Source organism: Magnetospirillum fulvum MGU-K5 (assembly GCF_000442515.1).
Taxonomy (GTDB): Bacteria; Pseudomonadota; Alphaproteobacteria; order Rhodospirillales; family Magnetospirillaceae; genus Phaeospirillum; species Phaeospirillum fulvum_B.
In genome coordinates this window covers 1-51,472 of the sequence record NZ_AQPH01000020.1, presented here as the reverse complement: position 1 = coordinate 51,472, position 51,472 = coordinate 1, and the positions used below count along the sequence as shown (strand labels likewise).

Sequence of the window (51,472 nt, the reverse complement as noted above, 5' to 3'; positions counted from 1 at the left end):
GATGTAGGGGAATATTCCTATTTCTGGGTGTTGTGTCCCGAATTGCTCTTTCAGCGCGGGTGCCGCAATGGCACCCTGGCCGGGTGACGGGGAAGGGGCGCGCCGCTGGTTGGTCTCGCGCGCGCACGCGTAACACGCTTGAAAGTGTGTGCTATTCCCGCCTACCGCCGACCTCGCATCTCGCACCCGTCAGATTGTTTCGGGAAACATTCAGGCCTAGGTGGCTTCAATGTTTCGTGAAACAAACAACGAATCCCGGAGATGCCGGGAGAGCGCCGACGTCACTGCGTTCGCGTCCCCAGCCGCCCCAGGATCGAGCAGGCCACGCTCGACCAGCCGGTTAACAGCTGCCTGTCCGATCAGCATTGTGACCACGGTGTCACCACGATCCCGCCGTTCACGCACGAGGCGCATTCGCTGGGCGGCAGGGCTCGGGGTCTCGTCTCTTTTTCGTCCCATGTTACGCGCAACTCCAAAAGTAGTTGCGAGACCATATCACGCCGGAAATGTTTCGCGCAATCAATGCCTAAGCTGGCCGAGATTGCCGAAAACTTTCACCGCGCCGACCTGACCAAGCCCCAGAAGAAGGCTCATTTCAAGGCGTGGACAAAATTGGTCGCGGAACGGGATGCCGAAGTTTCGTCCCAGACTGGGACGAAACTTCCCCGCAAGGGTGTCGGCCAGGGTGCCGGTGGAGGTCGCCCTAAAAGCGCGATCACCAAAGCGGCTGAGGAAGCTGGTCTGTCCAGATCCGTCGCATATAGAACCGTCGCCGACGACCCCGCGCCGAATCTCCTGACCCCGTCCACCTCTTCCGCCACCCCGCACCCGGTCTCGCCCGACCGCGCCGACCTATTCCAAAGGGCTGCGCGGACCTTGGGCGGCAGTTCGCGGCTGGGTGGTGTCTGTGGCCGGAAACTATCTACCTGCCCCCAGCGGCGCCCGCATGGCTTGGGCGGGCAGTTCGGCGGCATGCCAGCGCCTCAACGCTTCGGCGCGGTCCTCGTCGTCGGCAAACGACCCGCCGGTCACTTGTTCCAATATCTGGTCATAGCTCGGACCAGACGCCGCCGTCTGCATGGCGGGTCGTACCGCGCCGACAACAGCCCTGACGATGCCGGGCTGGGCTGGCGGGCTGTTCGGCTGGGGCGCGATGAGCGGAATGTCGAGATGAACGACCGCTGATGCGGTCGGGTTGTCGGGCGGGACGTTCACCTCGACCACCGGGACGATGCGGGGGCGCGCGGGCCGGGTGCAGGCCCCCGCTTTCGTGCTGTCCCGGAATTGCCGGTCGCCCGGAATGCCGCGCGCGGGATCGTGGGCCTGATGCAGCCGACCAGGACCGACCACCTCACCGCCCCGGCGGTGGTCGATGCGATGCGGACCAGTTGACAGGCGGGCGCCACGGCTGGCGGGCGGCGGGACGATGGTGATGGCGCGGCTTTTTGCGGCGGTTTCGTTGGTAATCGACACAGCGTGGAAAATCCAATGGGTATCGGGAAGCCAGATGATCGCGCCGTCGCGCATTTTGACCTGTCGGAAACGCGGAAGCTTGACCTTCGGCTCGGGGGCTGGCGCGGTCGCGGGATCGCCGCCCATCGAGAGGTGGGCGACAGTGACGCCCAGCAGTGCCTCGAGTCCGGCCTTGATCGCGGTCTCGGTCGGAAAACGCGAAAGATCAACGACACACTTCGACGGGGGGCCGGGTTTTGCGAAGGCGCGATATGCAACACTGCATGCTCTGCCGCTTTCTGTGTCTTGAACACGTCGGGCGCGAGTTCGTGCAACACACGCGGCGACAGGGGCAGCAGGCCGTGCCGATCCAACACCGCCCCCAGCCGGGCGCCCTTCGAGCTGTGGTGCTGGCGCCCGATCAGGTCGGACCATTCGACGACGTGGTCGACGGTCAAATCCAGCGCCAGCGGCGCCATGACGATCAGGCGGCGGCGGTTGAAAACCGGTCGGACGCGGTCCAGGCCCTGCATCGCCTCCCCCTCTCTTGTCTGGTCGACAATCTCCTGAACCCGAAGATCGGGGTGAACCTCGACGGTGACCCACTTCACCGTGCCGTCGCGCAGGCGGATAGCGCGCGACTGTTCGACAAACCGGTTGGCGGCCCGAGATTTTGCTGTGTCGGCCTGATCGTCGTCACCGGCTGTGGTCGGCAGAATCAGAAGCGGTTCAAGGTCGCCCGCGAAAAACGCGCGGGCGGTGTCTTCGTAATCGTGCGGCGCCTGCTGGTTCCTGCCGACAATTATCGCGGTCTTGCACTCTTTCCAACGGTTCAGACCGCGTTGTCCCCCGAAATGCCCAAAGCGAACAAGCTGATCGGCCAACATCGGGGCTGGCAGTTCGGCGGCGAGCAGCTTCGAGGCCTGTAAGTATGTGCAGACGAACACCGGCCCATGCCCGGCCTCGACCTGGGCGACGATGGTCTTGCAGAGCTCGCCGCGCAGCTTCGCGGCCTCGGCGACTTTTGCCGAGCTGATCGCCTCACCCTTGCGGTTGCAGCCCGTCAGGCTTAGCCGAGAGAAACCCTTCCCCACCACCTGGGTGGTCTCGGCATTGCGTTCAACCGAAACCCGCCGCTCGACCAGCTCGTCCCCCCATATCTTGCGATTCAGTGTCAACGAGCCGGTGCCGTCCAAAAGCAGCGCGGGAATGCTGGGGGCGAGATGGGGGTCGCGCAGAAAATGAACGGTGACGCGCTGCTGGCGTTCGTTTTTTCCATTCACCGTGACCATGTAATTCGGATCGAACGTCACACCGACCAGACCTCGCCGCCCGGTCGGCATTTCCACGGCGATGGCGTGCATCAACCGATGGACCAGGATCACTTCCGACTTCTCCAGCCCGTCCAGAATGTTGTCGATCTCGCCGTCCTCCATCCGGGGGTGAATCTCCACCGCAACGCCGTCCTCGACCGCCTTAAGAAATCTCGCGGCGGCCTTGAAGTCGGCAACGTCGAGCCCCCTGTCCCGCAGAGCCAAGAGCTCGGCACCGGGGCAGTTGACCAGCGCGTACTGGACCTTTCGCGCAACCTCCAAGTAATCCGCCGCGCGGGCGGCGGCTTCGGGGGTGCGATGTGCCGCCGTCCACCAGTCGCCCAATGCTGTGATCCGTTCGGGATGGAACGAGACGCATTCCGGCGCCTTCAGTGCCAAGTCCTCGTCACAGATAACGATGTCAGGTGTCCCGATGACCGAGGGCAAGAAGAAGTATTCGTGACTCGCGAACACGACAACACCCTCCATTTCTCTAATTTCTTTGATCTGTAACTGGTAGCTGCACCCATCGATCAAGCTGCAACGCTTCCGCCCCAACTGCGCGCGGTCGTCACAAAGATGGCGCGCGACCTCCAACCCTTGGTCGGCGAGGCGCTTGGCGACCCCGAACCGGGAACACATCGTGTCGCCGCCTTCGCTCTCAGGATCGCGGGCACCCCGCCCGCGAAGCACTCGGCCCGGCAGCGATGAAGGTGGCGCGATGGCCCGATAGTCGCTGGCCATTTGCTCGGCCATCGCGTTTGTCGCTGCGTAAACGACGATCCGCGCGCCCGGAATTCGGATTGCGGCGACCTGCTCCAAGGTGCCGAGAACGGCCAGTTCGTGAAGCGCGGCGGCGGTTTTTCCCAGCCCCTGGGCGCCCGACGCCAGGATGCGCGGGCCGTGGTCAAGGTCGGCAATTCCGAATTCAGCCATTACCTCCAGTCCGACCTTGCGCGTGATCGCACCCCGCAGCCCTCCCCGTTGCCGGGCGTCATCGGGCGTGTCGAGTTCGGGATCGAGACCGGCGCCAGCGGTGGCGTCCGCCTTTCGGGTCTCGAACGTTCTGCGGGCCGCGACGAAGGTGCTGGCAGCGGTGAAGAATTCGCTGATCACGGCTTTCTGCGCCTCGCCCGCCGCCTGGGCGTCTTTGAATTCGGGTGCCGGATAGTGGGGAGGGTGCCGCGCCGCGCGGGCATCGGGCGCGGGCAGGCGGGGAAGGCTGCGCCGAATCTCGCCCTCGGCTTGCCGAGCGGCAACCCAGGTGACGATCCCGTCGAGGTATTCGTCGCTCCCGTAGCGCTCGACCTCGCCACTACTGCGGCTGCCCGGATCGGCGGCGGTGATGGCGGCCCGCAGCCGGGCCTTGATGGTGTCGGGATTGGCGTCGGCGCCATTCGCCGCGAAAAAGGCGCCGACCGCTGCGTTGATCGGGATCCTGAATCCTCGCGGGCCGCCGATCTCTGCGAGGTAGCCATCAACACCCAGACCGCCACCCATGCTGGTGGTGGCGCTGGTGCCCGTGCTGCCGCTGGCGTAATTCCTGACGGCCTTCTCGGGCTTCGAAGGCAGCACCAGCGCCACCTCGTCGTCAAGGCCCTCCCGAAGCCCGGATCGGCGGGGAATCGGGTCAGGGATGCCGTCTTTGAATATCGGCGCCGCCGTGTAATGCAGCTGGATCGGGTTGAACAGCGCAGGATCGATAAGCTTGCCATTCCGCTGGTTGAAATCCTCCGCCCAACGGCGCAGTTCGATGTCACTAATTGGGCGGTCGAGCCAGAACCACAAGTGAGCGGACAGGGTGTCGCCCTTCATGCCCTGGGATGATGACCATTGCCAATGGCACGACGCATCATGGAATTCTGCGGGAAGCAGCCCGATCAAGTGCTCTACGGCGTCCTCGGGATCAGTGGCGGGGTCGACGCCAGCGGGGCAGTCAACGCCGTCGACATCAATCATCAACCAGCGTTGGTCCACCGCGCGAAAAGTGGCGCGGCCCGAGGCGGTGTCGTTCAGACGGCGGGCCGTGCAATTGAGGCTGGCCGTATCGAGCAGAACACCGCGCACAACAGTCGCTGTCGGCATCTGCTCGATGCGGCCCAGCAGTCTAGCCAACTGGCGGATGTTGACAATGTGACCGCCACCAACATCGCAGCCGCCGCGAGCAACGAAGTTCTTCACTCGGCTGTATGAAGACTTAGAGATATTCCCTGCCGAGTCTTTTATGAACACCTTCGTCATTGGCTTCGGGTTGCGCCCGTAGGGCCACAAGATCGTCAGGGCGCAGTCCCCCGCCGCCCTGGGGTTGGTAGTGGTGGGGACGGTGAGGGTGGCGGGGGCGTTCATCGCTACAGCTCCTGCGACAGCGCCTGGGCACGGCGGAGAAGCGCGTTAGCCTCGACCGGGCGCGGGTGGGGCTTCGACCGGAACGCGTTCAACTCGTGGCCGATCTGGGCCAAGGCCGCCGTCCAGCCCGCCAGGGCGGCAGGAGCCATCCGGTAGATTTCCTCAAGATGAAGCGCGCCCATCGACCCGAAATGGTTGTCACGGGTCCACCGGGCAGCCGCCCAGGCAGCGTCCGCCGCCTCGACGAAGCGGTACCTTCGCCACATGTCCCCGCCGAAATTTTCTTCGGCGCTGGCATCCAGGAGTTTTTCATCCAGGAGGTCGTAGCAGCGGGCGACGGTCTCGGTGATCGCCGCGATGATCGCGGCGAGCGGCGGCTCGATCCGCGCGGGCAAAGGGGTTTCGATCTCGGCCCAGACGGTGTCGATGATTCGAGCGGGACGGATCAGGGGGCGCTGGCCAGCGGTATAACCCTCGGAGATGCCGGGGGTCATGCCGATGGCCAGCTTTTTAGCGGAAGTGGTCATGTAGATTTTTTCTCCCAAGAAATCCCCACTGACGTCGAGCCAGCGGGGATTTTCGTTGTTTTTTCAGTTCGCGGCGGAGGTGAGGGTGGCGCCCCACCAATTAAGGAAGATGTCACGGCGCACAAGAACCCTGGTCCCCGAACGGGCGAACGCTTCGTCCGGCGGGCGCTGATCGTCGGGCAGGGCGCGGTTGGCGCGCCGGTTCTGGATCGTCCGCCAGCGGATCGCTTTTCCCGTCAACCCGTCGAGTTCGGTCCCCGCAAAGATCGGGGGCAAGACTGCCTTAAGTTCATCAACAACATTCACGGTTCGTCTCCTCTCTTCATCGCCGTTCACCGGGGATTGGCGGAGACTAGTCGTGAAAATAAATGAGAGTCCAGAGATTTACGGCGGTCGCCGTTATTATGCATAAATGCATTTTTTAGAATAACAGCCTTGTGATGCGTTTTGTTGTATCTAGATATCCCTGGCTATCACTAACCACTCCAGCTATCTGGAGTTTCACGAACTGACCGGGGCTCGCCTTCAACTATGGCGGGTTCTGGTGGCTGGAATTGCGGCTAGGGCGGGCGGCGGGGATAAAAAAAGGGAGCCGACTGTTTCGGCTCCCTTCATTAATAACGAGTTCGGCGCGGCAGGACCGACACCCAGGCCCGGCGCGCGGTCAGGTTCAGGCGGCGGCGGCAAGGGGCTCCGAGACCCCAGCCAGCCGCAATACGTCGTGGAATGCGCCCAACATCCAGCGGGCCTGGACATCGCCACCAACGTCCTTGCCGTCGAGCGCAAGCGCCAGCTTGGCGGCGATGTCGCCGAAAGAGGCGGCAGGCGCAGCCTGAATGCAGTCTTCCAACGCCGACAGCGCGTCCGAGCCTTCCTCGGACTGTTCCCACCCGGCGCGCCATGCGGCGAACGCGGTGGTGATCGGGCTGGTGACGGGGATAGAGGGAGATTGTGTTACATTAAAAGCAGCCATGATTCGAACTCCGTTTTCGTTTTGTGGTCAGGCCGGTCGGGGTGCTGGTAACACCCCGGTCGGTCGCTCTATTGCCCGGTGCCGCCGGGCGCGGTCGGTGTCACGCCTTCTTTTTGGCGTGTGTAATCTCAATAACCTTCGGCTGGGCTTGGCCCAGACCCCGTGATAACGCGGCCAGTTGGTCGGCCAGCGCGCGCGCCTGTTCCTTGTCGCCATGGATGTAGGTCATGTATGCCTGATGACTCTTATGGCCGGTCAGCGCCATGCCAACCCGAGGGTTGCTGACGCTGTTCGCTGTCATCGTTGCAAACCAATGCCGGATCGTGTGCAAACTGACGCCGCTGATCCCAGCGGCAGCGGTGAAGCGGCCAAAAGCTTTGTTGACATAATAATAGTCAAGCGGCTTGGTCGGGTCTTCGATCCCTCTGAAAACAAATGCGCTGCCGGGCATTTGCCCCAGGCTGTCGAGAAGGTTCAAGGTCTCGCCAGACATAGGGCGGCGGGAGAATCCCGTCTTCGTATCGGCGAGGTTCAATTCCATGTCTTCACGCCGAACGGCATCCCAACGAAGGGTCAGCAACTCGGTGATTCTGGCCCCGGTCAGGATCGCGGCGCGGATCACCCCGGAGACCTGAACGTGTTCGCTATCCTCGGTCACCGCTTCGTCCAGCACCCGCATCAACGCGCCGATCTCGCTGCCGGTCAGCAGCCGTTCGCGGCGCTTGACCTTCGGTTCGTGGACATTCTGAAGGGGATTGCCGAGTTCTTGGGGCCGCAGTCCCCAGGCGTTTGCCTTGACGAATAGGTGGTGCAGAAACCGGTATATGTTCGCCGCTTCGGCTTTGCCGCCGACGACCTGACCCGCTTTGTCAAATTTGAAAGGGGCATGTACCAGGGCGACGACATCAGCTTCGGTGATGTCCTTGATCTTCAGCGCACCGATTGCAGGCTGAATGCGCTTCGACCAAATCCGATGTTTGTCGACAACGGTTCGCCCACGATTCTCGACCGCCACGACTTCCGCGAGGTAGCGTTCCCACAACTCCGTTACGGTCTTCTCCTGCCGCTCCAACTGGGCGAGCGCTTCGGCTGCGCGGGAGGTCTCACGGCGAACGACATCCTCGTCAGCTCGCTTCTTCTCGGCCCGCTCGCGCAGGGTGGCGGGACCTTCGCCCGTGCGCTGGGCCTCGCGCAGCTTGCCCAGTTCTTCCTGCGCGCGTTTCAGCGTCCACCCCTCGCTGGCCCATCCCAAAGCCTCCTCGATCTGGCGACCGCCTGCCGAAAACCGGACGGTAAAATATCGATCGAGTTTTACCCCATGTTTGCGGGTGTCGTGGTCGCGAGCCCGGATGCCCGGAGCAACGGTTATCCAAGGGGATGCCATATTCGTTGCCCGATCCTGTCCCTAGCCTGTCCCTAGTTTTGTCGTGACGGGGGTAGGGACGGTGTGAACCCCGGTGACGAACATATCGTTGATATTGCTGGAGTAGCAAGCTAATTAATGAGCCCCAGTGAAGCCCCGTGAAAGGGGTTTACACTAATTCCTAAACCGTAGGTCAGGGGTTCGAATCCCTTCCGGGACGCCAAGCACCACTTGTTCCGCAAATCATCGTGTTTTCAAAGCCTTGCCGGTTGTTCGGCAGGTCATTACGCATGCGTCTCGCACGGCACGCCAAGCCGTTTGCTCTTCCCCCTCGAAAACGACAGCTTGCCCCCGCCGATTTCTCAAACGGGAGGCGAATGGAAAGACGACTACGACCAAACAAACCAATGGTAACCGCCACATGGGTGGTGATGTTACCTATTGATTGCAATCTAGCCGCATGCTAGTGACCATCATGATGGGTGTCGCGGCCAGGATTCGATGAATAAGTGATAGATAAAAAATACAGCAATGCTGGAGATTGGAAGTTAAACTCCAATTCATTCAGAAAAATCTCAAGTTTTTTGGTATTTTTGTGCGCCATGCCGCTGATGTCGGCATGCACCTATTATCAAGATGATGAGAAATTAACATACTATTCCGATGCCATAATATCAATTTTACGGAACGACGACCCGGTCTATCAACCTAATCGGGTTACGTTTCTGGAAAATATTCCTCCCAGTACATACCGGCTGCTTTCATCGAACTACGGGGGGAGAAGCCTTCAAAGTCAACTTGACGATGCTTTTATTCCCTACGTGACAAACTATGGGTTCAGTGTGATCTGCACCGCAGATAAAGAAAGGAAGATTTTATATATCATCTTAAATCAAAAGGGCACCTACATCACGGTTAGGACCTACCAAATAGAGAGTTCGATGACGACCATGTGTAAATCAAGGTCAGGCCAATGAGAGACACGTCCTTTCGCCTGTTGGCTTCCGCTGCGATGTTGGTCACCGTGGCGGCCTGTGAAACGAACAATGTCCAGGAGTTCAAGCAGCACGGCCCTGCTTACACGCTGTCATCGAAGATGAAATACGACAGAATCGGCGAGTGTCTTTGGCAAACACGCTCGAGAGATATGTCTTTTCCCGGAACGATGTTTCGAAACGAAAATGTTAGATCTCAGGTTTTTCGTATTTCATATGTAAAGAATATCTCGCTCACCAGCGAATTACTTTTCGTGATCGAGACATCGCCCTCGCCGCAAAATCCGGACAATTCTCTGGTAACTGTTTACACGATGCACAGTCTGTTCGGAATGCAATGGCCCCAGAGTTGGGTGCAGGAAGACATCGATCGGTGTGAGACCTACTCAAACTAGCCGCTGGACCAGACGTCGCCACGAATCCGGCGGCACCGTCAGGACCTATCCCATAGAGAGCTTCATGACGACACCGTGCAAATCCAAGGTCAGGCCGATGAAAAACACGCCCCTTCGCCTGCTGGCGTCCGCCGCGATGCTGGTCGCCCTGGCGGCCTGCGGAACGAACAATGTCCAGGAGTTCAAACAGCGCGGCCCCGCTTACACGCTGCCGTCGAAAATGAAATATGACAGACTTGGCGAATGCATCTGGCAAACACGCACCAAAGATTTTTCCTTTCCAGGAACAATGTATCGAAGCGACAATGTGAAATCACAGGTCTTTCGTATCTCCTATGTAAGGCGTGTATCTTTCGGCAGCGAACTATTTTCTGTGATCGAGGCATCGCCCTCGCCACAAAATCCGGACACCTCTTTGGTGACCGTTTACACCCTGAACGGGTTATTCGGGCCCCAATGGCCTCGGAGCACGATGCTGGAAGACATCGACCGGTGCGAGACCTACTCAAACTAGCCGTGAGGCCGGACGCTGCGGCGAATCCGGCGACACGGGCGTATAAGACGCCATCGACCCCGCGTAGATTCTGATCGATTTCTGGAAAGACGACCACCCCTCCCGCAGACCATAATCCCCAACGAAACCAAGGGTGAGCGAAGCCTTGGGGAACCGGGTCGAGGCCTCACGTCGCGTCGCCGGAAAACCGGCAGCGGCGAGCGAAGAAGGGGGGGCTCGTGTCGTTTGAATTTGCTCTCGCCCTGCTGGCCGGGGCGGCCGCAGGCGGCTTCATCAACGGTCTGGCCGGATTTGGCACCGCTCTGCTGTCGCTTGGCATCTGGCTTCAGGTGATGCCGCCATGGCAGGCGGTTGCGATCGTTGCCGCAATGTCGGTGGTGAGCGGTCTTCAAAGCCTCTGGCTCATCCGCCGCGATCTCCGCGTTGGCACCCGTCTCGCCCGGTTTCTGCTGCCAGCGCTGGTCGGGCTTCCGCTGGGGACGGCGGCGCTGGGGCTGGTCGAGGCATCGGTGCTAAAGCTGGTGATTGCCGGATTTATGCTGCTGTACGGCGCGTTTTTCGCGTTCCGTCGCACTCTTCCCCAGATCGAGCGCCCAATGCTGGTCGTGGACGCGTTGGTCGGCTTTCTCGGTGGAGTGCTGGGCGGGGCGGCGTCGCTGTCCGGGGCGCTGCCGACGATGTGGTGCGCGATGCAGTCCTGGACCAAGAGCGAAACCAGCGCCGTGCTCCGCCCCTTTAACGTGACGATCTTGGGGATCGCCGTCGCCCTGTTCGCGTGGCGGGGCTATTACACCCCGGACACGCTGATCATGATCGCGATTGCGCTTCCCGCCACTTTGGGCTCCGTCCATATCGGTATCTGGATGTTTCGTCGGCTGACCGACGTGCAGTTCCGTCGGCTGCTGGTCTGGCTACTGTTCGCCTCGGGGGCCTTGCTGACCTTGCGCGAACTCACCTGACCGCCAGCCGACGGGGCCGCCTCTCGATCACAGGCCAAGACCTGTCCCGGCGGCGAACAGCAGGGCGACGATCACCTGCAATTTGGCGGTCTTGCCGAGAATGGCATTGAAGGCGGGGCCGCGCGGTTCGGAGACAAAGCGGCTGATCAGCCCGATGGCGAGCGGCAGCGCCGCCAGCGTCACCCACCCCCCGGTCGGGCCGGTCGGACCGGCCAGCAGGACGAACGGCATCAGCAGGAACAAGCCGTAAAGAACCTGGCTGGCCCGGGTACCCGCCCGGATCGCCAGGGTGTTTCTCCAGGCCAGACGGTCGGCTTCGATATCGCGGTAATTGTTGACCATCAGCACCGCCGCGGCGAACAGGCCGATCGCCAGCCCGACCTCGATCGACAAAAGCGACGCCGTGCCGGTCTGGAGGAAATAGCTGCCTCCGACCGCGCCGATTCCGAAAAAGGCGACGACGAACAACTCGCCATAGGGCGTGTAGGAAATCGGGCGCGGCCCACCCGAATAGCACCAGCCGCCGATCAGCGACGCCACCCCCAAAGCCAGGATCGGCAGCCCGCCGCAGGCGATCAGATAGAGCCCCACCAGCGCGGCCAGGCCCAGGCAGAGCTTCGCCGCGGCAATCACCCGCCCAGCCGGAATCCAGCCGCGTGCGGTGACCCGGGCCGGACCCTGCCGAATCGGCAGATCGCCCCCTCGCAGGGCATCGACGGCGTCGTTGTGCAGATTGGCTCCGGCCTGAATCAGGATGGCCCCAGCCAGCGCCCCCAGGGCGGGACCGGGATCGACCCGGCCAAGGTCGGACCAAGCCAACGCGGTCCCGGCAATCACCGGAGCGACGGAGATCGTCAGGGTGCGGGGGCGCACCGCCAGCCACCACAGCCGCCACCCGGTTGGAGGCTGCGCGTTTATCGGATTCGGATCGATTTGCATGGTGCCCTCCATTGTTTTAACGCTCCCCGCCGGTCTTGGCGGGAGGTGTTCCCTGGCGAACCGGACGCGACAGCCAGATCAAGCCCATCAGCCCCAGGAACAGCAGGCCCGACAGCCAGAACAGGTCGTTGATCGACAGGATCAGGGACTGGCGCATCACCTCGCCATCGAGCAGTCGATCGCTCTGCGCGGCGGTGAAGCCCATGGCTTGGGTCTGCGCGACGAACCGGGTGGTCGGTTCGGAATAAGCGGTGACGCTTTCGGTCAGATAAGCGTGGTGCCGGGTCGAGCCGTTGTCCCACAGCGTGGTCCAGACCGAGGCCGCGAACGAGCCCGCCATGATTCGCATGAAGTTATAAAGACCCGAGGCGGCGGGAATCCGCTGCTGCTCCAACCCCGACAGGATCACCGTGGTCAAGGCGATGAAGAACGTCGCCATCGCGAACCCTTGCACCAGATGGGTGGCGGCGATGTCCCACATTGCGACGTCGGGGCTGAACGTCCCGCGCCAGAAGCTGCACAGCGCGAACACGAAAAAGGCAAAGGTGGCGAACAGCCGGGGATCGACCTTGTGGATGGTCCGCCCGATCACCGGGGACAGCAGGATCGAGAACAATCCGATCGGCGCGGTGACCAGACCGGCCCATGTCGCGGTATAGCCCATCACGCTTTGCAGCCACATCGGGATCAGGACCAGATTGCCGAAGAACACGGCATAGCCCAGGGTGATCGCGATGGTTCCGGTGGTGAAGTTGCGGCCCTTGAACAGGGTCAGATCGACAATCGGATGCTTTTCGGTCAGTTCCCAGATCAGGAAAAAGGTAAAGGCGACGACAGCGACGATGGCCAGAACCACGATCGTCGTCGAATTGAACCAATCAAGCTCCTTGCCCTTATCCAGCATGATCTGAGTCGCCCCGACCCAGAGCACCAACAGGGACAGACCGATGGTGTCGATCGGCAACTTCTTGGTTTCGCTTTCGCGGCCTTTCAACGTGGCATAGGTGAACCACGCCGCGACCAGACCAATCGGAAGGTTGATGTAGAAAATCCACGGCCAGGACACGTTGTCGGTCAACCAGCCGCCGAGAACCGGCCCCATCACCGGGGCGACCGTCGTCGTCATCGACCACAGGGCAATCGCCATCCCGGCCTTGGCCTTGGGATAGCATTGCAGTAACAGGGCCTGGGACAACGGCACCATCGGCCCCGCCACCAATCCCTGAAGGCAGCGGAACAGCAGCAGAGATTCAAGGTTGGTGGCCAAGCCGCACAACAGCGACAGCACGACGAACAGCACCACCGCCGACAGAAACAGCCGCAATTGCCCGACCCGGCCGACCAGCCAGCCGGTCAGCGGCACGGCGATCGCGTTGGACACGCCGAACGAGGTGATGATCCAGGTTCCCTGGCTGACGCTGACGCCAAGATCCCCGGCAATGGTGGTCAGCGCCACGTTGGCGATGGTGGTATCGAGCACGTTCATGAAGGTCGCCAGCGACAAGGCCACGGTGGCCAGCACCAGCCGAGAGCCGGTCAACGGCGGAAAGGAGGGAGGGGGCATGATTCGTCTCCGATGCGGCCCAAACCGGCGGTCAGCGACGGCCCGAGCCGGAAACGGTCGGCTCGTCGCGGACGTTGCGGGCGATCAGGGCCTCGATCCGCGCGTCGGCATCGTGGTCGAGATCGGCAAACACGCCGGTCTGCGCCACGATGTCCCTTTGGCGCCCGGTCGAAAGCTGCGGACCGTCCTGATCGCGCACCGAGACGTGGGCCTCCATCGACAGCCCGACCCGCAACGGATGCAAAGCAAGATCGACGGGATCAAGCGCGATCCGCACCGGCACCCGCTGGACCACCTTGATCCAGTTGCCGGTCGCGTTCTGGGCGGGCAACAGCGAAAAGGCCGATCCGGTCCCCGCCGCCAGTCCGACCACGGTGCCGCGATACTGCACCTTGTCGCCATAGATGTCGGAGGTCAGCAAAGCGGGCTGGCCGATCCGCATCTCGCCCACCTGACCTTCCTTGAAATTGGCATCGACCCAGACCTCGTTTAAGGGAACGATCGCCATCAGCGGAGTGCCGGGCGTGGTGCGCTGGCCGACCTGGACGGCGCGGCGGGCGACCTGACCGGAGATCGGTGCCGGAACCGAGGTCCGCCGCCAGGCCAGATAGGCTTCGCGCACCTGGGCGGCGGCGCGAACGACGCGGGGATGGTTGGTCAATCCGGTCATGTCGATCAGGACGCGGTTGGTTTCCTGCTGCTTGCGGGCGCTGGCAAGCTGGGCCTCCGCCTGCTCGACCGCATCGCGGGCATGTTTCAGCTCTTCGGCAGAGACCGCGCCGGTATCGGCCAGCCGCTGACGGCGGGCCAGATCGGCCTTTAACCGGGCCAGCGTGGTTTGCTGGGCCGAGACCGTCGCGGCCAGGGCGCCGTCCTGGCTGAACAGCGCCCGGACTTGGCGCACCGTTTCGGCCAGGGTCGCCTCGGCCTGATCGAGCGCCAGCCGGGTGTCGGCCGGGTCGATCGCGACCAGAGCCTGCCCGGCTTCGACGAAATCGGTATCGTCGGCATAGATTGCGGTCACCGTGCCGGAAATCTGGGGCGAGACCGCAATGACATTGCCCGCGACATAGGCATCATCGGTCGCCATATCGAAACGGCCGCTGGTCCACCAATAAAGCCCATAGGCGACGCCCAGGCCGGTGAAGGCCAAGGCGGCGGTGGACATCAGCAGGGTGCGGCGGCGGCGGTTGCGCTCATCTGTTGCGGAAGGGGAGGGGGTGTCGATCATGACAAAACGTCCTTGGGCAAGGTTACGACGGGGGCAGAACCTGGGGGGCAAAGCCTCCGCCCAGGGCGTGCGCTAGTCCGATCGAAAGGCTGTATTGACGGTTGCGTGACGCGGCCTCCTGGCGGCGTTCCGCGATCAGGTCGCCTTCTGCCGACAGAACGGTCAGGTAATTGGTCAATCCCTCGCGGTAGCGCAGGAACGCCAGCCGGTAAGCCTCTTCCAGATGAGTCACCGCGTGGCGATCGTGCTCCAGCCGGATCTGATTGGCCCGCCACGAGGTCAGATAACCGACGACCTCGCGCAATGCGTCGACGATGGCCCCGTTATAGAGTTCGACCGAGATGTCGAGAGTGGCGTTCGCCTCGGCCAGGGAACTGCGCAGCCGTCCGGCGTCGAAGATCGGCAAGGTCACCGCCGGGCCGCCGCCGACCATCACGCTGCTTGCAGTCAGGAACTGGGACAGACCGATCGATTTGAAGCCGAGGAAGGCCGACAGATCGACATTGGGGTAGAATTGGGCCTTGGCGGCATCGACGCTTCGGGTTGCCGACTCGATCCGCCAGCGCTGGGCGACGATATCGGGACGACGGCCGATCAATTCAGCGGGCAGGGCCGAGGGCAGCCCCAGCGGAGCCGCTACGGTCAGGCTGGGCCGCCCGATCGTCCTGCCCCGGTCGGGACCGCTGCCGACCAGCGCGGCCAGATCGTGTTGCAACAGGGTGATCCGGTCCTCGCTGGCGACAATCTCGGCCTGCGCGGTGGCGATCGCGGCCTCGGCCTGACGGGTTTCGACCTCGGTGACCAACCCAGCCCGGACCTGTCTGGCGTTGAGGGCCTGAATCTCCTGCTTCTGCCGCAACAGATCGCGGCTGATATCGAGCTGATCGAACTCTCCGGCCAGACGGACATAGGTTTGCGCGATCGCAGCGGCAAGGTCGAGCCGGGCCGCCTGGGCATCGATCTCGCTGGCGCGCAATTGCCCCAACGCGGAAAGATACTCGGCCTCGCGCCCGCCCCACAGATCGAGGCTGTAAGAGCCGGTCAGCCCGACCCGGTTTGCGGTCCGGACCTTGCCCGCCAGGGTGTCGGGATAGACGTCGTTCTTGTTAAAACGCTGCTCGATTACCGAGCCGTTGCCATCGAGGTGGGGGTACAAATCGGATTCGGCCAGACCGGCCTGGGCGGCGGCACGGCGGATTCGGGCCGAGGCAACCTTCAGCGAGGGATTCCCGGCTAACGCTTCGTCGATCAACTGATTCAGTTGTTCATCGCGATAGCCGCGCCACCAATCCTCGGCGGGCCAGGGCGCGGCCTCGGCCGTGGGGCCGGCCGTCGCGGCCAGGGGCAGGGCGTTCGCGTCGGTCAGCGCTGATTGGCGGTCGATCTCGTCCCAACTGGCACAGCCCGCCACAAGCAGCGCCAGCAGCGATGTCGTGGCCACGGATGCCTTGTTCATCGGTTCGGTCCCTTAAAAGGTTGCCTTAACTGTCACTGCCTAGGCAGCTATATCATCAAAAAAGGGAGGTTATTCGCTGGTGCCGTTCGCTTTGACCCGGTCGAGAAAGCCCATCAACATGTCCGCTTCCGCAGAGGTGAAATCCTTGAGGAAGCAGTTCAGGGTGTCGATCGCGATCGTGGTCAGTTGCGGGTACAATTCCCGGCCCAGATCGGTCAGGTGCAGTTCGACGACCCGGCGGTCTTCGACACTGCGGCTGCGATAGATCAGCCCCCGCTTCTCCAGCCGGTCGAGCATGCGGGTCATCGATCCGCTGTCATAGCCAATCGCCCGGCACAATTCCGCCGCGCTGGCCCCGACACCGCTGGCGATACGTACCAACACCACCCATTGCGCCCCGCTGATGCCAAGCGGAGTCACCCGCCGGTCGATCGACGCTCGCATATCGGTCGCGATGTCGATGATGTGGCGGGCGATGTTGCGGGCCGAGGTGTAATTTTCGGCGTTATAGATCGGGGTGGTTGGGGGAACAACCGGGGCCATTGGACTCTCTAATCACTGCCTAGGCAGATATTGCCCGGGCAGTTACTGCGAGTCAAGCGGTCAGAGCGGGGTATCCTCCTCGCGCCGCTCCCGCACCGCCCGCAGCCAATCCCGGATCACCAGTCCGACGAAAACCGCCGGCATCGCCATCGCCAGGATCGCAAAGACGGTGCTGACCGTTTCCAATCCGCCATTGGCAAGGGTTCCGGCAATCAGGAAAAAGACCGGGGCCGAGACAAGAGCCACCCATTTCTGCGCACTGTCGGCCGCGGTCCGGCGGCGGATTTGTGGACGGTCGGTCATGGTCGCGATTCCCCCTGCTGGCCTGATCTGGCGGGAATCGTGGCACGATCGAACCGCCGGGGCAACAGACGGTGCCGAACCCAAACGGAAAACCCCCGCACCAGGGGGAGTGGTGGAGGGGCTTTCACTGGAGGAGTTCGAGTGGCTGAGGCTCGAGAAGCTTATGAAGAGAGATTACCGGCGGTCGGGTTACCGCATCGTGGCGGGTGGATGATTGTTTTGTAATGTTTCAAAACTTTCCCAAGGAACCGGCACTCCGTTTCCCCGCCTCATCTGGAAAGCCGACCGGGTATAACTATGCTGCAAGCTGATAGCGTCGCACCAGCTCTTCCTGGGCCAGGTTCCATATATAGGATCCGATGTGACCGCGATCGGACACTATCTGGTTCAGCATAAACGTTGAAATATTTTGAATCCATTCTCGGAGCATTTCCCAGCCCTCCGATGCTGCGCTGCAATATAGATAACAGCACGGCCCGGTGGGCCGTTCATGCTTTCTCGTTCTGGCTGCCATGCCCAACAAGAAGGGGGTAATAACGCTCCCCCCCCTAAGCTCAGTCGCGGCGGATATCGGCCCCGACACGGGCCGGGTCGTGACCGTTCCAGCGAAGCGAACGGTGATACATCGTCCCGTCGATCCCCACGACCGGGCGCAGACCGTTCTTCGTCCCCGCTGTGAGGTGGACGATTCCCAACCCGTCGTGCGGAGGATTGGGGTCGCACAGCGTCACGCCATCGGTCGTGGCGGGCAGGCTGCGTCCGCAAACCCAATTGCACCGCGCAGGCAGCGCGGCAAAGGGCAGCCCATGCGCCCGGATCGCAAAATTAAGCGCGGTCTGCTCCGAGAAAAAGTAAGGCTCGCGCAATTGGGCCAAGGCGGCATCCAGAGCCTCTGCCCAGGCCCGCCAATGCGGCGCGTCGGCCCGCCCGGCAAAGACGCCACTATTGATCAGCGGGTAATGCCCGAAGCGCATCGCCGCCTCGCGCCCGAAGCAGCGGCCAAAACACGAGAACACCCATTCGAGTATCGCGCCGTTGGCCATGAACGGAGTGTAGGAGCGGTCGATCTCCGGAACGGCGGCAAATCCCGTTCGTTCTGCGGCTTCCAGAAAAAGGGACACGGCCGACCAATCCTGAACCCAGCAATCGGAATCGATCCACATCACCACGTCGTATTCGGGAAGGTAGTCGGGCAGACGTGGCCGGGACGTCATCGCCTTGAAGAAATTGTCTGGGCGAGCCGCGAAGGTATTGAGGTCACAATCCCATTTCGGATTGATGATCCGCACTCCGTCGCGTTTGAGGTCTTTTCTTTGGTGCCCGGTCAAACCGAGGTCGAGAACGGCAAGATCGACCGCCTGTCCCCCCGTCGCGCGAATTGATCCGATCAGCCCCTCAAGCAAGGGATAATACGCTGCATTGGCTCCCGAAACGATAACGGCCCGCAAAGATACCCCCTGTTTTTTAGACCCCGCCGCAGAGTGCAGATGCTGAGGTTACACCCACATCCTCTCTGTTTCTTCACATTGCGACGGAACGCATTTCAAGTCTCTTGATCGAATGCGGCAAACCCCATCCAACCGACCCGGCGTCACTTCGCGGCCAGGGTTTTGAAGCGGCGGGCGAGGGCGTTGACCTGGGCGAGATAATCGGCGGGATCGTGGTCGCCGCAAGTCTCGCCGGGCGTCAGGCGGAATCCGCCCTGGGCAAAGCGTTTCGCCACCGTCGGGCCGCACAGATGGACCAACGCGGCGGTGTCCTGCTTCTGCTGGGGCGTGGCGCTGCGCCCCGGGCGGTCGCCCAGCACGCGGGCAACGGCGCGGTCGAGGTAAATCGCCGTCAGTTCGACGGCATGGGCGGGCAGGACACGGGAATAGCCTCCCGCCGGGCGGCAGGACTCAGCCCCGGTCCCGGCGGTCATGACGCGGTGATCGCGGATGCAGAACCGTTCGGCCTCGGCATAGGCCGGTTCGGTCATCTGATACATCCCGACCGAGCTGGAGGCGGGGCGGTAGATGCCGAACAGATCGGGGGCCTCGACATCCCAGCGCCAATAGGTATGTGCCGCCGGGTTGCCCGCACTTTCGACCTGAGCCAGCGCCGCCAGCATTTCGGGCGAGATCGCGGCGGTGGAAAAACGACGGAACAGATCATCATAGCTCTCCCAGGTTTCTTCGGGGCTTTTGACGAAATGATCGCTGACCGGCAGCAACAATTCGGTCGGCTTGCGGATCACCCAGTGGGCGATGTTGATTCCGATAATCACGTTCGCCAGTACCGTCAGCAACACAGCGGTCAGAATCAGCGGCGGCACACGGTTGATCCCCCGCCAGACCCGGACCAGCCGGTCGCGCCAGAGGCGGAGACGATGGGGTCGTTTCTTGCGGCGGGGCGGGCGGCGACGGGGACGGGCTTTGGGTTCCGCCGCGACGCGAGGCGGAGGACTCACCGGCCGGGCCGGAGAAAGCGGCGGCGAAGAAGCGCCAGGACGTCGCGGCGAGTTCGGCATCAATGCTATGGTCGCACAAATCGCTCAATCGGGGGAGGCTTCACGGGTGCTCAGGATGGGGTTATGTCGTTAACGCTCCATCCCGGGCCGTGGTGGCAGCGCAACCGGCGGCGACTTGTCGTGGGTGCTCTCGGCCTTCTGATCGGCCTGCCCCTCGCGCTGGCCCTGCTGTTTCGGATCGTGCCGCCGCCGGTGACGCCGCTGATGCTGCTGCGCGTCGTAGAGGGCTATGGCCTCGACAAGACCTGGCGTTCGCTCGATCAGATTTCGCCCCACCTGCGCCGCGCCGTGATCGCCTCGGAAGACGCCAAATTCTGCACTCATTGGGGCTTTGACTGGGACGCGATCGACAATGCGATCGACCGCTATGAAGACGGCGGCAAGGTGCTGGGGGCCAGCACCATCTCGATGCAGACGGCGAAGAACGTCTTTTTGTGGCCGGGCCGCACCTTTGTCCGCAAGGGGGCCGAGGCCTATCTGACCCTCTATCTGGAAGGGCTGTGGCCGAAGCGGCGGATTCTCGAGGTCTATCTCAACATCGCCGAGTTCGGGCCGGGCTTGTATGGAGCCGAGGCGGCGTCACTGCGCTTTTTCGGCAAGCCCGCCGCATTGCTGACCCCGCGCGAGGCGGCGTTGCTCACCGCCGTGCTGCCCGCCCCGCTCGACCGCTCGGCGGCGCGCCCCTCCGCCGCCGTCAGCCGCCGCGCCGGACTGATCGCCGCCCGTGCCGCCCAGATCCGGCTGGGCCGCGACGGGGCCTGCGATTAATCTTCGGCTCTATTCCAGCCGCCGCAGCAGGTCTTCGGCAAAGCTCGACAGGGTATCATCACGCGCTCCCATCACAACGATGCGGTCGCCGCGACGCGCCAGCGTCAGCAGCGCCTCGCCACAGGCGGCCCGTTCGGGGAAAAAGCGGGCGTCGCGGCCCCGCGCCACGATATCGCCAACGATATCGGCACTGGTGACGGCACGGTCGGCGGTGCCGCCGAAATAGACCGGATCGGGCATCACCAGCACGTCGTCGGGCCGAAGATGATCGGCGAAGCAACCGGCAAAGCCCTCTCGCATCAGCTTTAACGGCCCAAACCCATGGGGCTGGAACAAGATCAGCAGCCGTCCGGGGAAATCGTGGAGGGTGGCGAGGGTCGCGGTGATCTTATCGGGATTGTGGGCGAAATCGTCGATGACGGTGACGCCACCCGCACTCCCCACCACCTCAAGCCTGCGGCGAATTCCGGCAAAGCCGGACAGGGCCGCCGCCGCCCGGTCAAGAGCGATGCCGCAGGCCAACGCTGCCGCCAGTGCCGCCAGGGCATTGGCGACATTGTGGCGTCCGGGCACCAGCAGACGAACCGGCCAAGCTCCCCCGGCCGCGTCGCGGACGGTAAAGGCAATCCCGTCGCGGGCGGGAACGATGTCGGTGGCGAACAGATCGGCGGCGGGATCGGACAGCGAATAGGTCAGACGCCGTTCGGGCGGGATCGTCGTTGCCAAAGCGGCGGTCTCGTCATTGTCGAGGTTCAGCACCGCGATCCGGGCCTTGGCGATGAAGTCGCGGAACAGGCGGCGCAGTTCCTCCATTGATTTGTGGTCGAGCGCGACATTGTTCAGCACCGCGACATCGGGGCGATAGCGGGCAATCGAGCCGTCGCTTTCGTCGATCTCGGCGACGAACAGATCGTCGCCACCCACCAGCGAACTGGCAAACGGAGTGTCGGCGGTGACGAAATTACGCATCACCGCGCCATTGACGATGGTGGGGTCCTGCCCGGCCTGACGCAACAGCCAGCCGACCATCCCGGTGGTGGTCGATTTGCCGCTGGTCCCGGCGATCCCGACCGAGCGGGGGGCGGCGTTGAACAGGTCGGACAGCAGTTCGGCCCGCGTCGTCAGCGTCGCGCCAGCCCGACGGGCGGCCTGGACGTCGGGAACGGTTTCCTCGACCGCGGCCGAGGTAACCAGCACGGTTTCCCCGTCGACGATCCCGCTGCCATCCTGGGGAAACAGGTCAATGCCGTGCGCGCGCAGAAAGTCGAACTTGGCGGGGCTGCGCCCCTGATCGAGCGACCGGTCCGATCCGGCGACACGGGTGCCTCGTTGCTGGACGATCAGGGCCAGCGGCAGCATCCCGCTGCCGCCGATGCCGCAGAAAAAATAGCGTCGATGATGTTCCATCATCGGAGGCTACAATCCGGCCATCGCATTTAGCAAGCCGGAACAAAGACATCTTTGGGGAAGAAAGCAGGCCGGATCGCGACCGTAACGGTCGGTTCCTGGCGAATTCAGCTTTTTGGAATTTGGCGTCTCGGCGAGGAGACGACACGAGTTCTGAAGCTTCAAAGAGTTAATTTAGATCAATTGGCTGTGCCCGCTCCGCTGTTACGGCGGATTGTTCCGGAGGCGGCGGTTCCTATTCATCACACCACGATCCATTCGTCCGGCGCAGGCACGCCCGTATTTTTCCTTTGTTCCCCGGGCCGTTACCGTGACCACGCCGCTCCGAGGCGGTGGAGGCGGTCCAAGGCTCGGCTCAGGTCGGCGCGGCTGGCGGCGGCGGTCAGGCTGACCCGGATCCGCTGCGGCGGCTCGCGCGTCACCGCGAAGGTTGCCGCCGGCACCACCTCCAGTCCGGCCCGGCGGCAGAGGGCGGCCGGGTCGGGGTCCTCGGTCGGCAGGGTCAGCCAAACATGCGGGCTGGGGCGGGGATCGCCTTCGGGGCGGCCGGGCAGGGCGCGGCGGGCCAGCCGGTAGCGGGCGGCGATCTCCTCGCGTTGCCAGCGGACCCGCCGCTGCGCGGTGCCGTCCTCCAGCCAGCGGCAGGCAATCTCGATCATCAGCGGCGCCAGCGGCCACAGCGTGGTCTGCGGTTCGGCCGCCACCGCCCGCACCGCCGCGCTGGTACCGGCGATCACGCCGAAGCGCAGGCCGCCGGCGACGCATTTCGACAGGCTGGTCACTATGGTGCAGGTCTCGGGCAGAAGCCGGGCCAGTGGCGGGGTCTCGGCCAGCATCCCGTAGACATCGTCCTCGATCACCTGGAGGCCGCGCTGGCGGGCGATTTCGGCCACCGCCTGCTGGCGGGCCGCGCCCATCGTCGCCCCGGTCGGGTTCTGCAACGCCGGCACCACCACCACCACCCGGGCCGAGGTGGCGCGGGCGGCGCGGTCGAGCGCGTCGGGCAGGATACCCTCTCCATCGGTCGCCACGCCGTGCAGCGGCAGGGCGAGCTGGCGGGCCAGCGCCTTGATTCCAGGAAAGGTCAGGTCCTCGACCAGCACCGGGTCGCCCGGTCGGCATAAAGCCAGCAGCACCGCGAGCAGGGCCTGCTGCGCGCCGGCGGTGGGGATCACGTCGCCCGGCCGGATGTCGAGGCCGCGCGCTGCGAGCCATGTGGCACCGGCGATCCGGGCCTGGGCGATCAGGGCGGCGGAGGGATGGCCCAGCGTCCCGCCCAGACGCTGCCGCGCCGCCAGATCGGCCAGGGTGGCTTCGATCTCGGCGGCGTCGACGGCGTCGCCGGGGCTGGCCGGAATATTGACCGACAGGTCGATCGTTCTCGCCGCCAGGGCGGCTGCCGGGCTGTCGAGCCCGAACAGCATCGCCTCGCGGCTTTCCGACAGTACGAAGGTGCCCCGGCCGACCTCGCCGGAAATCAGATGGCGCCGGGTCGCTTCGACATAGGCGCGCGTCACCGTGCTGACATTGACCCCCAGCCGCCACGCCAGTTCACGATGGGTCGGCAGGCGGTCGCCCGGCCGCAAAGCGCCCCGCGCGATGGCCTCTGCCAGGGCTTCGACGATGGCGAGATAGCGGACCGGATGGCGGTTTCTCAGGTCGGGAACCCACATTGTTTGCCACACAATGTTTTCATTGATTCGGACAATATGGCTGATTGATAGTCAAATCAACGCGCGAATCAATCGATGGATGTCGTCGGCCGGTTTTCCGGCGCGCGTTTCCCCCCAGGAAGGAGCGATGATTTGAGTCCCTCCGACAGTTCGTCGTCCGCCGCCGTGATAGGGCAGGCCTCTCCCGACGTGATCGCGGTGGCGGGGGTGATCCTGGCGGTGTGTTTCCTCGCCACCGGCGGGATCTTCGTCAAGCTCAGCCCGCTCGATCCGATCGCCACCGGGGCGTGGCGGATCCTGCTGGCCCTGCCGCTGGTCTATGGCTGGGACGCGCTGGAACGGAGACGGGCGCCCCGGGCCGTCCCCCGGCTGGAGCGGCGCGATCTGGTGGTGCTGTGGGCGGCGGGGGCGCTGCTCGGACTGGACCTGACCTTCTGGAACATCTCGTTCCATTACACCACGGTGGCCAATGCCAACCTGCTGGCAAATCTGGTGCCGTTCGTCGTCGTGCCGCTGTCGGTGCTGCTCTATCGCGAGCGGATTCGCCGTTCGTTCCTGGTGGGGCTGGCGCTGACCCTGTGCGGGGTCACTCTGCTGTTGTCGGCCTCGCTGCAGGCCTCGCTAGCCTCGGCGCTGGGGGACGGGCTGGCGCTGCTGACGGCGGTGTTCTACGGCCTGTATCTGCTGCTGGTTAGCCGACTGCGCCGCCGCTTCGGCCCAGGGCGGATCCTGTATCTCAGCAGCCTCGGCTGCCTGTCTACCCTGGTGCCGCTGGCGCTGCTGCTGGAACAGCGGCTGGTGCCGACCGGGCTGGAGGATCTGGCGCCGCTGGTCGGGCTCGCGGTGCTGTCGCATGTGGTCGGGCAGGGGATGCTGGCGCAATGCCTGCGCCCGGTGCCGGTCGCGCTGTCATCGGTGCTCGTGCTGATGCAGCCGGTGGTCGCGGCGATCTATGCCTGGATCCTGTTCCACGAGACCCTGACCGTCCGCCAGATCGTCGGCATCACGATTTGTCTGGTCGGGCTCTATTTCGCCAAACGAGGCCAATAACGTCTGGAGCGCCTGTCATGGAAAAACTCGTCAGAAAGACTCATGACGTCGTCAGAGTGGAAATGCACCGGCTGGCGCATGCCTGCCCCGTCTACGACCATGGTGCCGATTACCTCGACGAAGTGATGCCCACCCCATCCGGCCGCGATCAGTGAGGACGCCATGTCGATCATTCCGACCATCAAGCGCTTCGAAGCCGATTCCTACCTGAGCGAAATCGAGACGGTGGTGGTCGATCAGAGCGACGGCGGCGTCTGCCTGGAACAGACGGTGTTCTACGCCGAAAGCGGCGGCCAGCCCGGTGACACCGGCAGCCTGCTGTTCGAGGACGGGCTGTGCCTGCCGGTCGCGGACACCCGCTACATTCCAGGGCGGCTGCGGATCCTGCATGTGCTGACCCCGCCGCCCGGGGTAGTGTTGACCGGGCGGCGGGTGGTGGCCCGGATCGACTGGCCGCGGCGCTATCGCCTGATGCAGATGCATACCTGCCTGCATCTGCTGTGCAGCGCGATCGACGCGCCGGTGACGGGCTGCGCGATCTTTCCTGAATACGGCCGACTGGATTTCGACCTCGAGGACACGATCGACCGCGATGACCTTACCAGGCGGCTGAACCAACTGGTCGCGCGCGACGAGCCGATCGTGATCGAGTGCGCTCAGGACGTCGGCGTCCCCCTGGTCCGCACCGTCGATGCCGCCCCGCCGCCGGCCTCGGCCGAGGGGCTGCGCGTGGTGCGGATCGGCGGGATCGACCGCCAGCCCTGCGGCGGAACCCATGTCCGCTCGACCGCCGAGGTCGGCCCGATTACCGTCACCAACGTGCAGAAGAAGGGCCGGCGCCACCGCCGGATCAAGCTGGTACTCGATCCGCCGTCCCCGCCCGCCTGAACCCGTTCGCCGCGCGAAGGAAGGACGGGGCGGGTGGTGCGCCGGTCGATGGCCGAGCGCCGCCGGTTGATGTTTTGTGCCACACGGGGGCGAACATTGAGCGTCCGCAGCTCCTCGACGAAATCGGCGGCATCGTAACCCCGGTCGCCCCCCAACGTGATGTCGCGGAGCCGGTCGGCCAACGGCTCGATCATGTCCAACGCCGCCAGCCGTTCGGCATGGCCCGAGACACGGGTCAGTATTGTGTCGACGATCAGGCCCGAGCGGTTCTCCATCAGGCCGTGGCCGGGCAGTTTAAACTGCTATCGATCGATGAAAGGCGTCTCGGACCTCACGATCTGAATCTTCGACCTGACCAGATCCTTAGCGAATTGTACCTTCTCCCTTTGATCAGCCCCCGGCCCAACGATGATCCGCTTGATAGGAAGGCGCTTCGTGTCCTCGAACAGAACCACATAAGACTTCCCAGAAGGGGCCGTGTGAACCACCTTGCGCTTGCCTGTGAACTCAATTTCAGCCCGAACCTGACTGGCGAACTGTCGGAATATTTCTTCTGTCCTGGGAAAGACGACCAAGCGGACCTCCCGCTCCTCCCTGAATCCTCTGTGCTTCTTGCGGGTGACGAGGTTCAGGAACGGGACCAGCGCCTCCCCCAGCACATCCGCCATCCTGTCTTCAGCATACAGGAAGTACCTGAACAGGTTCTCTATCAGCGGCTGGAAGTTGGGATCAGCGAGGGCCTCCTCGTCGGTATAATAGGCGTCAGGGAACTGTGCCGTCGTGTAGGAGTACACGGCAGCATCCTGCTCGAACGCCTGCCACAGGGCCTTGGTATCGAACACGATGGCGAAGCCTGAATCCCGCCCATACCCACGCCACTGGCTCAACAAGCCGTTCTGCCGTTCATACTCACTGTCCCCCTCATGGGAACAGAAGGACGTGATGAATGGGGTCATGTAGGCGACAGAGTTCGGCTTCCCCTCGAACGAGACCGTGTACAGGCTGTTGATGGTCCTGATGGCAAACTCTCGCGACGCAGCTACGGTCCCACCATGCTTTGCAATCAGCAACTTCGTGGAGAGGTTGCCTGTTTTGGCCTCCATGAAATATCGCTTGCACCGCTCGGCCAGAGATCGGATCAGTAGTGGCTTGATCTGGAAGACTTCCTGTGAGTCGTTCAGGCAGTCATATCGTGTCGCCCATAGACTCTGAGAGGTGATGATCCCCTCAAGGCCAGCCTTGCTTGTGTAGTGGAACAGCTCTGGATGAGCCTCATGGGTTAGCTGATCAGCAGATGGGAGCATCTTTTCTATCAGTTCGATCCGGGCTTGATGCAGTCATAATGAACCCAGAATGTATCTGCTCCAGCATCCTTAAGGCGAGCAACACGACCATACTTTCCGCAGTGAGCATCGTCCACAGAAAGGGCTTCTGATCGTTTCCCGCTAGACCAATTGACTGTGACTGTGTATTCGTTTCCGTCCGTGACTACAGTGCCGCCAGCACATCCCGCCAGGAGATCACACAGGATCAGGGGTGGTCGACGCATGGGGGACCTCCTGACATTGGCTTTGAGCAACTGATCCACCATGCGCAGTAAGCTGTCAAGAGAGGGCGCACTTCAATCAAAGATCGCTCTGGGCGCGGATGTTCCGCGCCGGGTAGAACCGGAACCCGCCATCGTCCACGAATCGGCCGGGTCATCTGTCGTTTTCGAGGGGAGGTGTTCACACCGCCTGTAATAGCTACCATGAAGGCAGGCTGGGCGTGTGTGTGCCGCCTTGTCGATGGTCTGACAAGTCGTTGATAACGCTGCATTTTTCTGGAAGAAAAGCGATTGGCGTCCCCACGGGGATTCGAACCCCGGTTGCCGCCGTGAGAGGGCGGTGTCCTAGGCCTCTAGACGATGGGGACGTTGGAGGCGCGGTGCGGCTTTATGGAGGAATCGTCTGGCGAACGCAAGCACTATTTTCACGGTGCGGCGGGGTAGAGGCGCAGCGGCACCGGCTGGGCCATGCCGGTCCGGGCATCGAGACGGAAGGCACGGGGCGGCTTGGCTCGGGGGAGGTCGTCGGCATCTTGGGTGACGGCGACGATCAGCCAGATCATCTCGGGTTCAAAGGCGCGGGCAATATCGGCGGGCGAGGGCGACGGGCTGCCATTGGGGTGGGAGTGCCAGTGCCCGACGATGCGGTCGGGGCCACCGCGCACGGCCCGTTCGGCGGCAAAGCGGGCGCGGGGGTCAAGCTCGAACCGATCGTTGCGCCGCTCCCGCTCCATATTCTCGGCGGGGATGATCTGGCGGACTCGCACGATCCGGTCACCGCGTCCGACCAGCAGGCCGCATCCCTCGGCGGGGAAGGCGGCCTCGGCGGCGGTGCAGACCGCAGTCAGATCGGAGCGGTCAACCAGGATCATCGTTTCGCGTTGGCCTCCGGCGCGGCGGCAAAGCCGAAGCTGCCGCTCACCTGGCCGTGGGTGGGGTCGAGGACAATCAGGCGGTCGCCGGTGCCCTTGCCGGTGCCAACGCGGACGATGACGCGGTCCCCGGCGGCGAAAACCTGCTGGATTGTCGCTCCATCGGGCAGGGGGATATCGATCGAGCCAAACGGCGCGGCCGGGGAGGGGGGCGCGGCATTCGGCGCTGTCGGCGCAGTGGTGGCGGTGCTCGACGCAACGGGGGCGGGTTTCGGTCCGACCTTCGACGCCACGCCATAGATCACCAGCCCCACCCCGGCGACGATCAACACCCCTAAAAAGATCACCAACGCTTTCAGCGCTTTCATGTCGGATTCCTTAATTTCCCCGGTCGCGGCCGCAGCCCGGATCGGCGATGATAGGGGAATGAACGAGACGAATTCACGAGAGTACACTCCCGAGCCGGTTTCGCCCGACGAGGTCGGCCAACGTCTGGACAAATGGCTGGCGATGCGACAGCCCGATCTGTCGCGCAGCCGGATCAAAGGGCTGATTGAAGACGGGCGGGTCAGCCTCGACGGGGCGACGATACTCGACCCCTCGTGTCGGGTCAAATCCGGGCAATCCTATCAGGTCAGCGTGCCGCCCGACGCTCCGGCGATCCCCGAAGCGCAAGAGATCGCGCTCTCGGTGGTGCATGAGGACGAGGATCTGATTGTCATCGACAAGCCGCCGGGGCTGGTGGTGCATCCCGCGCCGGGCAATCTCGATTTCACTCTGGTCAATGCGCTGCTGGCCCATTGCGGCGAGTCGCTGGCCGGAATTGGCGGGGTTCGCCGTCCCGGAATCGTGCATCGTTTGGATAAGGACACCAGCGGTCTGCTGGTGGCGGCAAAGACCGATGCTGCCCACCGCGGGCTGTCCGAGCAATTTGCCGCCCACACTCTGGAACGGGCCTATCGCGCTCTGGTTTGGGGGGTGCCGTCGCCATCATCGGGCGAGATCGAAGGCAATATCGGACGCAATCCCAATGACCGTAAAACCATGGCCGTCGTCTCGGGTGGCGGGAAGCGGGCGCTGACCCGCTACCGTGTCGTGAAGATCTATGCGGGCGGTTCTGTCAGTTTGGTTGAATGTCGTCTGGCAACGGGTCGAACTCACCAGATCAGAGTTCATATGACAAGTATAGGACATTCGTTGGTTGGGGATAAGACATATGGTAGAGTTCGGTCAGGACGTATGGCCTCCTTACCTGCGGATGTTCGGGCTGCACTGACTGCTTTTCCCCGCCAGGCTTTGCATGCCTTTTTGCTCGGGTTCCAGCATCCTACCAAAGGATGCTCCCTCTGCTTCGAAAGCGCTATACCTCCGGATATCAATGCTTTGATAAAAATTTTAGAGACGATATAGAATCCAGTATACTTGACCCCATAGCTGTGGCATTATCTGTCTCCAGTGAGCGGTGAGAGACGGGGCGCGGTGCCGAAGGTCGGCGCCTCGCTCTGTGAACGAGGGAAAACCCTCCACACCGGAAGAGGAGACGTGAGCATGTCGGCAATCGCTTCGACCCTGTCGCTCGCCCCCGAGGGCAACCTGACGCGTTATCTTCAAGACATCCGCAAATACCCGATGCTGCCGGCCGAGGAGGAATATGTCCTGGCCAAGCGCTATCGCGATAACGACGATCTCGCCGCCGCCGAACGGATGATCACCAGCCATCTCCGTCTCGTCGCCAAGATCGCGATGGGCTATCGCGGCTACGGACTGCCGCTCGGCGAGATGATTTCGGAAGGCAATATCGGGATGATGCAGGCGGTTCGCCGCTTTGACCCCGATCGCGGCTTCCGCCTCGCCACCTATGCGATGTGGTGGATCCGCGCCGCGATCCAGGAATACATCCTGCATTCCTGGTCGCTGGTGAAGATGGGCACCACCGCCGCGCAGAAGAAGTTGTTCTTTAACCTGCGCAAGCTGAAGGGCCAGATGCAGGCGATCGAAGAGGGCGACCTGCCCGCCGAAATCGTCGGCAAGATCGCGGCCAAGCTGGACGTCAGCGAGGACGAGGTCGTCAACATGAACCGCCGCCTTTCCAGCCCCGATCACTCGCTCAACGCGCCCCTGCGGGCCGAGGGCGAAGGGGAGTGGCAGGATTGGCTGGTCGATGATCGCGACGATCAGGAAACCGAGCTGGGTGAGCGCGAGGAATTGGGCCGCCGCCGGGGCTTTCTCTCCGCCGCACTCGACAGCCTCAACGAGCGCGAACGGGCGATCCTGACCCACCGCCGCCTCAGCGAGGAACCGGCGACGCTCGACGATCTGTCCCGCCAATACGGCATCTCGCGCGAGCGGGTGCGCCAGATCGAGGTCCGTGCGTTCGAGAAGTTGCAGAAGTCGGTCCAGACCGCCGCTGCCGCCGCCGAACCGCACCGGGCGCAGTAACCGAACGTTTCGGCAAACGATATCGCCGCGAGGCGGGGCAAGTCCTCGTCTCGCGGTTGCCTTTTCCGATCACCAAAGAAAAAGCCCCGAACCGCGCCTGCGGTCCGGGGCTTTCCATTTTAAGCTATCGTCCGGATTAGCGGACGAAGACCTGAACTTCGCCGTTGGTGCTGGCCGAGGGGCTGGTGCTGGCACTGACCCGCACCCGCGAGGCAGGCATGTTCATGTTGGTGAGCGAGCGCAGCACCGATTCGGCATTGCGGCGGGCATTGCTGGCGGCGACGGTCTGCTGGGCCGGGTTCGAGCCGGTCGGAGCGACGGCGACAACGTCGAAGGTGGCGTTGGGACGACGATCCAGCGCGCTCTTGACCGCGGCGTACAGGGCAGGTTCGTAATTGACGTTGGGCTTGTCGAAGCGGATCGTGACCAGCGGCTGGTCGCCGGACGGCACCGCCGCCCGCGCCGCCGGGGCGGTGAAGCTGGAATTGGGCTGGTTGCTGAGGCTGCCGACGAACAGAGCGCCGTTCTTGATGCCCAGAGCCAGGGTGTTGAGGTTCTGCTTTTCCGAGGCGACGTATTGCTGCTGACGAACCGCGTCGTTGGTCAGTTCGCCCAGCAGGCGTTCGACCATCACCACGGTGCGGTTGGTCTCGTCCTCGAGAATGCGAAGCTGGCGGTGATCCTCGTCAACCGCGCCGGACAGCGAGCGGGCAGCGCGGACGGATTCCAGCAGGTAGCCCGCCATCGTCGACGACGCGGTGACTTCGTTGGTCAGGCGGTTCATTTTCAGAACGTCGTCGGTGATCCGATCCAACTCGTTCTGCGCCGCGTTCCATTGCTGGTTCAGGATCGGGTTGCCCGGCGTGGTGCCGACCTGAAGGCGAGCGTTGATCGCGGCGACAGTGCCGTGATAGCGCTGGGAATCCTGCACGGTCTCGGAGCGAATCTGTTGCAGCATCTGGTTCTGCCGGCCCAGCGTCGCCTGAAGCCCCTGAAGATCGTTACGCAGCGTCGCCGCCTTGGCCCCGACATAGGTTCCGCTTGACGAGGCGGGGGTGACCCCGACGGGATCGAAGCTGGACGATCCCAACGCGGGCGGGCCGTCATTGGGGGCTTGTTCGGTGATCGCCGACTGGCCCGAGCTCGCCGTTCCCGGGAACAGCGCATCCTCGGCGAAGGTGCATCCGCCTGCGAGGAGAGCCGCGCAAAGCGCTGCGGCGTGAGTCTTATTCAGGGCCATTGGATTAGCAGATCCTTCAGGTTCGCCGGTTCGGACAAAGACCGCCAGGGGCACGACTGTCGCTTAGGACAGTGATAGGCGCACGTCCCCCGGAAACTTTGGGGCGGATTTTACGCAATCATCTCCGTTGCCACAAGTCCGCATTTCGATTGGTGGTACTCGTGGCGTGGTCCTATCCATAGCGTTTGAGGGCGAAAGGGGGGTAACGAAAAAAGATGAATTTTTGGCTTGCAGGGGGGAGAGGGTTTGTGTAAGTTCCGCCTCCTCGCCGGGGCACATTGCTTCGGACCGAGAAGCGCCCGTAGCTCAATTGGATAGAGCATCAGACTACGAATCTGAGGGTTGGAAGTTCGAGTCTTTCCGGGCGCGCCAATGAAGGCCCCAGCGGTAATGCCGCTGGGGCCTTCTCCTTTTGTGGCCTGTCGATGCTGTCCGGGCCGATCCACAATACCTCCCCGTCGTCGCCGTCCCACGTTATTCCCACACGAACGAGGCCGGGCGCCCCCGTTCGCCCGCTCTCGGGTCCTGGAGGCCGCCGGACCCCACGCCGGTCCCACCGGGATCACAGGCCGGCTTCTACGGCATCAGGTCTTCTGCCTTCATCATTTCGCAACCGGGCATTGGTTCTGTTCCTCGGATTCGCGTGATAATCCCGGATTTAGCGGGGCAGGGTGACGTGGAACACCGATCCCCCGCCCTCGGCGGGGGTGACCCAGATCGTGCCGCCATGCCGTTCGACGATCCGGCGGCAGATTGAGAGGCCGACTCCAGTCCCCTCATATTCGTCGTGGGTGTGAAGGCGGCGGAAAAGCTGGAAAACGTGTTCGGCGGAATCGGGCGGAATGCCGATTCCATTGTCGGTGACGGTCAGGGTGACCGATCCTTCGGGGACAAGCAGCGCGTCCAGGTGAATCCGCGGGGTGACGTCCTTGGCGCAGTACTTGATCGCGTTGCCGATCAGGTTTTGGAACAGCCGGGCGATCTGGTGGGGGTCACCCTTCACCGCCAGAGTTCGGTCGAACCCGATCTCGATCGCGGCTTTCTTCTCCTCAATCGTCTGGGACAGGTTGAACAGGGCATAATCGAGCGCCTCGCCAAGCGCCATCGGCTCCAGGGGGGCTCCGCACCGCTCGACCCGGGAAAAAGCCAGCAGGTCGCAGATCATCTCGTCCATCCGCTTGGCACCGTCGAGGACGAAATGAAGGAATTCCCGTTCCTCATCGTTGAGCTTGCTGGCGCAACTCTTGCCCAGCAATGCGGCAAAGCCCGCCACCTTGCGCAGCGGTTCGCGCAGATCGTGCGAGGCGGCATAGGCGAATTGTTCCAGGTCGGCGTTCGATTGTTCAAGGTCGTGGCAAAGGTGGTCGCGCTTCTCCTCGGCTTCGTGCCGGGCGGTGATATCGAAGCAATAGCCGACATAGCCGAGGAAGTTGCCGTCGCGGTCGATAATCGGGATGCCGTAATCGACGATCCAGCCATATTGTCCGCAGGCCCGCATGATCCGGTATTCCATCTGGAACGGCTCGTGCCGTCCAAAGGCGTCGAGATAGGCTTCAAGGCAGCGGTCGAAATCTTCGGCATGGAGCCCTTCGGTCCAGCCGTTGCCCAATTCCTGCGCCATCGTCCGGCCGGTATAGGCCAGCCATGACGCATTGAACCAGTTGCACAGACCGTCGAGACCCGAGCGCCAGACCAGGATCGGCGCGGCTTCAAGAAGCTCGAGATCGGGCCAGCCGGACGACGCCACAATCATCGTGACCGCCTCATTTTGTCGCAATGGTCGTGGTGGCGATGATACCGCACGCGATCGACTATTACCAAAGGCTATATTGCATCGGGCCTTGTTCCCGAAAAAATAAGCGGTCCCTCCTTCGCTCGGTTGAGGCTGTGTCGCGGCGGCAACGGTTCTGTAGTTTTCGCGCTAGTGTAGAATCTCTGGGGGCATACCCTAAGGTATCAAAGCCATATGTGCTGATCTGAAATCAGATAGGATGAGAGGATAATCTAAAGAGTTGTGGTTTTCGCAGCGGCTGTCATATACCTTTTGTCCATTGGGGTAGGTCTGGCGGTAGGCAGACATGCAGGATTTGACCGAATTCAGTCTGTAATAGCGTTTTGTGTCAAACACCCGCCTTGGTCGTGACCTCTCCAGTGCAGCCGACGACAGCGGCGAAACAATTTCTTCCAATGTCGTGAGGTGGACGATGAGGGAGGCTGCCGACGATCAGGAGAGAAGGCGGAGCCGTCTCATCCCGGAACTCTCTGCGCTTGCGCCCCTTCCTCTTGTCTCTACGATTGCCCCGACCGTGGGGCAGCGGCGGATCGCCCTGATCGCGGCGGGGCTGGCCTTTGTCGCGTTCCTGCTGGTCGCGCCGTTTGCCCAGATTCAATTCGTCGAGGTTTGGGCGTTCCTGCCGATCTATGAATCGGCGTTCGTCACTCTCAGCTTGATCATCGTTTCCCTGCTTTTGTTCCAGTTCCGGATGGTGCGGAGTTGGGGATTGCTGATTCTTGCCGGAGGGTTTTTGTTCAGCGCGGCGATGGCCTGCGTTCACGCGCTCAGCTTCCCCGGCCTGTTCGCGCCCGCCGGGCTGCTGGGGGCTGGGTCGCAAAGCACCGCCTGGATCTACTTCCTGTGGCATGGCGGCTTCGCCCTGTTCGTTGCCCTTTATGCCCCGCTGCGGGATTGCCCCTGCCACGTATCGATGCCCACCGCCTTGGTGCTGACGCTGGTTTCCGTTCTGGCCGTGGTGGTTGCCTTGACCCTGCTGACCACGCTCGGGCACGATTATTTGCCCGCGATCATGACCGGGCACCGCGATAACCCGGCGAAAGTCATCGTGGCGCTTGGAACCTGGGCGATGAGCCTGCTCGCCCTGGGGCTGCTGTTCCGGTTGCATAATCGGACTCATCTTGATCTGTGGCTGATGGTGCTGCTGGGAATCTGGATTTTCGACAGCGCTGTGTCCGCCGTGCTCAACCACGCCCGTTTCGATCTGGGGTGGTATCTCGGGCGGGCGTTCGGGCTGCTGGGAGAGGCGATTGCCCTGATCGTGCTGTTGATGGAGAACAACACCCTCTATCTGCATCTGGCGTCATTGCGGGCACAGGAAAATCGCCGCAGCGCCGAACAATTGGAGGAGGGGGAAAAGCGCTTCAAAGCGATGTTCGAGCAGGCGGCAATGGGGCTGGCGCTGGTGTCGCCCGAGGGGCGCTGGTTGCGGGTCAATCGCAAGCTGTGCGAGATCGTCGGCTACGATGCCGAAGAATTGATCAGCCTTGATTTTCAGGCGATCACCCATCCCGACGACCTCGATACCGATATCGAGAGTGTCCGCCAGATGCTGGCGGGGGAGATCCAGACCTATACACTGGAAAAGCGTTACATCCACAAGCAGGGACACACCGTCTGGATCAACCTGACCGTGGCGCTGGTGACGAAACCCGACGGCGAGCCCGATTATTTCGTTTCCGTCGTCGAGGACATCACCCAGCGTTATCGAACCGAGATCGCGTTGCGGAAAAGCGAGCAGCGTTTCCGCACCTATGTCGAGGAATCTCCCCTCGGGATTTTTGTCGTGGATAGCGACGGGCGCTTCGGCGACGTCAATCCCGCCGCCGAGGCGATGTTGGGGTGGAGCCTGGATGAAATCTGTGCCCGCCATCTTAGCGATGTTGTTTCGGCCGAGGATTTGAGCCGGGTTCAGGAGGATTTTGCGATCCTGACCGGTCCGGCTGGTCGGATCAGTGGCGAATACCGCTTTGTCGCCGCGTCTGGGGCGGTGGTGTGGGTGTCTTTGGCGGCGGTACGGATCGCGGCGACCCGCTTTGCCGCCTTTGGCCAGGACATCACGGCGCGCAAGACGATCGAGGACGAACTCGAACGCTATCGCAAAGGCCTGGAGCAATTGGTCGCCGAACGCACCGCCGACCTGGAAAGCGCCGAGTCCCGCGTGCGTCTGATCCTCGAATCCACGCCCGACGGGATTTACGGCGTCGATACCAAAGGCCGCATCACCTTCGTCAATCCGGGGGTCAGCGCACTCCTCGGCTGGCGGCCCGAACAATTGATCGGGCGGACCAGCCTTGAGATGCTGCATCACAGCTATCCCGACGGCACCCCCTTCGCCAAAGAAACCTGCCCGTTGCTGGAGACCTTGCACACCGGGATCGTTTATCGTTCGGACGATGAATTTTTCTGGACGGCCAACGGGCGGGTGATCCCAGTCAGCCTGTCGACGCATCCGATGGTGCGTGACGGCCATATCGTCGGCGCGGTGGTCAGCTTCAGCGACATTTCGGTGCGCAAGGCGGCCGATGCGGCGCGCGAGGCGGCGCTGGCCGAGGCCGAGCGTCTGGCCAATCTGCGTCGTGAGTTTCTCGCCAATATGAGCCACGAGATCCGCACCCCCCTGAGCGCGATCCTCGGCCTTGCCCAAATCGGCGCGCGCGATTGTGCCGAGGCGGCAGGGCGGGAGAAATTCACCCGCATCCTCGATGCCGGTCACGGTTTGAAACAGGTGGTCGACGATATTCTCGACTTCTCCAAGATCGAATCCGGCAAGATGACGGTCGAGGCGATTCCGATGGAGATCGGCGCGGTGGTTGACCGTACCGTCGACATGCTGGCCTTGCGGGCGTGGGACAAGGGGCTGCGGGTCGAGGTGCGCGAGGCGCCGGATATTCCCCTGCGCTGCCAGGGTGACCCCAGCCGACTGAATCAGGTCCTGATCAACCTGCTCAGTAACGCAATCAAATTCACCCGTACCGGAGGGACAGTGACGCTGGGTGTCGCGACAACCCCCAACCAACTGGTTCTCAGCATCAGCGATACCGGGATCGGCATCTCCGCCGAGGCAGCGGGACGTCTGTTCCGTCCGTTCGAGCAGGCCGACGGATCGACCACCCGCCGGTTCGGCGGCACCGGGCTTGGCCTGTCGATCTCACGCAATCTGGTCGATCTGATGGGGGGCGCGATCACCCTCGACAGTACGGTGGGGGAGGGCAGCACCTTCACCGTTGCCGTGCCGCTGATTGGGGCCGATCCCGCCCCACCGTGGCCCCAGGTCTCGGTCGCCCTGCGCGGTCTGACCGATTTCGAGACGGATCAGGCGCTGCGGAGCCTGCCCAGCGGCCGCGTGATGTCGGCGGCGGACCTGTCGTCTGATCGGAACGTTGCCTTGGTGCTGATCGACCGGGAGGCTCTGGCCGATCCCGCCCAGGCCGCCGCGATACGGGCGCGGCTTGACCGCGGACAGCAGGTCGCGGTGCTGGTCCAGCCGGGAGAGACCGGCCCCGTCGCGGCGATCCCGCCCGGTGCGGTGGTGATCGAGCGGCCGTTCCGTCCCCGTCACCTGCGGCGGCTGTTGATCGAACATTCCCTACGTCCCGATGCCGCAGCCGAGACTGCCACTCGCCTGTCCGGGCTGCGGGTGTTGGGGGCCGAGGATAACGAGGTCAATCGTCTTGTTCTCGACGACATGCTTCAGATCGAAGGGGCGAGCTTTATCTGCTTCGAAAATGGCCGTCTGGCGCTCGATCATCTGCTTCAGGTCGGGGCCGGAGCCTTCGATCTGGTGCTGACTGACGTGCAGATGCCGGAACTCGACGGCTATGGACTGGCGCAGGAGATTTCCCGCTTCGCCCCCGGTCTGCGGGTGATCGGGCTGACCGCTCATGCCATGGACGAGGAACGGGTCCGCTGCCTTGCCGCCGGGATGGTCGATCGGGTGGTCAAGCCGATCTCGCCCGAGGCGCTGGTCTCGACGATTCTGCGCCATGTCCCCCACGTGAACAAGACCGCGAGCGGATAAGGCGGCACCAAGGCTCCGGACACGTAAAAGCCCCGCACGAGGGTGGGCGTGCGGGGCTTTGGACTTTACGATTGATCCGATCTTGAGGCGGGGAGTTCAAGTCCGCCGGTCGTTCGGGTCGTCATACCTGTCTGGACAAGAACACAATGCCTCAATCCGGGTTACCGCAGGATGGCGGGGGGATGATATTTTTGTAATGGTTCAAAACAAATGATTGCCCGATCTCCCGCTTGCTCCGCGAAGCAGAAGGGGGTGTCTCGCTTGAAAAGGGAAGGCGCGGAGAATGACAACCCGGTCCTATGTCCGCTTCACGCCTTGGGCTACAATCTGTGATCTTTTTGTCATTTCCGGGCTAGGGAGTGCTTCATGTCCGTCCGGGTTGTCGGTTCTACCCCTTCTGCCTATCAATATCCGCTGCTGATTAAACAACTTTTGCTGACCCCGCTGGCGATCGCGCCGGAGCAGGAGATTACCTATCAGGGTCGGGTCCGTTTCAATTATCGCACTCTGAAGGAGCGTATCGGGCGGTTGGCCAATCTGTTGGCGGGCCTTGATGTCCAGGCCGGACAGACCGTGGCGATGATGGATTGGGACAGTCATCGCTATCTCGAAGCGTTCTTTGCCATCCCGATGATGGGGGCAATTCTTCATACGGTGAATGTCCGCCTCACCCCGGAACAGATTCTCTATACGCTGAACCACGCTCGCGCCGATTTCCTGATCGTCAACAGCGAGTTCTTCCCGATTTTGGCGGAAATCGCCGGACGTCTCGAAACGGTGAAGACAATTGTGATGATTGTCGAGGAAGGCGCGTCCGCGGTGGCGCCGATCCCCGTGGCCGGCGAGTACGAGACGTTGCTGGCGGCGGCGTCACCGGAGTACGACTTTCCCGATTTCGATGAAAACGCCCAGGCCACGACCTTTTACACCACCGGGACGACCGGCAATCCCAAAGGGGTTTATTTCAGCCACCGCCAGCTTGTCCTCCACACGCTGGGCTGCGCCGCCGCCCTGGGAGGCGCACCGAACCAGGGGCATGTCCATCGCGAAGATGTCTACATGCCGATCACGCCGATGTTTCACGTCCACGCCTGGGGCTTTCCCTATCTGGCGACGATGATGGGAATGAAGCAGGTCTATCCTGGCCGCTATCAGCCCGAATTGATCTGTCGCCTGATCGCCGAGGAGAAGGTCAGCTTCTCCCACTGTGTTCCGACCATCCTGCACATGATCCTGTCGCATCCCCAGGCCAGCCGGACCGACTTTTCCGGCTGGAAGGTTCTGATCGGCGGATCGGCCTTGCCCGAAATCATGGCGACCTCGGCGCAAAAGCGCGGCATCGACATCTTTACCGGCTACGGGATGTCGGAAACCTGTCCTGTCTTGTCGATCGCGCATCTGGAAAACCGGATGCTGGAGCGCTCGCACGAAGAACAATCGGTGATCCGCGCCAAGACCGGGCGCCCGTTGCCACTGGTCGATCTGCGGGTTGTCGATGAAGAGATGCGCGAGGTCGAGCATAATGGCCGGGCGACCGGCGAGGTCGTGGCGCGCTCTCCCTGGCTGACCCAGGGCTATGTCGGGACCGAGGCGGATTCGGAAAGTCTTTGGGGCGGCGGATACCTGCACACCGCCGATATCGGCAACATTAACGCCGAGGGCTATCTGAAGGTGACCGACCGGATCAAGGATGTCATCAAGACCGGCGGCGAGTGGACCTCGTCCTTGCAGTTGGAAGACATTATCTCGAAGCACGAAGCAGTGCACGAGGTCGCCGTGATCGGTATCCCGGACGAGAAGTGGGGCGAACGCCCGGTCGCGCTGGTGATCTTGAAGCCCGAGCATGTCGGTACGATCACCGAACATGCCTTACGCAATTACTCGGCGAAGGCGATCGAGGCGGCGGGTGTTTCCCGCTATGGTCTGCTGCTCCATGTCCGCTTCGTCAAGACCTTGGCCAAGACCAGCATCGGTAAGATGAACAAGCGCTTGATGCGGGCCGATCCCGAGGCTTTGTGTCTGTGATTGCGGTGATGAACGCGGGGGGGAGGGCGGAAAGTCCTCTCCCCACCGCGTGGAAGCCTGTTGTTTTGGCGCGACTTTCGCCTGCATCCAGTGCCATAATCAAACGCTGTCTTATCCTGGTTTGATTTAAGCGCCGAAGACGTTTCGCCGCATGCCGCGGGCGATAGTTCTTGTCGGTTCGCAAGGATGACCCGCCGATGACTGGAGGAGCTACCCCGTCGTTCCGCATTCTGGTCGTCGATGACGAACAGTTTTCGTGCAAGGTGATCGCCAAGCTGTTCGAATCGCTGGGCGCGCTTCATGTCGTGTTTGCCGGGTCCGGGGCCGAGGCCCGGGCGGCGATGCAGGCCGATCCCGCCCTCAGTCTGGTGATCTCCGATCATTACATGCCCGATGAAACCGGGATCAAACTCTTGGGTGATTTGCGGCAAGGCCGGTTGCCGTTGCCGCACGATACCTATTTCATTGTCGCCACCGTTTCGACCAGCTTCGCCCTGACGGCGGTTGCCTTGGCGCTCGATGCCGATTCCTTTATGTCGAAGCCGTTCGGCAAGGAAAAGCTGGCGACGCGGCTGTTCCACTTTCTGTCGCCGGATTCGCCTCGGGTGATCAAGCCGGTCGAGTATTACGCCGCGCTCGATATTGCCGGGATGCTGGCGGCGGCCGAGGGGATGGACCCGGCGGCACCGTCCCGCGCCGCGCCGCGCTTGATCCCGATGACGCCGATTCGGCGGGTTCGGCCCGGAACCAAGCTTGCCGCCGATCTGATCGCCGCCGACGGGAATACCTTGTTGCAGGCGGGCACTCAATTGACCCGGCATCTGATCGAGCGGCTGGAAGAAATCGGCGTTGAAGAGGTTCCGGCCGAAGTGCCCGTAGGTCCTGGGCGCGGCTGATCCTGCCGCGGCTCAGATGGGGCGGATCACCTTTAATCCCTCGAACGGCAGACCGGCGGCGGCCAGCCCGCGCAGCAGACGCCGCAGCCGGGGGGTCACCCGGGTTCCGGCTGCCACCAGCAATCCACCATGCGGATCGAGCAGATTGCTGGCGATCACCATGCCCTCGCTCAAGGCATCCAGGGGGATGTCTTCCCCGCCGCTGAGGGTGGTGTCGATCACTTGGCCCGAAATCAGCCAGTCCACGTCGAGCCCGGCATAATGCGCAGGGGGCGCACAATCGCGCTCGCTGCCCAGCAGGTCGATCAGATGACGGCGCAGATCGGCGGTCGCGGTCGGTTTATTGAGGAACAGGTCAACGTCGAGCACCATCGCGGCGGTGGCAATGCCCAGAATATCGATGCCGGTGATCATCATCACGATCACGTCATGGGGAACCGCCAGTTTGCCGCTGCGGATGTCTTTCAACACTTCGATTCCGTTGGCGCCCGGCATGTTGAAATCAAGCACCACCACCCGGATTTCCGTCGCCCGGCTGCCATTCAGCGCCTCCAGGGCTTCGTGACCATCGCGTGCCGATAAAATCTGCGGCTTCCCCATCTGGCCGAACCGTTCGATCGTCATGAACCGCGAAAACGTTTCGTCATCGGCAACCAGAACCAAATCGTTTGCGGACAGGGGAAGGCGGGGGTGCGTGTCGGTCATCGTCGGAATCCTGCGCCAGAGAGGTCGATCATTCTCGTCCGAAAGATGTGTCTCGATACCCGCAAAAAACAGAGGGTGATCTGCAAATCGCGGAGGCAATGGCGCAGATAGACCTTGGTTCCGACCATCATCGTCTGCGATCATTTCCCCAGAGACCATGATGCACCGCCTGACGGCTCTGTCACGGTGTTTCAGACAGATGGCAGGGCGTTCAAAATGGCGGACAGCTCGGTAAAGATTGCGATTGTCGACGATAGCGAAAGCGTTCTGAAGCACCTCACCCAGCTTGTCTCCAGCATGATCGCGGAAGACGCGGCGGTTCCGTTCAAAGATCCCCAGGTCGCACTGAGTTGGTGTCTTCAGAACGATGTCGATCTGGTCATCGTCGATTACGTGATGCCGAAGATCAACGGGTTGCAGTTCATCGAAGCCTTTTTGACCAATCCCAGCCGCACCGACATTCCGGTGATCATGGTGACGACGTCGGACACGATGGAGGTCCGCTATCGCGCCCTTCAGTTGGGCGCGACCGACTTCCTGCGCAAACCCGTCGATAAGATCGAGTTCCTGACCCGGGTGCGCAACCTGCTCAGCCTCAGCCGCCACCACAAGCAAACCAAAACCCAGGCGGTTTTGCTGGCCGAGGAGGTGCGCAAGGCAACCCATGCCATCGTCGCGCGCGAGCGTGAATCGATTTTGGTGCTGTCGCGCGCCGCCGAATTTCGCGACAACGAAACCGGGGCGCATCTGCTGCGGATGTCCAATTATTGTCAGATCATTGCCACGCGGATGGGGCTGCCGTCCGAAGAGGTCGATCTGATCTTCACCGCCGCGCCGATGCACGATATCGGCAAGATCGGCATTCCCGACCATGTGCTGTTGAAGCCCGGGGCTCTGACCCCGGAAGAGCGCGAGATCATGACCACCCATGCCGAGATCGGCTGGCAGATCCTGCGCAACAATCAATCTCCCATGCTCCAGATGGCGGCGGCGATCGCGCTCAGTCATCATGAAAAGTGGGACGGAACCGGCTATCCCAAACGCGTATCGGGACTGGATATTCCCCTGGCCGGGCGGATTACCGCCGTTGCCGACGTCTTCGACGCCCTGACCAGTGTGCGGCCGTACAAGCCCGCCTGGCCGCTGGACAAGGCGCTCGACTTCCTGCGCAGCAACCGGGGAAGCCATTTCGATCCGGCCTGCGTCGATGCGTTTCTGGTCTCGCTGGAACAGATTCTGGCGGTGGCCGAACGCTATGGCAGCGCCTGACCATCGTTTCCCGTGCCGTCCGTGAAAAGGAAAAGCCCCGCACGAGGGTGTGGCGTGCGGGGCTTTTGACTGTGTCGGGTCCGATCTCGAAGCGGGGAGTTCAAGCTCGCCTGTCCATCGGGGGGTACTGCCTGTCGAGTCGTAAACATCATGCCTGGGCCGGGGTTACGGCAGGATGGCGGGCGGATGATATTTTTGTAATGATCCGAAAGTGCAGGGCGACGGGATCGCTTCTGGCTTCGGCGCGGGCTGGGACGATCAGTCCCGCCACACCGGGGGACGTTTGGTCAGGAAGGCGTCGATTCCCTCGGCGGCATCAGCGGCCAGCATATTCTCGGTCATCACCCGCGCGGCATAGGCGTAGGCGTCGTCCAACCCCATCTCGGCCTGACGGTAAAAGGCTTGTTTGCCGGTCTTGACCGTATAAGCCGATTTCGCGGCGATCAGCGCCGCAATCTCGGCGGTGACGGCGTTCAAATCCTCGGCGGGAACGGCGCGATTGATCAGCCCCCAGCGCTCGGCGGTGGCGGCGTCGATCGGATGGCCGGTCAACAACATCTCCATTGCCGCCTTGCGCCCGATCGCCCGACTGAGCGCGACCATCGGTGTCGAGCAGAACAGCCCGATATTGACGCCGGGCGTCGCGAAGCGGGCGTCGCTGGCGGCAAAGGCCAGATCGCACGACGCCACCAACTGGCACCCGGCGGCGGTCGCCATCGCGTGAACCCGGGCGATCACCGGCTGGGGCTGGCGCACAATCGCGGTCATGACCCGGACGCATTGATCGAACACCGCCGCCACCGCGTCGCGTCCGTCCAGTCCGCGCATTTCCTTGAGATCGTGGCCGGAACAGAACGCGGGGCCGTTCGCCGCCAGCACTACCGCCTTGATCGTGGTGTCCTCCGCCAGCCGGGCCAGCCCCGCCTCCAATTCGCGCATCAGCGCCATCGACAGGGCGTTGCGGGCGGCGGGGCGGTTCAGGGTCAGCGTCGCGACAGCTCCGCTCCGCTCGGTCAGCAAGATCGCATCGGCTTCGCTCGGCATGGCGTCCCCTCTGGGTTGGTCGCGGTTGTTGACGATGCCATGATGCGGCGGCAGGCGAAAGTCCCCGGCACCGTTCCGGCTCAGGCGTGGAGGGCGGCGAGCGGAACGGTCAGGTCGATCAGGGTCTTCAGCGAGGTCGCCTCGAACTTTTCGAAGACATGGGCGCGGTGGGTCTCGACGGTGCGGACGCTGATCCCAAGCTGACCGGCGATTTCCTTGCTCGACATCCCCTTGGTCAGCAGCCAGAAGACGTCGCTTTCGCGCCGGGTCAAGCGCTGGTATTTCGCGATCGCATCCTTGGCCGGGATAAAGCGCTGGCGATAGAACCGATGAAGGTGACACGCCTGCTTTGCCACCGACAGCAACTGGTGGCAATCGACCGGCTTGCCCAGCCAGGATTGCGCGCCCGACTGGATGGCGCGGACCACCAGCGGGATATTGCCTTCGGCGGACATCACGATGATCGGAGCGTCATAGCCCCGCTTGCGGATCTTGGGGAGGAAATCGGTGCCGAGATCGAGGTCGATCAGGATGCAGCCGATCGCCAGCGCATCGTGCGACTCAAGGAAGCTGGTGCCGTCGACATAGGCGCGAACGTCGTACCCGTTCACGGACAGTGTTTCGGCGATCCGGTCCCGCGTGGCGGGATCGCCATCAACCAGAGCAACAATGAAGCGTGGAGGTAATTCCACCACTTTCCCTTTCTGGGGAGAGGCGACGTCCCTGCCGTGTGGTTCGCCACAAGACGGGAGCGAGAGCGCACATTCCCTTCATGCGAGCCGTTATCGCAGACCAGAATAATCTAATGGTTTAGGGAATCGGAGCAAAAGATTAAGGAGGAGGTCCGTGCTGGCCTCGTCGGTAGAGAGGCGAGGGCGGTCCGGTCAGGATTTCGACCAGTACAGCACGGGGGAGGGAGAGGGGGTCGCTTTCTTCCTGGCTTTCTTCTCGTACATTCGCTTGTCGGCGATCTGGATCAGGTCGGAAATCTCCTGGGAATCGTCGGGGTAGATCGCACTTCCGCAACTCATCCCGATTTGGATATCGATCCCGTCGATCCGATAGGGCGTCTGGGACACCGCATGATTGAGCTTGTGCTCGATCAAGGTGATGCTGTTGGGGGTGTTGATATGCGTCAGCATCGCAACGAACTCGTCGCCGCCGACCCGGGCGACGACATCGCTTTCCCGCATCTGCCCGACGATCCGCGTCGCGACCTGATTGAGCAACCGATCGCCCAGGGCGTGGCCGTGGGTATCGTTGACCGCTTTTAGCCCATCGACATCCATGAACAGGATGGCGGCCTTTTCCTGGCCGCGCTTGGCTTGATTGAGCAGGGTTGCCGCCTGTTCGTCAAAGAGATTGCGATTGCCAATCCCGGTCAAGGGGTCGCGCAGCGCCGAAACGCGCAACTCGAATTCCTTGCATTTGAGGAACATCGCATAGGTGACCGCCTTGATCAGACCAAACGAATCGATCGTGTCCTTGACGATGAAATCCTGCGCGCCCTTTTGCAGGGCGGCAAAGGCCCAATCCTTACGGGGGGAATCACTGAGAATGATGATCGCGGTCCGGTTGGTGGTCGGTCCGTGGAAGTCGAACAGTTCAAAGCGAGGGTCCGTCACGAAATCGTAGGCGAGAAGGGCCACATCGTAACATTTCGATTTGAGCGCAGCCGACGCCTCGGCGGCAGAGGTTCGCGACACGATCTTACAATAGGTGTCGGTGCTGTCCGTCAGGATCGAGGTGAGCCGTTGAATGCAGGCCGGATCGCGGTCGGCGATGAGAAATCTGATCGTCATGGCTCTCCCCCTGTTCGTCAAATTTCCACCTTTATCGGCGGCAGGGCGTTTGTTGTTCCTTGCCCGTCGGGCGGAGTGTTGTGCGAGCGTTCAGGTCGAAAGCGCAGTCTTACAAATCGCACTGCGGTCGGCATCACCTGAATAGATGATAATGCAAAGGAATGCGCGCATTGGTGATCGCGGCGAGACCCGTGGCAGGCTCTTGATAAATAAAGAAAGTCTGACGCTCACCCGAAAAGGTGGTGTATTTGCGTAGTCTCTACGTATTTACGTATGGAGGGGGGGAGAGTACCTAGCCCAACACCAAACGAGGCGTGGAGGAAAAATGAGCGACAGGCGGGTGAGGTGAACGGAATTGGGTGATGCTGGCGGGGGCACCATGGACCAGGGCGGCATCACGATTGCCGATATGACGCGGATTCTTGATCTTATTGACGTGTGTTACGGGTCGGCGGCCGACGCAGACGGGTGGATGAGCGTTCTGGATCGGCTGGGCGAGATGTTCGATGCTCCGATGCGGCTCATTCTGCTGGCCGAGCCTAACAGCCGACAAATCAAACGCACCCTGTCCAGCACCATCGACCGCGATGCGCAACAGCTTTGGCTCGAAACGATGGCCTCGGCCTCGGGCGAGTGGTCATCGTCGAATTTCCCTGTCCTCCCCCAGCGTAAGACCGACCAGATCGCGCCGCTGATCGCGCTGGAATGCCATAAGGCGGCGCGCCGTTCCTACGATGCCCTGGCGCAGCACGGTATTCAGTGCAGTCTCGGGACGATTGTGGCGGTGGATTCCACCTGCCTCGGGATGGTGGGGGTGATGCGCTCGCCGACCCAGCCTCCGTTCGACGCCACCGATCTGGCGCGGATGAGGATCGTCGCTTCCCATCTCAACCGGGCTTTGGGTCTGTTCGCCCTGGCGGAGGCCGAAAAGCGCCAACGCCACGCCGCTTTTGCCGCGCTCGATCGGGTTGCCCCGGCGCTGGCCCTGCTCGAAGGCAACGGTACCGTCGTCTATCATAATGAAAAGATGCGCTCGCTGGCCCGCGACGGTGAAATCTCGATTCAGAACGGCCGGGTCCATGCCGCGTCGTCGCACAACCGGTCCCGGATTCTGGCGGCGGTGGAGGAATGCTATCGCGCCGCTTTGGGGGGAGATTCCCAGCCCAGCCGCACCCTTGCTGTTTCCCGCGCTTCCGAGCGGTCGCCGCTGGCGATTGTCGTCAGTGCGGTGCGGATCGATCTGGGGGGCGATGCGCCGGGAACGCCGCTGGTCGTCCTGCTGGCCAGCGATCCCGATGTCCATTACGAAATCCAGCGCGGTGCGCTGAGCGAGATGTACGGAATGACCGGAGCCGAGGCCGATGTCGCCGGGATGCTGGCCGAGGGGCTTTCGCCCGATGAAATTTCCCACGATCTCGGGATCAGCATGAACACCGTGCGCACCCACATGAAGCGGGCGTTCGAAAAAACCCGGGTGGGACGTCAGGCCGATCTGGTCCGGGTGCTGCTGAGCAATCCGGTGCACACCCTGTCGCGGGCGGAACCGGGCGACAACGGGACCCGCCCCGCCTGCCGGACCATCGTTCCATAAATTAAAAGCCCCGCACGAGGGTGTGGCGTGCGGGGCTTGTGACTTTAGATCGGTCCGATCTCTGGGCGGGGAGTTCAAGCTCGCCGGTTAATCGGTTGGTCTTACCTGTCTGGTCAAGAACATCATGCCTCTGTCGGGGTTACCGCAGGATGGCGGGCGGATGATGTTTTTGTAATTATTCAAAGCTGCCGTCAGCCGACGCGCCGGAACACCAGCGAGGTGTTGACCCCTCCAAAGGCAAAATTGTTGCTCATCAGATACTCGGTCTCCAGCCGTCGCGGTGCGGCCTGGATGTAATCCAACTCGCCGCAGCGGGGATCGACATTGTCGAGGTTGGCGGTGTGGCAGGCCCAGCCCTCGCGCATCATTTCGATCCCCAGCCACGCTTCCATCGCCCCACACGCCCCCAGCGAATGGCCGAAATAGCTTTTCAGCGAGTGGATCGGCATCCTGGCTCCGAACAAAGCAGCGGTCGCCTGGGTCTCGGCGATGTCGCCGCCCTCGGTGGCGGTGCCGTGGCCGTTGACGATCCCGATCGCTTCGGGGGGAAGGCCCGCATCCTCCAGCGCCAGCTTCAGGGCAATCGCCATCGTCTCGGCCTGGGGCTGGGTGACGTGGCTGCCGTCGGAATTGGTGCCAAAGCCGACCAGTTCGGCGAAGATCGTCGCACCGCGCGCCTTGGCCCGCTCGTACTCTTCCAGCACCAGGGCGCCCGAGCCTTCGCCGATCACCAGTCCGTCGCGGTCGCGATCGAACGGGCGCGGGGTCAGATGGGGGGCATCGTTGCGGATCGAGGTGGCGAACAGGGTATCGAACACCGCGGAATCGGTGATGTCCAATTCCTCGGCCCCGCCCGCGATCATCACGTCAGCCTTGCCCCAACGGATCGCCTCGGCGGCAAAGCCGATCGCCTGACTGCCCGAGGTGCAGGCGTTCGAGGTCGGAATCATCCGCCCGGTCAGGCCGAAGAACAGCCCGACATTGATCAGGGCGGTCTGGCTCATCATCTGGATATAGGTGGTGGCGTTGAGGTTGCGCGACTTGCCGTGCATCTTCAGTTCATAGAAGCCCAGCACCGAATCCGGCGAGCCGAACGACGAGCCGAACGCCGCTCCCGCCCGGCCGCTGCCGAGGATCGGATCAGACAGCAACCCGGCCTGGGTCAGCGCCGCTTCCGAGGCGGCGACGGCGAGACGGGCGACCCGACCCATGGTGCGGACCTTCTTGCGCGGCCAATGGTCCGGCTCGTTGAAATCAAGGACCGGGGCGGCGAGGCGGGTGTTGATCCCCTCGAAGCGGTCCCACTCCGGGCTCATTGAGCGTATCGCGGTGCGGCCTTCGCGCAGGGCCGGGCCGATCGTCGCCCAATCGTTGCCAAGGGCGGTGATCCCGCCCATCCCTGTTACCACCACTCTGCGCATCACACCATCCCGCCATTGACCGAGATCACCTGCCGGGTGATGTACCCGGCCGCGTCCGAACACAGGAACGCCACCAGCGCTGCCACCTCGTCGGGTTGGCCCAGCCGCCGCATTGGGATCAGCTTCATCGCCTCGTCCAGCGGGACTTCGGCGATCATCTGGGTCTCGATCAGTCCGGGGGCGACGCAATTGACGGTGATATTGCGTTTGGCCAGTTCCAGCGCCAGCGACTTGCTCGCCCCGATGATCCCGGCCTTGGCGGCGGAATAATTGACCTGACCGCGATTGCCGACCAGACCAGAGACCGAGGCCATTGTCACGATCCGGCCGCCCTTGCGGGCCGAGACCATCGGCATCACCGTCGGGCGCAGCACATTGTAAAAGCCGTCGAGATTGGTGCCGAGCACCTGATCCCAATCTTCGTCTTCCATCGCCGGAAAGGCACAGTCGCGGGCGATCCCGGCATTCAGCACGATGCCCCAATAGGGACCGTGGGCGGCGATGTCGGCCTCCAGTCGGTCGCGGCATTGGGCGCGGTCGCTGCTGTCGAATCCGATCAGCCGCCCCGTCCCGCCGATCGAGTCCAGGGTCTCCTGTGCTCCGGCCCGGTCGGAATGGTAATGGACTGCGACGGTGAATCCGGCCCGGCCCAGCGCCTGGGCGACGGCGCGGCCAATCCCCTTGCTGGCGCCGGTGACGAGAATGGTCCTCGACATCATGATCGTCCTTCTTCCTCCGTATCCGGCTGATAGACGCTCAGTTGCGCCTCGGCCAGAACCTCCCCCGCCGCATCCTCGATGCGGCAATCGAACACGCCCATCCCCTGGTCGCGAAACACCAGCCGGGCCGAGATTTCCAACCGCTCGCCCAGGCGGAACCAGTCGGTCTTGGCGGTAAAGCGCCGGGTGCCGAGCAGATAGCCCAGCCGCACCGGCCCACCCTCGCGGCTAGCCTGGGCTCCCGCCCATAGTCCGCAGGTCTGGGCCATCAGCTCGATCCCGACATGGACCGGGATACCGTCGGCGGTGGCGAACAGATGATCCGGCGCAGGCGTTACTGCCGCCCGCGCGCTGTCGGCATCGGCGGCCAGCGCCTCGTCGAGCAGCAACATCGGTGCTTCGTGGGGCAGCAGGGTTTCGACCGGGGCGAGGGTCATGACTCCTCCCGACTGAGCGCGAGGCAACAATTACTGCCGCCAAAGGCAAAGGAATTGCTGAGTGCCGCCAGCCGGGCGCGATCGGGCAGGCGGGTTTCCGGCCCGGCCAGCGCCAGCGGCGGCAGATCGGGATCATTGATGCCGTCCCACAGATGGGGCGGCACCCGACCGTCCGGGTTCCAGCGCCGCGACAGGGTCAGCCACAGGATCGCCGTCTCGACCGCCCCGGCCGCGCCCAAGGTGTGGCCGGTCATCGCCTTGGTCGAGCTACAGGCGACCGGGGTGGTAAACAGCGCCGCCATCGCCTTGCTTTCCATCGCATCGTTGAGCCGGGTCGCGGTGCCGTGCAGGTTGACGTAAGCGATCTCGTCGGGCGTCAGACCGGCCTCGTCCAGCGCGGCCCGCATCGCCGCCAGCGCGCCGCGTCCCTCGGGATCGGGGGCGCTGACATGATGGGCGTCCGAGGTCTCGCCCACCCCGACCAGGGCGATTTCGGCGGGGTCGGGACTGGCGAGGAACAACGCGCCGCCCTCGCCGATGCTGATCCCGTCGCGGTTGGCGCTGAACGGATTGCAGGGGGTGGAGGACAGCGCTTCCAGCGCGCCGAAGCCCGACACCGTCATCTTGCACAGCGTGTCGGCTCCGCCCGCGATCGCGGCATCGGCCAGTCCGCACCGGATCAGCCGGGCGGCGCTGGCCAGGGCCTTGGCGCTGGAGGAACAGGCGGTGGCGACGACATAGGCCGGGCCGGTCAGCCCCAGCAGATCGGCGAGGAAGGCGGCACCGCCGCCAGTTTCCTGCTGACGGTAATGAAAGCCATCGGGCCAGGACCCGCTGTGGGCATGGTGGGCGATCGCCTGTTCGCCCTCGGCGATGCCGGAGGTACTGGTGCCCAGCACCACCGCGATCCGGTGACGGCCAAAGCGGCGGATCGCGTCTTTGATCTCGTCGCCGATCTCGGCGGCCAGGGCGGCGAGCAGACGGTTGTTGCGGCATTCCCACCCCGCCAGAGCGGGCGGCAGCGGGGGCAGACCGGACGGCAGCGCGCCGACCGGGACGGGATAATCGGGATGGGGGGCAATCCCTTGGCGCGATCCGGCAAACAGCGGTTCGACCGTCGCGGCCTTGCCCAGCCCGAGGCAGGAGCCGACCGCCATCGCGGGCAGGTACAGCGGCGCACTCATGGTCCCACCAAAACCGAACGAACGTCCAACTCGTACTCCCAGACGAGGTTGCGCAGATGGGCGGTTCCGTTCCACGGATCGCCCTGCCATGACACCAGGATCGCGCTGCCGATGGCGCGGTCACCCGCCTGCTCGGTCAGATCGGCCCCGCTCAGGCCGGAACGCACCGCCGCTTCGGGCCAATAGAGCAGGACAATATCGGCCAGGATATTTTCGGGCCGCAGTGTGTCGGGCAGCCACGCCGCCCGCTCGACCGTGATCTGCCCCTGGCTCCAGGTCACCGTCATGGCCCGTCGCCCCAGCGAATCCGTTCCCACCAGCAGCAATCGGTCCGGCCCAACCGACAGGCGGCCTTCGAATACAAAGATGTCGCCCCGGTGGCGGGCGGTGACGATCTGGACCGCATCGACGCTGCGGCCAAGGGCTGCGGGGCTGGGCAGAGAGAGGGTGATCCCCGGCGCGATCGTCACCCGTCCCGGCTCGGGCGGCGGGGGCGCGGCACAGGCGGCCAGTCCCAGACCGATCAGGAGGACCAGGGCGGCGCGGACTCGGCGGATTTTGACTGTGGTGAGGCTCATCGCTTTCTGCGCTCCGGGACAAGGCCGCGTCGCTGTTTGACCGAGGGGGCGAGCAGGAAGGCCAGCAGCACGCCCGTCAGCATCGTCGCCCCAAAGGCGCGGACCGCCGCGACATCGCTGAAGGCCAGCAGCCCGAACGACAGGCTGGTCGTCAGCATCGCCAGACAGACCGAGACCAGAATCGCCGCGTCGCGGTCGCGGTCCTCGGCACAGAACAGGGCGTAATCGGTGCCGATCGACAGCACCAGCACCAGCCCCATCGCGCCAAAGAAGCTGAACCCCACCCCGACCAGGGCCAGCAGCGGCGGGGTCAGCACGATTGCGGCGGTCGCGGGCAGCATCACCCGGAGCGCGCCGCCCCAGCCATAGCGCCAGGACAGCAGCGCCAGCATCAACAGCGGGGTCAGGGTCAGCAGGCCGAGCGTACGCAGGCGATAGGCCCGCAACAACTCGCTGAGATCGCCGGTGGGGTCGATCAGGCGAACTCCCTCCAGCCCCTGGCGGCGGCGCGCAGTCGGGCCGGATCATGGCCGCGATCCAAGCTGACGACATGCATCTTTTCACTCAGCACCAGCGCGTCGAGGAAGGGCAGGGCGCGGGTGGCGGTAATCTCGGCCAGGGTCAGCGGTGCGGCGGGCGCGGCCTCAGGCACAGCGGGGGCGGCCATGCCGAGGCGGTCGCGATAGGCGGCCAGATGCGGCTGGGTCAGGTCGCGTTCGACCA

The 51,472-nt window shown here is 63.1% G+C and carries 46 protein-coding genes, 2 tRNA genes and 1 pseudogene; 15 read left to right on the top strand and 34 right to left on the bottom strand.

Features of this window, described 5'->3' with window-relative positions; all coding sequences use genetic code 11:
* Positions 1 to 918: 918 nt before the first annotated feature.
* From K678_RS18585 to K678_RS07315, 6 genes are all read right to left on the bottom strand, one after another.
* Positions 919 to 1,215, bottom strand: coding sequence for a hypothetical protein (locus K678_RS18585; RefSeq protein WP_155804492.1), 297 nt, complete (start codon positions 1,213 to 1,215; stop codon positions 919 to 921).
* Entirely contained in the window at positions 1,212 to 5,111 is a 3,900-nt protein-coding gene (locus K678_RS07340) for a hypothetical protein (protein ID WP_155804491.1), read from the bottom strand. Before K678_RS07340 ends, K678_RS18585 begins: the two co-directional genes overlap by 4 nt.
* A gap of 2 nt (positions 5,112 to 5,113) precedes the next feature.
* Positions 5,114 to 5,638, bottom strand: a complete 525-nt coding sequence (locus K678_RS07330) for a hypothetical protein (RefSeq protein WP_021131825.1) — start codon at positions 5,636 to 5,638, stop codon at positions 5,114 to 5,116.
* Positions 5,639 to 5,701: 63 nt separating this feature from the next.
* Positions 5,702 to 5,944 carry a hypothetical protein gene (locus tag K678_RS07325; RefSeq protein ID WP_021131824.1) on the bottom strand — a complete coding sequence of 81 codons (243 nt, stop codon included), beginning with the start codon at positions 5,942 to 5,944 and terminating at the stop codon, positions 5,702 to 5,704.
* A gap of 364 nt (positions 5,945 to 6,308) precedes the next feature.
* Positions 6,309 to 6,611, bottom strand: coding sequence for a hypothetical protein (locus K678_RS07320; protein WP_021131823.1), 303 nt, complete (start codon positions 6,609 to 6,611; stop codon positions 6,309 to 6,311).
* Between the two features lie 100 nt (positions 6,612 to 6,711).
* Positions 6,712 to 7,995: a tyrosine-type recombinase/integrase gene (locus K678_RS07315; RefSeq protein WP_021131822.1), complete on the bottom strand. Its 1,284-nt coding sequence runs from the start codon at positions 7,993 to 7,995 to the stop codon at positions 6,712 to 6,714.
* Between the two features lie 952 nt (positions 7,996 to 8,947).
* Between K678_RS07315 and K678_RS07310 the strand changes: the two genes are divergently transcribed.
* The 3 genes from K678_RS07310 to K678_RS07305 all read left to right on the top strand — a co-directional run bounded on the left by K678_RS07310 (position 8,948) and on the right by K678_RS07305 (position 10,837).
* Positions 8,948 to 9,364 carry a hypothetical protein gene (locus K678_RS07310; RefSeq protein WP_021131821.1) on the top strand — a complete coding sequence of 139 codons (417 nt, stop codon included), beginning with the start codon at positions 8,948 to 8,950 and terminating at the stop codon, positions 9,362 to 9,364.
* A gap of 97 nt (positions 9,365 to 9,461) precedes the next feature.
* On the top strand, positions 9,462 to 9,878 hold the full coding sequence (locus K678_RS18580; RefSeq protein WP_155804490.1) for a hypothetical protein: 417 nt from the start codon (positions 9,462 to 9,464) through the stop codon (positions 9,876 to 9,878).
* 218 nt (positions 9,879 to 10,096) lie between these two features.
* On the top strand, positions 10,097 to 10,837 hold the full coding sequence (locus tag K678_RS07305) for a sulfite exporter TauE/SafE family protein (RefSeq protein WP_021131819.1): 741 nt from the start codon (positions 10,097 to 10,099) through the stop codon (positions 10,835 to 10,837).
* Positions 10,838 to 10,864: 27 nt separating this feature from the next.
* Here the strand turns inward: K678_RS07305 and menA are convergent, their stop codons facing one another.
* The 8 genes from menA to K678_RS07260 form a co-directional block, all read right to left on the bottom strand.
* A complete protein-coding gene (gene menA, locus K678_RS07300) occupies positions 10,865 to 11,776 on the bottom strand; it encodes a 1,4-dihydroxy-2-naphthoate octaprenyltransferase (protein ID WP_051185869.1) in 912 nt (303 codons plus the stop codon).
* A 16-nt stretch (positions 11,777 to 11,792) separates the two neighbouring features.
* Positions 11,793 to 13,340, bottom strand: a complete 1,548-nt coding sequence (locus K678_RS07295) for a DHA2 family efflux MFS transporter permease subunit (protein WP_021131817.1) — start codon at positions 13,338 to 13,340, stop codon at positions 11,793 to 11,795.
* A 31-nt stretch (positions 13,341 to 13,371) separates the two neighbouring features.
* Complete coding sequence (locus tag K678_RS07290) at positions 13,372 to 14,571, bottom strand: HlyD family secretion protein (RefSeq protein ID WP_021131816.1); 1,200 nt, start codon at positions 14,569 to 14,571, stop codon at positions 13,372 to 13,374.
* A 22-nt stretch (positions 14,572 to 14,593) separates the two neighbouring features.
* A complete protein-coding gene (locus K678_RS07285; protein WP_021131815.1) occupies positions 14,594 to 16,027 on the bottom strand; it encodes an efflux transporter outer membrane subunit in 1,434 nt (477 codons plus the stop codon).
* A gap of 69 nt (positions 16,028 to 16,096) precedes the next feature.
* A complete protein-coding gene (locus tag K678_RS07280) occupies positions 16,097 to 16,570 on the bottom strand; it encodes a MarR family winged helix-turn-helix transcriptional regulator (RefSeq protein WP_021131814.1) in 474 nt (157 codons plus the stop codon).
* 60 nt (positions 16,571 to 16,630) lie between these two features.
* Positions 16,631 to 16,873: a hypothetical protein gene (locus tag K678_RS07275; protein WP_021131813.1), complete on the bottom strand. Its 243-nt coding sequence runs from the start codon at positions 16,871 to 16,873 to the stop codon at positions 16,631 to 16,633.
* A gap of 554 nt (positions 16,874 to 17,427) precedes the next feature.
* Positions 17,428 to 18,321: a glycosyl transferase family 2 gene (locus tag K678_RS17655; RefSeq protein ID WP_021131811.1), complete on the bottom strand. Its 894-nt coding sequence runs from the start codon at positions 18,319 to 18,321 to the stop codon at positions 17,428 to 17,430.
* A 143-nt stretch (positions 18,322 to 18,464) separates the two neighbouring features.
* On the bottom strand, positions 18,465 to 19,322 hold the full coding sequence (locus tag K678_RS07260) for a lysozyme family protein (protein ID WP_196802550.1): 858 nt from the start codon (positions 19,320 to 19,322) through the stop codon (positions 18,465 to 18,467).
* Positions 19,323 to 19,445: 123 nt separating this feature from the next.
* Between K678_RS07260 and mtgA the strand changes: the two genes are divergently transcribed.
* Positions 19,446 to 20,150, top strand: a complete 705-nt coding sequence (gene mtgA, locus K678_RS07255) for a monofunctional biosynthetic peptidoglycan transglycosylase (RefSeq protein ID WP_021131809.1) — start codon at positions 19,446 to 19,448, stop codon at positions 20,148 to 20,150.
* Between the two features lie 9 nt (positions 20,151 to 20,159).
* Here mtgA and K678_RS07250 read toward each other — a convergent pair whose 3' ends face one another.
* Together K678_RS07250 and K678_RS07245 are read right to left on the bottom strand one after the other, a co-directional pair.
* A complete protein-coding gene (locus K678_RS07250; protein WP_021131808.1) occupies positions 20,160 to 21,560 on the bottom strand; it encodes a UDP-N-acetylmuramate--L-alanine ligase in 1,401 nt (466 codons plus the stop codon).
* 302 nt (positions 21,561 to 21,862) lie between these two features.
* A complete protein-coding gene (locus K678_RS07245) occupies positions 21,863 to 23,230 on the bottom strand; it encodes an aminotransferase-like domain-containing protein (protein WP_021131807.1) in 1,368 nt (455 codons plus the stop codon).
* Between the two features lie 132 nt (positions 23,231 to 23,362).
* Between K678_RS07245 and K678_RS07240 the strand changes: the two genes are divergently transcribed.
* The 3 genes from K678_RS07240 to K678_RS07230 are packed head-to-tail and all read left to right on the top strand — an operon-like array spanning position 23,363 to position 25,168.
* Positions 23,363 to 24,280 (top strand): DMT family transporter, encoded by a 918-nt coding sequence (locus K678_RS07240; RefSeq protein ID WP_021131806.1) that lies wholly within the window; start codon positions 23,363 to 23,365, stop codon positions 24,278 to 24,280.
* 17 nt (positions 24,281 to 24,297) lie between these two features.
* Entirely contained in the window at positions 24,298 to 24,435 is a 138-nt protein-coding gene (locus K678_RS18575; protein ID WP_155804489.1) for a hypothetical protein, read from the top strand.
* Positions 24,436 to 24,442: 7 nt separating this feature from the next.
* Complete coding sequence (locus K678_RS07230) at positions 24,443 to 25,168, top strand: alanyl-tRNA editing protein (protein WP_021131805.1); 726 nt, start codon at positions 24,443 to 24,445, stop codon at positions 25,166 to 25,168.
* A 29-nt stretch (positions 25,169 to 25,197) separates the two neighbouring features.
* On the opposite strand, the pseudogene K678_RS18570 reads toward K678_RS07230, so the two are convergent.
* The 5 genes and pseudogenes from K678_RS18570 to K678_RS07210 all read right to left on the bottom strand — a co-directional run.
* A pseudogene (locus K678_RS18570) lies at positions 25,198 to 25,455 on the bottom strand (transposase); the annotation flags it as partial.
* A 15-nt stretch (positions 25,456 to 25,470) separates the two neighbouring features.
* Positions 25,471 to 26,472: a DUF2971 domain-containing protein gene (locus K678_RS07225; protein WP_021131803.1), complete on the bottom strand. Its 1,002-nt coding sequence runs from the start codon at positions 26,470 to 26,472 to the stop codon at positions 25,471 to 25,473.
* 534 nt (positions 26,473 to 27,006) lie between these two features.
* Positions 27,007 to 27,082: transfer RNA gene (locus tag K678_RS07220), tRNA-Glu, on the bottom strand.
* 57 nt (positions 27,083 to 27,139) lie between these two features.
* Positions 27,140 to 27,586 carry a M67 family metallopeptidase gene (locus tag K678_RS07215; protein WP_021131802.1) on the bottom strand — a complete coding sequence of 149 codons (447 nt, stop codon included), beginning with the start codon at positions 27,584 to 27,586 and terminating at the stop codon, positions 27,140 to 27,142.
* Complete coding sequence (locus K678_RS07210; RefSeq protein ID WP_021131801.1) at positions 27,583 to 27,954, bottom strand: hypothetical protein; 372 nt, start codon at positions 27,952 to 27,954, stop codon at positions 27,583 to 27,585. Before K678_RS07210 ends, K678_RS07215 begins: the two co-directional genes overlap by 4 nt.
* Before the next feature lie 58 nt (positions 27,955 to 28,012).
* On the opposite strand from K678_RS07210, the gene K678_RS07205 reads away from it, so the two are divergent.
* Both K678_RS07205 and rpoH read left to right on the top strand, forming a co-directional pair.
* Entirely contained in the window at positions 28,013 to 28,996 is a 984-nt protein-coding gene (locus tag K678_RS07205; RefSeq protein ID WP_021131800.1) for an RluA family pseudouridine synthase, read from the top strand.
* A 138-nt stretch (positions 28,997 to 29,134) separates the two neighbouring features.
* The gene (rpoH, locus tag K678_RS07200; RefSeq protein ID WP_021131799.1) at positions 29,135 to 30,025 is read left to right on the top strand and encodes an RNA polymerase sigma factor RpoH; all 891 of its coding nucleotides are present in this window, start codon (positions 29,135 to 29,137) and stop codon (positions 30,023 to 30,025) included.
* A gap of 136 nt (positions 30,026 to 30,161) precedes the next feature.
* Here rpoH and K678_RS07195 read toward each other — a convergent pair whose 3' ends face one another.
* Positions 30,162 to 31,265, bottom strand: a complete 1,104-nt coding sequence (locus tag K678_RS07195; protein WP_021131798.1) for a hypothetical protein — start codon at positions 31,263 to 31,265, stop codon at positions 30,162 to 30,164.
* A 295-nt stretch (positions 31,266 to 31,560) separates the two neighbouring features.
* Here K678_RS07195 and K678_RS07190 point away from each other — a divergent pair.
* Positions 31,561 to 31,637, top strand: a tRNA-Arg gene (locus K678_RS07190).
* 286 nt (positions 31,638 to 31,923) lie between these two features.
* Here K678_RS07190 and K678_RS07185 read toward each other — a convergent pair.
* Positions 31,924 to 33,018 (bottom strand): sensor histidine kinase, encoded by a 1,095-nt coding sequence (locus K678_RS07185; RefSeq protein WP_021131797.1) that lies wholly within the window; start codon positions 33,016 to 33,018, stop codon positions 31,924 to 31,926.
* Positions 33,019 to 33,571: 553 nt separating this feature from the next.
* On the opposite strand from K678_RS07185, the gene K678_RS17650 reads away from it, so the two are divergent.
* The 3 genes from K678_RS17650 to K678_RS07170 all read left to right on the top strand — a co-directional run bounded on the left by K678_RS17650 (position 33,572) and on the right by K678_RS07170 (position 39,999).
* The gene (locus K678_RS17650; RefSeq protein WP_021131796.1) at positions 33,572 to 37,078 is read left to right on the top strand and encodes a PAS domain S-box protein; all 3,507 of its coding nucleotides are present in this window, start codon (positions 33,572 to 33,574) and stop codon (positions 37,076 to 37,078) included.
* 366 nt (positions 37,079 to 37,444) lie between these two features.
* Positions 37,445 to 39,103, top strand: a complete 1,659-nt coding sequence (locus K678_RS07175) for a fatty acid--CoA ligase (protein ID WP_021131795.1) — start codon at positions 37,445 to 37,447, stop codon at positions 39,101 to 39,103.
* Between the two features lie 197 nt (positions 39,104 to 39,300).
* A complete protein-coding gene (locus K678_RS07170; protein WP_021131794.1) occupies positions 39,301 to 39,999 on the top strand; it encodes a response regulator in 699 nt (232 codons plus the stop codon).
* A 12-nt stretch (positions 40,000 to 40,011) separates the two neighbouring features.
* On the opposite strand, the gene K678_RS07165 is transcribed toward K678_RS07170, so the two are convergent.
* A complete protein-coding gene (locus K678_RS07165) occupies positions 40,012 to 40,704 on the bottom strand; it encodes a response regulator (RefSeq protein ID WP_021131793.1) in 693 nt (230 codons plus the stop codon).
* A 216-nt stretch (positions 40,705 to 40,920) separates the two neighbouring features.
* Here K678_RS07165 and K678_RS07160 point away from each other — a divergent pair, with 216 nt between their 5' ends.
* Positions 40,921 to 41,973: an HD domain-containing phosphohydrolase gene (locus K678_RS07160; RefSeq protein WP_021131792.1), complete on the top strand. Its 1,053-nt coding sequence runs from the start codon at positions 40,921 to 40,923 to the stop codon at positions 41,971 to 41,973.
* A 258-nt stretch (positions 41,974 to 42,231) separates the two neighbouring features.
* Here the strand turns inward: K678_RS07160 and K678_RS07155 are convergent, their stop codons facing one another.
* From K678_RS07155 to K678_RS07145, 3 genes are all read right to left on the bottom strand, one after another.
* Entirely contained in the window at positions 42,232 to 43,017 is a 786-nt protein-coding gene (locus K678_RS07155; RefSeq protein ID WP_021131791.1) for an enoyl-CoA hydratase, read from the bottom strand.
* Between the two features lie 80 nt (positions 43,018 to 43,097).
* Entirely contained in the window at positions 43,098 to 43,709 is a 612-nt protein-coding gene (locus K678_RS07150; protein WP_021131790.1) for a response regulator transcription factor, read from the bottom strand.
* Positions 43,710 to 43,901: 192 nt separating this feature from the next.
* On the bottom strand, positions 43,902 to 44,819 hold the full coding sequence (locus tag K678_RS07145) for a GGDEF domain-containing response regulator (RefSeq protein WP_021131789.1): 918 nt from the start codon (positions 44,817 to 44,819) through the stop codon (positions 43,902 to 43,904).
* Positions 44,820 to 45,291: 472 nt separating this feature from the next.
* Here K678_RS07145 and K678_RS07140 point away from each other — a divergent pair, with 472 nt between their 5' ends.
* Positions 45,292 to 46,410: a helix-turn-helix transcriptional regulator gene (locus K678_RS07140; RefSeq protein WP_196802549.1), complete on the top strand. Its 1,119-nt coding sequence runs from the start codon at positions 45,292 to 45,294 to the stop codon at positions 46,408 to 46,410.
* 191 nt (positions 46,411 to 46,601) lie between these two features.
* Here K678_RS07140 and K678_RS07135 read toward each other — a convergent pair whose 3' ends face one another.
* The 7 genes from K678_RS07135 to K678_RS18990 form a co-directional block, all read right to left on the bottom strand.
* Positions 46,602 to 47,831: a beta-ketoacyl-ACP synthase gene (locus K678_RS07135; RefSeq protein ID WP_051185866.1), complete on the bottom strand. Its 1,230-nt coding sequence runs from the start codon at positions 47,829 to 47,831 to the stop codon at positions 46,602 to 46,604.
* Positions 47,831 to 48,550, bottom strand: a complete 720-nt coding sequence (locus K678_RS07130) for a 3-ketoacyl-ACP reductase FabG2 (protein ID WP_331270948.1) — start codon at positions 48,548 to 48,550, stop codon at positions 47,831 to 47,833. The genes K678_RS07135 and K678_RS07130 overlap by 1 nt, the downstream gene beginning before the upstream one ends.
* On the bottom strand, positions 48,547 to 48,987 hold the full coding sequence (locus K678_RS07125) for an ApeP family dehydratase (protein WP_021131785.1): 441 nt from the start codon (positions 48,985 to 48,987) through the stop codon (positions 48,547 to 48,549). Before K678_RS07125 ends, K678_RS07130 begins: the two co-directional genes overlap by 4 nt.
* Positions 48,984 to 50,171: a beta-ketoacyl-ACP synthase gene (locus tag K678_RS07120; RefSeq protein WP_021131784.1), complete on the bottom strand. Its 1,188-nt coding sequence runs from the start codon at positions 50,169 to 50,171 to the stop codon at positions 48,984 to 48,986. Before K678_RS07120 ends, K678_RS07125 begins: the two co-directional genes overlap by 4 nt.
* Positions 50,168 to 50,749 carry a DUF3261 domain-containing protein gene (locus K678_RS19000; protein WP_021131783.1) on the bottom strand — a complete coding sequence of 194 codons (582 nt, stop codon included), beginning with the start codon at positions 50,747 to 50,749 and terminating at the stop codon, positions 50,168 to 50,170. Before K678_RS19000 ends, K678_RS07120 begins: the two co-directional genes overlap by 4 nt.
* On the bottom strand, positions 50,746 to 51,195 hold the full coding sequence (locus tag K678_RS18995; protein WP_196802548.1) for a hypothetical protein: 450 nt from the start codon (positions 51,193 to 51,195) through the stop codon (positions 50,746 to 50,748). The genes K678_RS19000 and K678_RS18995 overlap by 4 nt, the downstream gene beginning before the upstream one ends.
* Positions 51,196 to 51,224: 29 nt before the next feature.
* On the bottom strand, positions 51,225 to 51,472 hold a 248-nt coding region (locus tag K678_RS18990), incomplete at its 5' end, for a hypothetical protein (RefSeq protein ID WP_021131781.1).

What these genes read in the sequence shown, in the direction of transcription:
- K678_RS07330 (WP_021131825.1), bottom strand. Translation starts at nt 5,638, where the DNA reads ATGACCACTTCCGCTAAAAAGCTGGCCATCGGCATGACCCCCGGCATC.
- K678_RS07280 (WP_021131814.1), bottom strand. Translation starts at nt 16,570, where the DNA reads ATGGCCCCGGTTGTTCCCCCAACCACCCCGATCTATAACGCCGAAAAT.
- K678_RS07225 (WP_021131803.1), bottom strand. Translation starts at nt 26,472, where the DNA reads ATGCTCCCATCTGCTGATCAGCTAACCCATGAGGCTCATCCAGAGCTG.
- mtgA (WP_021131809.1), top strand. Translation starts at nt 19,446, where the DNA reads ATGTCGTTAACGCTCCATCCCGGGCCGTGGTGGCAGCGCAACCGGCGG.
- K678_RS07120 (WP_021131784.1), bottom strand. Translation starts at nt 50,171, where the DNA reads ATGAGTGCGCCGCTGTACCTGCCCGCGATGGCGGTCGGCTCCTGCCTC.
- K678_RS07125 (WP_021131785.1), bottom strand. Translation starts at nt 48,987, where the DNA reads ATGACCCTCGCCCCGGTCGAAACCCTGCTGCCCCACGAAGCACCGATG.
- K678_RS07145 (WP_021131789.1), bottom strand. Translation starts at nt 44,819, where the DNA reads ATGACGATCAGATTTCTCATCGCCGACCGCGATCCGGCCTGCATTCAA.
- K678_RS07310 (WP_021131821.1), top strand. Translation starts at nt 8,948, where the DNA reads ATGAGAGACACGTCCTTTCGCCTGTTGGCTTCCGCTGCGATGTTGGTC.
- K678_RS18575 (WP_155804489.1), top strand. Translation starts at nt 24,298, where the DNA reads ATGGAAAAACTCGTCAGAAAGACTCATGACGTCGTCAGAGTGGAAATG.
- K678_RS07130 (WP_331270948.1), bottom strand. Translation starts at nt 48,550, where the DNA reads ATGATGTCGAGGACCATTCTCGTCACCGGCGCCAGCAAGGGGATTGGC.
- K678_RS07320 (WP_021131823.1), bottom strand. Translation starts at nt 6,611, where the DNA reads ATGGCTGCTTTTAATGTAACACAATCTCCCTCTATCCCCGTCACCAGC.
- K678_RS07295 (WP_021131817.1), bottom strand. Translation starts at nt 13,340, where the DNA reads ATGCCCCCTCCCTCCTTTCCGCCGTTGACCGGCTCTCGGCTGGTGCTG.
- K678_RS19000 (WP_021131783.1), bottom strand. Translation starts at nt 50,749, where the DNA reads ATGAGCCTCACCACAGTCAAAATCCGCCGAGTCCGCGCCGCCCTGGTC.
- K678_RS07155 (WP_021131791.1), bottom strand. Translation starts at nt 43,017, where the DNA reads ATGCCGAGCGAAGCCGATGCGATCTTGCTGACCGAGCGGAGCGGAGCT.
- K678_RS07210 (WP_021131801.1), bottom strand. Translation starts at nt 27,954, where the DNA reads ATGAAAGCGCTGAAAGCGTTGGTGATCTTTTTAGGGGTGTTGATCGTC.
- K678_RS07170 (WP_021131794.1), top strand. Translation starts at nt 39,301, where the DNA reads ATGACTGGAGGAGCTACCCCGTCGTTCCGCATTCTGGTCGTCGATGAC.
- rpoH (WP_021131799.1), top strand. Translation starts at nt 29,135, where the DNA reads ATGTCGGCAATCGCTTCGACCCTGTCGCTCGCCCCCGAGGGCAACCTG.
- K678_RS07205 (WP_021131800.1), top strand. Translation starts at nt 28,013, where the DNA reads ATGAACGAGACGAATTCACGAGAGTACACTCCCGAGCCGGTTTCGCCC.
- K678_RS07185 (WP_021131797.1), bottom strand. Translation starts at nt 33,018, where the DNA reads ATGATTGTGGCGTCGTCCGGCTGGCCCGATCTCGAGCTTCTTGAAGCC.
- menA (WP_051185869.1), bottom strand. Translation starts at nt 11,776, where the DNA reads ATGCAAATCGATCCGAATCCGATAAACGCGCAGCCTCCAACCGGGTGG.
- K678_RS07290 (WP_021131816.1), bottom strand. Translation starts at nt 14,571, where the DNA reads ATGATCGACACCCCCTCCCCTTCCGCAACAGATGAGCGCAACCGCCGC.
- K678_RS07140 (WP_196802549.1), top strand. Translation starts at nt 45,292, where the DNA reads ATGAGCGTTCTGGATCGGCTGGGCGAGATGTTCGATGCTCCGATGCGG.
- K678_RS07275 (WP_021131813.1), bottom strand. Translation starts at nt 16,873, where the DNA reads ATGACCGACCGTCCACAAATCCGCCGCCGGACCGCGGCCGACAGTGCG.
- K678_RS07285 (WP_021131815.1), bottom strand. Translation starts at nt 16,027, where the DNA reads ATGAACAAGGCATCCGTGGCCACGACATCGCTGCTGGCGCTGCTTGTG.
- K678_RS07245 (WP_021131807.1), bottom strand. Translation starts at nt 23,230, where the DNA reads ATGTGGGTTCCCGACCTGAGAAACCGCCATCCGGTCCGCTATCTCGCC.
- K678_RS07160 (WP_021131792.1), top strand. Translation starts at nt 40,921, where the DNA reads ATGGCGGACAGCTCGGTAAAGATTGCGATTGTCGACGATAGCGAAAGC.
- K678_RS07315 (WP_021131822.1), bottom strand. Translation starts at nt 7,995, where the DNA reads ATGGCATCCCCTTGGATAACCGTTGCTCCGGGCATCCGGGCTCGCGAC.
- K678_RS18580 (WP_155804490.1), top strand. Translation starts at nt 9,462, where the DNA reads ATGAAAAACACGCCCCTTCGCCTGCTGGCGTCCGCCGCGATGCTGGTC.
- K678_RS07230 (WP_021131805.1), top strand. Translation starts at nt 24,443, where the DNA reads ATGTCGATCATTCCGACCATCAAGCGCTTCGAAGCCGATTCCTACCTG.
- K678_RS07165 (WP_021131793.1), bottom strand. Translation starts at nt 40,704, where the DNA reads ATGACCGACACGCACCCCCGCCTTCCCCTGTCCGCAAACGATTTGGTT.
- K678_RS07175 (WP_021131795.1), top strand. Translation starts at nt 37,445, where the DNA reads ATGTCCGTCCGGGTTGTCGGTTCTACCCCTTCTGCCTATCAATATCCG.
- K678_RS07250 (WP_021131808.1), bottom strand. Translation starts at nt 21,560, where the DNA reads ATGATGGAACATCATCGACGCTATTTTTTCTGCGGCATCGGCGGCAGC.
- K678_RS07215 (WP_021131802.1), bottom strand. Translation starts at nt 27,586, where the DNA reads ATGATCCTGGTTGACCGCTCCGATCTGACTGCGGTCTGCACCGCCGCC.
- K678_RS07135 (WP_051185866.1), bottom strand. Translation starts at nt 47,831, where the DNA reads ATGCGCAGAGTGGTGGTAACAGGGATGGGCGGGATCACCGCCCTTGGC.
- K678_RS07195 (WP_021131798.1), bottom strand. Translation starts at nt 31,265, where the DNA reads ATGGCCCTGAATAAGACTCACGCCGCAGCGCTTTGCGCGGCTCTCCTC.
- K678_RS07340 (WP_155804491.1), bottom strand. Translation starts at nt 5,111, where the DNA reads ATGAACGCCCCCGCCACCCTCACCGTCCCCACCACTACCAACCCCAGG.